General features: G+C 58.9%; 49 protein-coding genes and 1 tRNA gene (1 of these 50 running past the window's edge). 23 read left to right on the top strand and 27 right to left on the bottom strand.

Annotated features, from left to right (window positions below; translation table 11 throughout):
* The 7 genes from addA to regB form a co-directional block, all read right to left on the bottom strand.
* Positions 1–3358, bottom strand: the 5' portion of a protein-coding gene (gene addA, locus ACR0I8_RS03880) for a double-strand break repair helicase AddA (protein WP_480702761.1). 2 nt of this gene lie to the left of the window's left edge; the window shows 3358 of its 3360 coding nt (coding positions 1–3358); its start codon is at positions 3356–3358; only part of the stop codon is in view: it crosses the left edge, with 1 base visible at position 1.
* On the bottom strand, positions 3355–6279 hold the full coding sequence (addB, locus tag ACR0I8_RS03875; RefSeq protein ID WP_170689663.1) for a double-strand break repair protein AddB: 2925 nt from the start codon (positions 6277–6279) through the stop codon (positions 3355–3357). The genes addA and addB overlap by 4 nt, the downstream gene beginning before the upstream one ends.
* Positions 6272–6958 carry a nucleotidyltransferase family protein gene (locus tag ACR0I8_RS03870; protein ID WP_170380181.1) on the bottom strand — a complete coding sequence of 229 codons (687 nt, stop codon included), beginning with the start codon at positions 6956–6958 and terminating at the stop codon, positions 6272–6274. Before ACR0I8_RS03870 ends, addB begins: the two co-directional genes overlap by 8 nt.
* Complete coding sequence (locus tag ACR0I8_RS03865; protein ID WP_170689584.1) at positions 6955–7959, bottom strand: phosphotransferase; 1005 nt, start codon at positions 7957–7959, stop codon at positions 6955–6957. Before ACR0I8_RS03865 ends, ACR0I8_RS03870 begins: the two co-directional genes overlap by 4 nt.
* Complete coding sequence (gene tsaE, locus ACR0I8_RS03860; RefSeq protein WP_170689586.1) at positions 7956–8429, bottom strand: tRNA (adenosine(37)-N6)-threonylcarbamoyltransferase complex ATPase subunit type 1 TsaE; 474 nt, start codon at positions 8427–8429, stop codon at positions 7956–7958. Before tsaE ends, ACR0I8_RS03865 begins: the two co-directional genes overlap by 4 nt.
* A 41-nt stretch (positions 8430–8470) precedes the next feature.
* Positions 8471–9979 carry a PAS-domain containing protein gene (locus ACR0I8_RS03855; protein WP_170689587.1) on the bottom strand — a complete coding sequence of 503 codons (1509 nt, stop codon included), beginning with the start codon at positions 9977–9979 and terminating at the stop codon, positions 8471–8473.
* 66 nt (positions 9980–10045) lie between these two features.
* Positions 10046–11443: a sensor histidine kinase RegB gene (gene regB, locus ACR0I8_RS03850; protein WP_170470634.1), complete on the bottom strand. Its 1398-nt coding sequence runs from the start codon at positions 11441–11443 to the stop codon at positions 10046–10048.
* Between the two features lie 90 nt (positions 11444–11533).
* On the opposite strand from regB, the gene ACR0I8_RS03845 reads away from it, so the two are divergent.
* Both ACR0I8_RS03845 and ACR0I8_RS03840 read left to right on the top strand, forming a co-directional pair.
* Entirely contained in the window at positions 11534–12160 is a 627-nt protein-coding gene (locus ACR0I8_RS03845) for an SCO family protein (RefSeq protein WP_170689589.1), read from the top strand.
* Between the two features lie 81 nt (positions 12161–12241).
* Positions 12242–12796 carry an ActR/PrrA/RegA family redox response regulator transcription factor gene (locus ACR0I8_RS03840; RefSeq protein WP_050604676.1) on the top strand — a complete coding sequence of 185 codons (555 nt, stop codon included), beginning with the start codon at positions 12242–12244 and terminating at the stop codon, positions 12794–12796.
* A gap of 44 nt (positions 12797–12840) precedes the next feature.
* Here the strand turns inward: ACR0I8_RS03840 and ACR0I8_RS03835 are convergent, their stop codons facing one another.
* The 3 genes from ACR0I8_RS03835 to ACR0I8_RS03825 all read right to left on the bottom strand — a co-directional run bounded on the left by ACR0I8_RS03835 (position 12841) and on the right by ACR0I8_RS03825 (position 15006).
* Positions 12841–13401, bottom strand: coding sequence for a CHAP domain-containing protein (locus ACR0I8_RS03835; RefSeq protein WP_480702759.1), 561 nt, complete (start codon positions 13399–13401; stop codon positions 12841–12843).
* A gap of 283 nt (positions 13402–13684) precedes the next feature.
* Positions 13685–14401 (bottom strand): hypothetical protein, encoded by a 717-nt coding sequence (locus ACR0I8_RS03830; protein ID WP_170453321.1) that lies wholly within the window; start codon positions 14399–14401, stop codon positions 13685–13687.
* Positions 14402–14415: 14 nt separating this feature from the next.
* A complete protein-coding gene (locus ACR0I8_RS03825; protein ID WP_170689591.1) occupies positions 14416–15006 on the bottom strand; it encodes an HD domain-containing protein in 591 nt (196 codons plus the stop codon).
* A gap of 201 nt (positions 15007–15207) precedes the next feature.
* Here ACR0I8_RS03825 and ACR0I8_RS03820 point away from each other — a divergent pair, with 201 nt between their 5' ends.
* The 3 genes from ACR0I8_RS03820 to ACR0I8_RS03810 all read left to right on the top strand — a co-directional run bounded on the left by ACR0I8_RS03820 (position 15208) and on the right by ACR0I8_RS03810 (position 17775).
* Positions 15208–15522: a hypothetical protein gene (locus tag ACR0I8_RS03820; protein ID WP_170380174.1), complete on the top strand. Its 315-nt coding sequence runs from the start codon at positions 15208–15210 to the stop codon at positions 15520–15522.
* A 104-nt stretch (positions 15523–15626) separates the two neighbouring features.
* Entirely contained in the window at positions 15627–17015 is a 1389-nt protein-coding gene (gene ahcY / locus ACR0I8_RS03815; RefSeq protein ID WP_170689666.1) for an adenosylhomocysteinase, read from the top strand.
* A gap of 13 nt (positions 17016–17028) precedes the next feature.
* The gene (locus ACR0I8_RS03810; RefSeq protein WP_170689592.1) at positions 17029–17775 is read left to right on the top strand and encodes an extensin family protein; all 747 of its coding nucleotides are present in this window, start codon (positions 17029–17031) and stop codon (positions 17773–17775) included.
* Positions 17776–17810: 35 nt separating this feature from the next.
* On the opposite strand, the gene ACR0I8_RS03805 is transcribed toward ACR0I8_RS03810, so the two are convergent.
* Positions 17811–18887 (bottom strand): L-dopachrome tautomerase-related protein, encoded by a 1077-nt coding sequence (locus ACR0I8_RS03805; protein WP_170689594.1) that lies wholly within the window; start codon positions 18885–18887, stop codon positions 17811–17813.
* 91 nt (positions 18888–18978) lie between these two features.
* On the opposite strand from ACR0I8_RS03805, the gene ACR0I8_RS03800 reads away from it, so the two are divergent.
* Together ACR0I8_RS03800 and ACR0I8_RS03795 are read left to right on the top strand one after the other, a co-directional pair.
* Positions 18979–19869 carry a LysR family transcriptional regulator gene (locus tag ACR0I8_RS03800; protein WP_170689596.1) on the top strand — a complete coding sequence of 297 codons (891 nt, stop codon included), beginning with the start codon at positions 18979–18981 and terminating at the stop codon, positions 19867–19869.
* Between the two features lie 114 nt (positions 19870–19983).
* Positions 19984–20325, top strand: coding sequence for a DUF2853 family protein (locus tag ACR0I8_RS03795; protein WP_170380170.1), 342 nt, complete (start codon positions 19984–19986; stop codon positions 20323–20325).
* 319 nt (positions 20326–20644) lie between these two features.
* Here the strand turns inward: ACR0I8_RS03795 and ACR0I8_RS03790 are convergent, their stop codons facing one another.
* From ACR0I8_RS03790 to tsaD, 4 genes are read right to left on the bottom strand one after another with little or no spacing between them, the layout of a single operon-like run.
* Positions 20645–21067, bottom strand: a complete 423-nt coding sequence (locus ACR0I8_RS03790; protein ID WP_170689597.1) for an EVE domain-containing protein — start codon at positions 21065–21067, stop codon at positions 20645–20647.
* Positions 21067–21336 carry a YciI family protein gene (locus tag ACR0I8_RS03785; RefSeq protein WP_170380168.1) on the bottom strand — a complete coding sequence of 90 codons (270 nt, stop codon included), beginning with the start codon at positions 21334–21336 and terminating at the stop codon, positions 21067–21069. The genes ACR0I8_RS03790 and ACR0I8_RS03785 overlap by 1 nt, the downstream gene beginning before the upstream one ends.
* 1 nt (position 21337) lies before the next feature.
* Complete coding sequence (locus ACR0I8_RS03780; protein ID WP_170380167.1) at positions 21338–22300, bottom strand: NAD(P)H-dependent glycerol-3-phosphate dehydrogenase; 963 nt, start codon at positions 22298–22300, stop codon at positions 21338–21340.
* Complete coding sequence (gene tsaD / locus ACR0I8_RS03775) at positions 22297–23394, bottom strand: tRNA (adenosine(37)-N6)-threonylcarbamoyltransferase complex transferase subunit TsaD (protein WP_170689599.1); 1098 nt, start codon at positions 23392–23394, stop codon at positions 22297–22299. Before tsaD ends, ACR0I8_RS03780 begins: the two co-directional genes overlap by 4 nt.
* Positions 23395–23491: 97 nt before the next feature.
* On the opposite strand from tsaD, the gene ACR0I8_RS03770 reads away from it, so the two are divergent.
* From ACR0I8_RS03770 to ACR0I8_RS03755, 4 genes are all read left to right on the top strand, one after another.
* Complete coding sequence (locus ACR0I8_RS03770) at positions 23492–24205, top strand: uroporphyrinogen-III synthase (RefSeq protein ID WP_170689601.1); 714 nt, start codon at positions 23492–23494, stop codon at positions 24203–24205.
* Positions 24206–24259: 54 nt separating this feature from the next.
* Positions 24260–25534, top strand: a complete 1275-nt coding sequence (locus tag ACR0I8_RS03765; protein ID WP_480702756.1) for a COG4223 family protein — start codon at positions 24260–24262, stop codon at positions 25532–25534.
* A gap of 10 nt (positions 25535–25544) precedes the next feature.
* Complete coding sequence (locus ACR0I8_RS03760) at positions 25545–27032, top strand: heme biosynthesis HemY N-terminal domain-containing protein (protein WP_170689604.1); 1488 nt, start codon at positions 25545–25547, stop codon at positions 27030–27032.
* Between the two features lie 192 nt (positions 27033–27224).
* Positions 27225–27641 carry a hypothetical protein gene (locus ACR0I8_RS03755; protein ID WP_170689606.1) on the top strand — a complete coding sequence of 139 codons (417 nt, stop codon included), beginning with the start codon at positions 27225–27227 and terminating at the stop codon, positions 27639–27641.
* Positions 27642–27890: 249 nt separating this feature from the next.
* On the opposite strand, the gene ACR0I8_RS03750 is transcribed toward ACR0I8_RS03755, so the two are convergent.
* Complete coding sequence (locus tag ACR0I8_RS03750) at positions 27891–28868, bottom strand: hypothetical protein (protein ID WP_170689608.1); 978 nt, start codon at positions 28866–28868, stop codon at positions 27891–27893.
* Positions 28869–29120: 252 nt separating this feature from the next.
* A tRNA-Leu gene (locus ACR0I8_RS03745) sits at positions 29121–29207 on the bottom strand.
* A 201-nt stretch (positions 29208–29408) separates the two neighbouring features.
* On the opposite strand from ACR0I8_RS03745, the gene ACR0I8_RS03740 reads away from it, so the two are divergent.
* Positions 29409–30392 (top strand): complex I NDUFA9 subunit family protein, encoded by a 984-nt coding sequence (locus ACR0I8_RS03740; protein WP_170689609.1) that lies wholly within the window; start codon positions 29409–29411, stop codon positions 30390–30392.
* Here the strand turns inward: ACR0I8_RS03740 and ACR0I8_RS03735 are convergent, their stop codons facing one another.
* The gene (locus ACR0I8_RS03735) at positions 30393–31196 is read right to left on the bottom strand and encodes an undecaprenyl-diphosphate phosphatase (RefSeq protein WP_170689611.1); all 804 of its coding nucleotides are present in this window, start codon (positions 31194–31196) and stop codon (positions 30393–30395) included. It abuts the gene before it with no gap.
* Positions 31197–31424: 228 nt separating this feature from the next.
* Here ACR0I8_RS03735 and ACR0I8_RS03730 point away from each other — a divergent pair, with 228 nt between their 5' ends.
* From ACR0I8_RS03730 to ACR0I8_RS03705, 6 genes are all read left to right on the top strand, one after another.
* Positions 31425–32858 (top strand): NAD(P)-dependent oxidoreductase, encoded by a 1434-nt coding sequence (locus ACR0I8_RS03730; RefSeq protein ID WP_170689612.1) that lies wholly within the window; start codon positions 31425–31427, stop codon positions 32856–32858.
* A gap of 121 nt (positions 32859–32979) precedes the next feature.
* On the top strand, positions 32980–37512 hold the full coding sequence (gltB, locus tag ACR0I8_RS03725; RefSeq protein ID WP_170689614.1) for a glutamate synthase large subunit: 4533 nt from the start codon (positions 32980–32982) through the stop codon (positions 37510–37512).
* A 152-nt stretch (positions 37513–37664) separates the two neighbouring features.
* Positions 37665–38405, top strand: a complete 741-nt coding sequence (mtgA, locus tag ACR0I8_RS03720; RefSeq protein WP_170689616.1) for a monofunctional biosynthetic peptidoglycan transglycosylase — start codon at positions 37665–37667, stop codon at positions 38403–38405.
* A gap of 58 nt (positions 38406–38463) precedes the next feature.
* Positions 38464–39129, top strand: coding sequence for an FtsZ-binding protein FzlA (gene fzlA, locus ACR0I8_RS03715; protein ID WP_170689618.1), 666 nt, complete (start codon positions 38464–38466; stop codon positions 39127–39129).
* Between the two features lie 75 nt (positions 39130–39204).
* Complete coding sequence (gene queG, locus ACR0I8_RS03710) at positions 39205–40242, top strand: tRNA epoxyqueuosine(34) reductase QueG (RefSeq protein ID WP_170380155.1); 1038 nt, start codon at positions 39205–39207, stop codon at positions 40240–40242.
* Positions 40243–40313: 71 nt separating this feature from the next.
* A complete protein-coding gene (locus ACR0I8_RS03705) occupies positions 40314–42317 on the top strand; it encodes a hydantoinase/oxoprolinase family protein (protein ID WP_170689668.1) in 2004 nt (667 codons plus the stop codon).
* Between the two features lie 30 nt (positions 42318–42347).
* On the opposite strand, the gene msrA is transcribed toward ACR0I8_RS03705, so the two are convergent.
* On the bottom strand, positions 42348–42857 hold the full coding sequence (gene msrA, locus ACR0I8_RS03700; RefSeq protein ID WP_170380154.1) for a peptide-methionine (S)-S-oxide reductase MsrA: 510 nt from the start codon (positions 42855–42857) through the stop codon (positions 42348–42350).
* On the bottom strand, positions 42854–43303 hold the full coding sequence (gene msrB / locus ACR0I8_RS03695) for a peptide-methionine (R)-S-oxide reductase MsrB (protein ID WP_170380153.1): 450 nt from the start codon (positions 43301–43303) through the stop codon (positions 42854–42856). Before msrB ends, msrA begins: the two co-directional genes overlap by 4 nt.
* 146 nt (positions 43304–43449) lie before the next feature.
* On the opposite strand from msrB, the gene ACR0I8_RS03690 reads away from it, so the two are divergent.
* Positions 43450–43971 (top strand): glutathione peroxidase, encoded by a 522-nt coding sequence (locus ACR0I8_RS03690; protein WP_170380152.1) that lies wholly within the window; start codon positions 43450–43452, stop codon positions 43969–43971.
* Here ACR0I8_RS03690 and ACR0I8_RS03685 read toward each other — a convergent pair.
* The 5 genes from ACR0I8_RS03685 to ACR0I8_RS03665 form a co-directional block, all read right to left on the bottom strand.
* A complete protein-coding gene (locus ACR0I8_RS03685; RefSeq protein WP_170689620.1) occupies positions 43947–44834 on the bottom strand; it encodes a DMT family transporter in 888 nt (295 codons plus the stop codon). The genes ACR0I8_RS03690 and ACR0I8_RS03685 overlap by 25 nt on opposite strands.
* Positions 44835–44940: 106 nt before the next feature.
* Complete coding sequence (locus ACR0I8_RS03680) at positions 44941–45228, bottom strand: HU family DNA-binding protein (protein WP_050605937.1); 288 nt, start codon at positions 45226–45228, stop codon at positions 44941–44943.
* 130 nt (positions 45229–45358) lie between these two features.
* Entirely contained in the window at positions 45359–46819 is a 1461-nt protein-coding gene (locus tag ACR0I8_RS03675) for an AMP nucleosidase (RefSeq protein WP_170689622.1), read from the bottom strand.
* Entirely contained in the window at positions 46816–48618 is a 1803-nt protein-coding gene (gene ade / locus ACR0I8_RS03670) for an adenine deaminase (protein ID WP_170689623.1), read from the bottom strand. Before ade ends, ACR0I8_RS03675 begins: the two co-directional genes overlap by 4 nt.
* Before the next feature lie 155 nt (positions 48619–48773).
* Positions 48774–49634, bottom strand: a complete 861-nt coding sequence (locus tag ACR0I8_RS03665) for a LysR family transcriptional regulator (RefSeq protein WP_170689625.1) — start codon at positions 49632–49634, stop codon at positions 48774–48776.
* A 114-nt stretch (positions 49635–49748) separates the two neighbouring features.
* Here ACR0I8_RS03665 and ACR0I8_RS03660 point away from each other — a divergent pair, with 114 nt between their 5' ends.
* Both ACR0I8_RS03660 and ACR0I8_RS03655 read left to right on the top strand, forming a co-directional pair.
* Positions 49749–50504 carry a class II aldolase and adducin N-terminal domain-containing protein gene (locus ACR0I8_RS03660; RefSeq protein ID WP_170661057.1) on the top strand — a complete coding sequence of 252 codons (756 nt, stop codon included), beginning with the start codon at positions 49749–49751 and terminating at the stop codon, positions 50502–50504.
* 23 nt (positions 50505–50527) lie between these two features.
* Positions 50528–51517, top strand: a complete 990-nt coding sequence (locus tag ACR0I8_RS03655) for a sterol desaturase family protein (RefSeq protein ID WP_170689626.1) — start codon at positions 50528–50530, stop codon at positions 51515–51517.
* 21 nt (positions 51518–51538) lie between these two features.
* Here the strand turns inward: ACR0I8_RS03655 and ACR0I8_RS03650 are convergent, their stop codons facing one another.
* The gene (locus tag ACR0I8_RS03650) at positions 51539–52171 is read right to left on the bottom strand and encodes a class I SAM-dependent methyltransferase (RefSeq protein ID WP_170689628.1); all 633 of its coding nucleotides are present in this window, start codon (positions 52169–52171) and stop codon (positions 51539–51541) included.
* 88 nt (positions 52172–52259) lie between these two features.
* On the opposite strand from ACR0I8_RS03650, the gene ACR0I8_RS03645 reads away from it, so the two are divergent.
* Positions 52260–53114, top strand: a complete 855-nt coding sequence (locus ACR0I8_RS03645; protein WP_170689629.1) for an SDR family oxidoreductase — start codon at positions 52260–52262, stop codon at positions 53112–53114.
* On the opposite strand, the gene ACR0I8_RS03640 is transcribed toward ACR0I8_RS03645, so the two are convergent.
* Positions 53098–54714 (bottom strand): choline dehydrogenase, encoded by a 1617-nt coding sequence (locus ACR0I8_RS03640; protein WP_170689631.1) that lies wholly within the window; start codon positions 54712–54714, stop codon positions 53098–53100. The two genes, ACR0I8_RS03645 and ACR0I8_RS03640, sit on opposite strands and share 17 nt — an antisense overlap.
* Positions 54715–55072: 358 nt before the next feature.
* Here ACR0I8_RS03640 and katG point away from each other — a divergent pair, with 358 nt between their 5' ends.
* Positions 55073–57274 (top strand): catalase/peroxidase HPI, encoded by a 2202-nt coding sequence (gene katG, locus ACR0I8_RS03635; RefSeq protein WP_170689633.1) that lies wholly within the window; start codon positions 55073–55075, stop codon positions 57272–57274.
* Positions 57275–57671 lie beyond the last annotated feature (397 nt).

The following is a 57671-nucleotide window of genomic DNA, read 5'->3' as shown; positions in this document are numbered from 1 at the left end:
AAGATATCTGGGCGCGGGTCAGCGATTGCGTCACAAGATCGTGTGGCAGCCACATCAACGCGGCCGTCCGCGTCCACAGGATGGCGGTACGGATGGTCTTGTCCGGGTAAATCTGACTTAAAGCCTGCGCATAGGCCCCCATCTGCCGCAACATGCCTTCGGGGCAGGCTTCTGGCTGGTCGGGCACCGTGGCATTTGTTTTGAAATCAATCACATGCACTTCGGTATCCGTTATGATCAGCCGATCGATGACACCATGCATGCGCCGCCCGTTCAGTTCCGCTGAAACGGGGACCTCGGCCAGCGCATCCGTCGCGAAGACTGGTTTCAGGTGATCCGCTGTCAGGACCTTGGTGACCTCAGACAACAACTCGGCCCTAGCCTGATCCTGCATATCGGGTAGAACTCGAGCGCACAGCATGGGCCAGTCATCCCGAGGCGCGCTTGGGAGATGTTCCAGCAGCAGGTGCAACCGGGTGCCGCGCAGCTTTGCGTCCTCTTCATCCTGCCCCGCATCACCGGGCAGCGCCTTTGCCCCGCCAAGGTCCGAGGGGCTGAGGGTTTCCGGTTCTGCGGGCGGATCCTCAGCGGGATGCTGGAAGTACGCGGGCAGGTCCTGACTTGGCTCGACGTGTTCGCTGCGTTCAACCAGCGGCAACCCCTCCCAATTGCCATGGGCCAGTCGCCGTGTCAGCGACCCCTCTATCTGTGTCGCGCCCGCGCGCTCCATTGCGGCCTCGACCATCTGATACCAGCTGGTTCCATCCTTTCCGACATCCCCAGCAGCGGCCACGATCAACCACTTTTCTGCCCGTGTTAGAGCCACATATAGCAATCGAAGGCGCTCATTTTCCTCGCGGTTCCGAGCCTCCTCACGGGCGCTGGAGATCAGCTTGGGCGAGACATCGGCGGGAACTTTCCACAGGGGCGTTCCATCCGCCACCATGATCTCGGCATCGCGCGGGGCCTGCCGTTTGCCGGTATCCGGCAGGATCACGATGGGCGCTTCCAACCCTTTTGAGCCATGCACGGTCATCACGCGGATCATGTTACCGACGCCGCTCATTTGGCGTTTTATCTCCAGATCGTCGGTCTGCATCCAGACCAGAAAGCCGGTCAGGCTGGGAATATCGGTCCGCTCATAGGCCAATGCCTGCGAGAGCAGCGCGTTGATCCCATCCTCGGCCTCAGCCCCCAGTCGACCCAGCAGTTTTCGCCGCCCGCCATGGCGGGTCAGGATACGCTCGATCAGGTCATAAGGCCTCAGAAAGTCGATCTGTCCGCGCAGATCGTTGAGGGTCGCAAGCGTTTCGGGAAACTCGTCCGAGCGATTGCGCAGCGCGGCCCACAGAAATTTCTCTTGCCGGCGATGGGCCAGATCGAAAAGAGCCTGCTCCGACCAGCCGAACAGAGGGGATTTCAGGACCGTCGCCAGCGACAGGCTGTCTTCGGGCGTGGCCAGAAAGCTTAGCAGTGCCGCCAAATCCTTGACCGCCAACTCGGCGCCGACTTTCAAACGGTCGGCCCCGGCGATGGGCAGATGCAGGGCTTTGCAGGCGCGGATGATCTCGGCAAACAGGTCCGAGCGGCGCTGGACCAGGATCAGGAAATCCCCCGGCTGAACTTTGCGGCGCACGAATGTGCCGGGCGTTTCGCCGTCTTCGGGGATTGTGGCCCCAGTGTCGATCATGTGCTTGATAGTCTGCGCCACCTGCTCGGCCAGAATGACGGTATGATGGCGCGACCCGGGCCGATCCACCGGATCAGTCCAATCGCCATCCTCGTCATCCTCGACCTTTTCCACCACGGGCCAGAGGTCTACGCGTCCCGGCAGGTCTGCCTTGAAAGCACGGTGCTGGCTTTCCTTGTGAAACCCGGCCTCGGCCTGATTTTCGAACAGAAGATCAACCAATGACAGGATCGCACTGGAGGATCGGAATGAGTATTCAAGCGTCGAATCCCTCAGTTTAGAGCCTGATTCATCAAGCTTTCGCCCAAACTCGGCCTGCATCCGGTCAAAGGCCTGCGGGTCGGCGCCCTGGAAGGAATAGATCGACTGTTTCTTGTCGCCGACCACAAAGATCGTGCGTTCAACCTCGGATCGGGCCCCTTCCCCGCTGGTAAATTCTTGCGCCAGCTTCTCGACCACATCCCATTGGTCCGGGCTGGTGTCTTGCGCCTCGTCCACCAGAATGTGGTCGATGCCGCCGTCCAACCGGTACAGAACCCATTCCGCGACCGCCGGGTCGTTCAAAACCTGTCGCGCGCGCAGGATCAGATCGTCAAAGTCCAGCCATCCGCGCAGCTGCTTACGGCGTTCATATTCCGGCAGGAAAGCTGCAGCGAAGCGATGCAAAACAGTGGTTTTTTGCGCAGCGACCAGAGCCAGCCGTTGTTCGCGCGCAACCTCAACCCGCAACATCAGCGATTCCAGCTGTGGCATGCGATCCGCCAGAACCCCTTCGCGCAAGGCTTTGGTCGGGAAGCCGTTGATCTTGGCGGTGAACGGCTCTTTCGCTCCTTTGCCCGTAAGCAAGACGCCTTCCAGCGTTGGCAGATGGGTCAGTTTTGCCTCGGTGAACGCTGCGAGTTTTGCGGCGGCCTTGGCGTTGTTGCCGCCGCTTTCGATCAGCGCAGGCAACATGGATTGGATCAGATCAACCTCACCGCCCAGAAACACCTGCCCCGCAAGGGTGTCGTCGTCAAAGCCCTCTGGCAGGCCAAATCGCTGCAGCAGGTCCGAGCGCTGCAAGGGCTGCGCGAACAGGTTCCGCTTTTGAGTCACTGCTGCGGTCAGCCTGTCGAACCCGGTATCAGTGATGAACCGCGCAATATCCTCGATCAAACCGGCCTGAGGGCCCTCGGCGAAATCCTCGATGATCTCTTCGCGCAGCAATGCGGCGGCGCGGTCCTCCATTTCGGCAAATTGAGGGCTGACACCGGCCTCAAGCGGGAAGCGACGCAGCAGTGAGGCACAGAAAGAGTGGATGGTCTGGATTTTCAACCCGCCCGGGGTCTCAATCGCACGGGCAAACAGGGTGCGGGCCTGCGCGAGACGGTCCGAGTCGATTGCTCCTTCGACGCCCAGATCCGTCAGCTGCGCCAGCAACGGCGCGTCCCCCAACATCGCCCATTCCCCCAGCCGTTTGAACAGCCGGTTCTGCATCTCGCTGGCGGCGGCCTTGGTGTAGGTCAGGCAGAGGATGTGCTGCGGTTGCACCCCGCTCAGCAGCAGACGCGCCACGCGGTCGGTCAGCACGCGGGTTTTGCCCGACCCGGCATTCGCTGCCAACCAGGTCGAGGCATCGGGGCGCGCGGCCTGCACTTGCCGCTCGGTGGCGTCGTTCCGCGCGCTCATGTCAGGTCCTCAGGGAGGGTTTCGGCGGTGCGGTCCCATTCGCCGAACCGGGCCAGATGATCGTAGTCGCCGACATCGGTGTCCTTGAGTAGCATGCGGCGGGATGAGAAGCCCTGATCAGGCTCTAAATAAGCAGAAATCAGCTCTTTCAGCTCAGCCAGCACCTTGTCGGTGGGTTCTTTTGCCAGCGGAGCCGCGACCTCTTTGTAACTGCCGCCCATACCGATGAAGATCGCCTCGGCCACGTCGGTGGGGTCGATTCCTTCGATGGCGCCCTGCTCGGCCATGGCGGCTTCGATCAACAGTTGTTTGTCGAACTTCGCCTGCTGGCTTTCGGTCGGAGGCGCGCCGGTTTTGTAGTCCACAATCCGCAACGCGCCTCGGCTGTTGCAATCGATCCGGTCGGCACGCCCTGCGATGGTGAAATCCAGAGGCTCCAACACCAGCTTCATCGCGGCCTCAAACGCCACCGGGCCGCCGTCGCCCCGGCGATTGACCTCGGCACTCAGAAAGTCGTCGGCAATCCGTTCCAGCCGCGCCAGCCATAGCTTGCGGGCGGTCGGCCAGGCGACGTGCGTTTCAAGCAGGTCATGGGCACGTTTCAGGAAGTTTTCGCGGGTCAGCAAAGCGGTATCCAGCACGCTGTCCTTGACGAAATGTTCCAGAATCTCATGGATCACGATCCCGCGCAGCAACGCATCGGGGGCCTGCACCAACGGATCGAGTGGTTTCAGACGCAGCACATGTTTGGCGTAAATCGCATAAGGATCGCGGATCAGGCGCTTGATCTCGGTGACCGAAAGGCGGCGCGGTCGAGCGGTGACCGGAGGTCTGGGCGAGGGCCGATGCGCTGCCTTTATCCGAGGGGCTTGCTCCAGTGTTTTGGCCCAGTTCAGATAGGTTCGACCCCGCGCGCGCATATCTGATAGCGCTGTCTGGCCGCCTTGGTCGGGCAGGCCCTGCAACAGGTTCGTCAGACGGTTAAGCCAGCGCGAAGGCACGGTTTCCGCATCGTCCGAGCGGGTGGCGCGGGTCAGCCAGACCTCGGGCGCGCCGATGGCCTGTTGGAAGTCATGCGCCGAAAGCCCAATCCGCCGTTCGGGCAGCAACAATCCCGCCTTGTCGCGCATCTGGCGATTCAGCCATGGGTCTGGCGCTGGGGCTTCGGGCCAGCTGCCCTCGTTCAAACCGCCGAGGACCAACAGATCCGCACCTTGCACGCGCGCCTCGAGGGTGCCCCAGATCATGATATGCGGGTGCGGGGCGTCGCGGTCGCGGACCTCTTCTCCGGCCAGAAGCGCGCCCAGCAGATCCGCGAAGTCATGCGCGGTCATAGGGCCGCCGTGATGCGCCTCATCCCGCAGATTGGTCAAGACAGACAGGGCCTTCAGACCTGCGTTCTTGTCCCACAAGGTGCCTTGATCGCCCGAATGTCCGGCCGAGATCGCCTTGGCCAGAGACAGCAATCGGTCAACCCATTCGGACAGGGGGAGTTCCCCGGTGATGTGCTGATCGCAGAAATGCGCGATGACCCAGTTCACCCAACCCTCGGGCGCTTCGGTGCGGATCGCGGATGCGTCTAGGCTGGCTTGGTCCGGGAATGGAGGGCCGTGGCGGCGCAGGTCCAGTTCGAGATCGCGGGTATGTAACAGATGAGCCCCGCGTTCACCCCCGTCATGGCACAGAGGGTGCTTTAGCAGCGTCAGCAGCGCCTCACCCTCCAGGCGACGCGCAAAAAGGCCCGCGACATGGCGCAGAAACCGGCCGGGCGGAGACAGTTGTAGCGGCAGACCTGCACTATCATCCGGTAGGATGTTCCAGCGATCCAATGCCGCGCTGACCTGCCGGGTCAGCATCCGATCGGGTGTAATCAATGCGGCGGTCTGGCCCGTCTCAGCCGCCTGTCTCAGGCGAAGGGCGATGGCAAGGGCCTCGGACCGGGGTGAGTCTGCCTCGACCAGTGTCAGGTCGCGCGTGGCCTGATCCAACTCGGTCAGCTGTGGGCCTTCGGACATCCACGCGTCGGTGATGGGGGCAGGGCGCAAAGCCAGAGAAACCAACCGGTTACGTGCGGATGAGGGCGGTTGTTCATCCGTCCAGGGCAGGACCTGGTCATGCTCCAACCCAAGCTCTCGCATTAGTTTGCGGAACCGGTACTGCGGGTGATCCTCAGAGGTCAACGCTTCATCCAGACGGTCCCAAACGGCGCGCGGCTGGTCGAAATCATAGCCCGGCAGGATCAAGGCCCCTTGTGGCAGGCGCGCGACGGCTTGCATCAGCATCAGCGTGGTGCCGCGTGATCCCGTCGAGCCGGCCAAAATGACGGGATGTTGCGGCGGAGCCTCCTGCCAGCGGTCGATCAGGTTTTCGACCACACGACGTTGCCGCGCCTGGGCATCCATCGCCTGATCGCTGGCATCGACAAAGTGATCCGCGATGCCGATAAACGCCTGCGCGCGGGCCCAATGGCCGGACATATCGCTGACATCCAGTTGGCGGATCGCGTCGGGGGACACACCCTCGCCCTGCATCTCATCAATCAAGGCGGCGAGACTGTCGGACAGGTCGAACAGCGAGGCCCGTGCGGCCAGATCAGGCTGCTGGTCGAGCAGTTTTGAGATCAGCTGGGTCAGCTCCAACCGTCGTCTCAGCGGGGGTATGGCGGGTGGAATCTGCGCCAGATTGACGCTTTCGCCCAGATCGGTGACCAGAGAAAGCCGAGGCAACAGGCATGGCGGCCCCTGATCGAATAGGTCGCGCACCCGCCGGGCCATGCGGCGTGTGTTGACCACCAATTGCACACGGGCGAGCGCGTGCGGAGGGCCAGAGGCACGCAGTCGTAGCCCGTCAACAAGCGCTTTGGGAAAATCCGTGCCGGGAGGAACGGCGAACACCCTTGGATGAGTTCTGGGGTCAAACATCCGCCAGCATCCCCTCAGCCAGAGCGATCCCTTCGGGGCGTCCGACATCACACCAACGGCCGGGATATCCCAGTGCAAATAGGCGTTTGCGGTCATGCATCTGGTTCCACAACAGGTTCAAGGAGAAGGCCTGCTCCGCGATGTGCTGCAGCCCGTCGGTTTTCAGAATCTGCACGCCGCCATACACCAGACCAGGCCCGCGCGTGATCCGGCCGTCGGCATCAGCGGTAAAGTCCCCTTCGCCCGCATGCCCGATGGTTTGACCAATCGGGACGCACATCAAAAGCGCATCCATCCGGTCCGGGTCCCATGCCTCTTGCAGCAGGCTCAGTGGGTTGGGACCAGTCCAGATCGCATCGGTGTTCAAAGTGAAAACCGGACCTGTGCCAAGCATAGGCAAAGCCGCCCGCAAACCGCCGCCGGTTTCCAGAATCTCGGGTGTCTCATGCGAAAGCAAGATACCTTTGGGCGCTAGATGCGCCTGCAACTGATCGGCGTGATAGTGGAGGTTTGCAACCACACGGGACGGATGAACGGCATCCACCAGCGCAAGAGCATGGTCGATCAGCGGGCGCCCGGCGACCTCGATCAGAGGTTTAGGCCGGTCCTTGGTCAGCGCACCCATTCGGGTGCCGAACCCGGCGGCAAACAGCATCACGGCATCGGGGGATTGGCTCATGACGCTTTCAGCCTTGCGAGGTTTTCTGCGGTTGGTTCAGGCAGGGCGTCGCGCAGGATGTTGGCAACCGGGATCAGCGCGGGATGCTCCAGATCGCGCATCAGATGCGCCCATGTGGCGGGGATCAGATCGACGTAATGTGGCTTGCAATAATCCGTGGCCAGCCGGGCAAAAACACCCAGAATACGCAGGTTTCGTTGCGCGCCGAGAACGCTGTAGGCGGTGCGGAAGTCATGGTCATCCATACCAGAGGCCGCGATATAGCGATTGACCATCTGCATTTCGATCCCGGTCGGAACGGTCCGGCGCACATCCTGCAAGAGCGAGACCAGATCATAAGCCGGGTGCCCCAGCATCGCCAGTTGGAAGTCCAGGAGCCCGACGCGCTGCACGCCTTCACGTTCCGGCAGCCAGATCAGGTTTTCGGTGTGGTAGTCCCGCTGCACGACGACTTTGGTGCCCGAGGTCTCCTGCAGCAGGATATCAGCAAAGCGTAGCTCGAACCTCTCCTGCGCGTCTTCATCGAGGTCGCCCAGAATGGCGTGTGCGTATTTGGTGAAGGCCAGAGCGGCCAGCTCGGTCATCAAAGTGGGGTCGTATGAGGGCAGGGACAGGATCGGGGCCTCATGCAAGTGCAGAAGAACATCCGTCGCTGCCTCATATAGGAGGCGTTCCTGGCTCGGGTCCTTGGTCAGAACGCGTGAAAACAGATCATCGCCCAAATCCTCCAGCACCAGAAACCCGTTGTGATTATCCTCGGCGTAAATCTCGGGCGCGCTCAGGCCCACCTCGCGCAGATGGTTCGCGATCCGGACGAAGGGTTCGACATCCTCTCCGCGATCCGGCGGGGCGTCCATCAGAACCGCTGTGCGACCCGTCGCCGGATCTGTCAGACGTTCATACCTGCGGTTCGAGGCATCCCCGGCCAGAGGCGCGCGCGTAGCATTGGCCCATGGCGTCTGTGCAATCAGGGCCTCGGCCAGCACAGTACGATCAGTCATAGAGCATTCTCCAGTTTTCCAAACCATTTCGGATCAGACCAAGACAGGGTCAGGCGGCGCGTCTCGGTCTCAACCGGGTCGGTTTGGAAGGCAAGCGTCAATGCAGTGTCGGGGGCCAGCGGCCCAAGTTTGTCGGGCCATTCCACAAGACATAGCGCAGTGTCGAAGGCTTCGGTCAGGCCCAGCTCGTCAACCTCATCTACCGAGGTCAGCCGGTAGAGGTCACAATGCCAAATCTCGCCGATCTGCGTGTCATAGGCCTGCACCAGTGTGAAGGTGGGCGAGGGCACATCCTCGGGCGGGTTCATCAGTGATTGGATGAGACTACGGGCAAAGTGGGTCTTGCCGCTGCCGATCTCACCTTGCAACAGCAACACATCCGCAGGTCTCAGGGTCGCGCCAAGACGCGCCGCAAAATCTGCGGTGTCCTGAGGGCTTTGCAGGGTGAGGGTAGCAGGTGCCGAAGTCATGGCGCCACAATGGACCTGCGCCCCAGCGGCTGCAACCCGGTTCAGGCGCTGATCTGGGCCATGGGTTCGGCGGTCAGAGAATTGCTTGCCGTCGCAAAGCGCACGATCGTGGCACCGTTCTGCATGGGCATGACGGTACAGTCCAGCGCGGTGCCGTCGCGCATCCGGATCTCGGCGCTCCATTCGGTGCGGTCATCGCGCATATCCACGAAATCGCGGATCTCACCCAGGACCGGAGTGGCGACGCAATGATCCTGCCAGATGCGCGTGACGTCGGTCACCGTCTCATTTTGAAATCCGGCCTCTTCCTGCGTTCCCCAAAGCCGCTGGTAGGCGTAGTTGGTCAGGGCCAATGTGCCGTCCTCGGAGAAGACCGCGATTGCGTCGGCCAGCTTGTCGAGGATCGATTGCATTAGGTCCATCTCGGACCGAAAGCGCCGGGTCAGGGTGATCTCGGCGGTGATGTCTTCGAACAGAAATGCAACAGCCCCGTCAGGATGCGGGCGGCCGCTGACGGAATAGACCGAGCCCGAGGGCAGGGACCATGTCTCCTGATAGTTCCCGTCCTCGGCCGCCTCGAGCAAATCGTTCATCTGGTTGCGCCATGACCGATAGTTTTTAGGCTCGGGCATCATGTGCTGATCCCGCAGCCGGTCAAAAAAGCTGGAGATATTGGGACGGCAGCTGAGGAAATCCGGCGGCAGGGTGGTCAGGTCGATCAGCGCCGGGTTGAATAGGGCCAGTTGACGGTTGCGGTCGAAAATAGCCAAGCCGATCGACAGCTGCGCAAAGGTCTTGGTCATCGTCTGCACGAATTTTCGCTGGGCGGTTTCAGCCTGCACAATCGCATTGATATCGACCGCATAGAACAGGCGGCCTTCCGCATGGTCCACTTGGGTCAAATCAAACCACAATTTGCTTTCACTTCCTGTCACGTCGATCGAGACGCGGGATTTCCCGCCGCGCCGCGGCTCGGCCCCGGTGTCCGGGAACAGGGGCAGGGTCAGGTCGGCATCCAGCCCGCGCGCCTTGCGGACAAGGGCGACATAGGCCGCGTTGCACCAGCGCACGCTTGCGTTCTGATCCAGCAGCCAGACCGGATAGGGTGCCTGATCCATCGCCAGTCGGATCGGATCATTCGGATCCCGAAGCTTGGTTTTCTTTTCTCTCGTCGGTTCGTGCAGTTGAATCCGAACGATCCCGTCGATCCATTCGCACAAAACCTCACGCTCAACCGTGCAGTCGATGGCTGAGACAACCAGATTGCCCTGATCGCGCACGAGATCGGGTGTTTCCGGGAAGGTGGGGAAATCACGCTGCAACAAGCGTCGAAGATCGTTCCAATCCGCGACATGTTCAAAACCGGCGAGCGCTATGTCAGAGTGGCTGATCAGGCGGTCGCCATCGAACAGAAAAACGGCGTCGAACAAGGAACTTGCCGTGAACATGCCATAGCTGTTGTCTCGCCGGGCACGACGCGGCAGCAGCCACATGACCGCAAAACAGCACGAGACTAGGCTGATCGCGGCCAGAATGATCCAGTCTGCCATCTTCTCCTCTTACGGCTGCGGAACCCCGACGCAACCTAAGGCGAGAATGGTTAACGGTGTCTTAACTCAGACCTGGATAGGCTGGTTGCGCCCGGATGGTACCGGAGTATCGCCCTGTTGCGCGTCGATGCGTTTGCGCGGCCATTCGACCTTGACGATAGCACCCCGGCGGTCAGGCTTGTCCGAGAGGTGCTGATACGGGTCCGAGCCGTTGGCAAATTCCAAATCCGCCCCGCTGCGCTCCAATAGGGTTTTTGCGATGAACAGGCCAAGCCCCATACCTTCGTACTCAGGGCGCGCGCGCTGGTCGGTTTCGGCCCGTCTTCGCCGCATCAAGGGATCACCAATCCGCCCGATCAGATGCGAGGGGTAGCCGCGCCCGTCATCCATGATACAGACGGTGATCTTGTCCGAGGTCCACTCCGCCTCCACCCAGACATTCGCGCGGGAGAAATCCACTGCATTCTGGATCAGGTTGCGCAAACCGTGAATGATCTCGGGTTTGCGCAGGATCGAAGGTTGTTGCACATCGCCATCCAGCACCGGACCTTCGGCGAAATGTACGGTCTTCCCCCGGTCGATATGCGGCTCGGCCGCTTCATGCACCACCGTGGACAAGGGCGCTTGACGAAGGTGCAGATCGTCTTTGCCGGCACGTCCCATATCGCGCAGGATGTCCCGGCATCTGTCCGCCTGCTCACGGATCAGGGCAGCGTCTTCTTTCAGCTCGGGGCGGTCGTCGAGCTCCTCGATCAATTCGGAACTGGCCAGTTTGATCGTCGCCAGAGGGGTCCCCAGCTCATGCGCGGCGGCGGCGACAACTCCTCCCAGATCGGTCAGCTTCTGTTCGCGCGCCAGCGCCATATGCGTGGCCGCCAGCGCCTCGGACATCGAGCGCGCCTCGGAGCTGACCCGGTGCGAGTAGGCCCCGATAAAGACAATGGCGATGATGATCGCGGCCCAGTTGCCGAACAGAAGAATGTCGGGGATTTGCAGGACCAGGCCAATCTCGGTCCGCAGGGGCAGGTGAAACTCAGCCAGAAGGGTGGCCAGCGCAATTGCCACGGCCCCCACGATCAGCGTTGAGCGGGTACTCATGACATTTGCCGAGATCGTGACCGGACCCAGCAACAGCAGGGCAAAGGGATTGTTCAATCCGCCGGTCAGATACAGCAGGATCGCCAGTTGAAACAGGTCGAATAGCACCATCAAGAAGTTCTGGAACTCAGTCAGGCGTTTGTTTTGTGGGAACAGGAAGCTGGCAGTCAGGTTGCCGATCACCGAAACGCCGATCGCCAAGTAACACAGGGTGACCTCAAGCTGCACATGATAGCTGTGCTGAGCCACCGTAATAGCCGTGATCTGGCCAAAGATGGCCACCCAGCGCAGTAGGATAAGGGTGCGCAGCCTGATCCAGCTGCTTCGTTCCTGACCGCCCCATAAACTCTGGTTGGATTCTGCCATTGGTCACTTATGTCCTGTTGCATCGGCTGATCATCTTGATAGGTGTCCCGGCTGATACGATCAACAACCCCTTGCACACGGAAAACGATCATGACCCGCCTGTTTGCTATTCTCGCAGCTGTCGTTCTTGCTATCGGCCTTGGCGCCATGTGGCTTTTGACAATGGGGTCAGGGTCAGATGACAAATACGCCCAATGCCGGTCCAGCCAGATCGCGGGCGGAACGGCGGCGATTGGCGGTCCGTTCGAACTGGTCAATGGTAAAGGCGAGACGGTCACTGACAAGGATGTGATCACCGAGCCGACGCTCGTCTATTTCGGATATACGTTCTGCCCCGATGTCTGCCCCTTTGACATGTCCCGCAACGCCGAGGCCGTGGACATTCTGGCCGAGCGCGGGCAATCCGTGACGCCTCTGTTCATCTCGATCGACCCCGATCGCGACACGCCTGAAGTGGTCGGAGACTACGCCTTCAACCTGCATGAACGTCTAATCGCCCTGACCGGTTCACCCGAGCAGGTCAAGGCCGCCAGCCAAGCCTACAAGACCTACTACAAGGCCCATGACAAAAGCGACGAATACTATCTGGTCGACCATTCCACCTTCACCTATCTGGTGACACCCGAAGATGGGTTTCTTGAGTTCTTCAAACGTGAAGACACAGCGCAGCAAATGGCTGACAAGGTCGGTTGCTTTTTGGACCAAGCCGGCTCCTGACAAGCCGGTTTGACCTTTGGCCCCGCGCTGCTATTACTTCTAGGTAAAGCCAAAGGCATGAAATAGCGGAAAGACTCAACGATGGCAGACAGTTCCCAGCTTGATATCGGCCCCGATAAATCTCTGCTTTTGGTGGATGATGACGAGCCGTTCCTGAGACGCCTTGCCAAAGCCATGGAAAAACGCGGTTTCGAGGTTGAAACCGCCGGCTCCGTCGCCGCAGGCCGCGCCATTTCCACCGCGCGTCCGCCGGCCTATGCGGTTGTGGATTTGCGGCTTGAGGACGGCAACGGTCTGGATGTCGTCGAAGTGTTGCGCGAAAAGCGCCCGGACAGCCGGGTCGTGGTGCTGACCGGATACGGCGCCATTGCCACAGCTGTCGCCGCCGTCAAGATTGGCGCAACTGACTATCTGTCCAAACCCGCCGACGCCACAGACATCACAAACGCGCTGCTGGCCAAGGGCGACGAACTGCCCCCGCCGCCGGAAAACCCCATGAGTGCCGACCGTGTGCGCTGGGAACATATCCAGCGGGTCTATGAACTGTGCGACCGCAACGTCTCGGAAACCGCGCGGCGCCTGAACATGCACCGTAGGACGTTGCAGCGTATTTTGGCGAAGCGCAGCCCGCGCTAAAAAGCAGAGCTTTCACTCGTCTGATCAGAGAGTAGTCTTTCAGGCTACTCGCCAGACTTAGGATAGATGAACCCGTTCACCGGGTACAAACTGCCGTATTGCCCCGGCACGCTCTCGACCCGAACCAGTGTCCAGTCATTGTTCTTGGAGACGTCTTTGACGCCCATTTTCAATGACACTTTGTTGCGGTGCCAATTGGCGTGGTTCACGATAACGACCCGGTCGCTAACAACATCGGACACGACAGCCACATGGCCCAGAGGCATCCCGCGCGTTGCCCGAAATGACATGACCGAACCGACAGCCGGTTCGTTGCCCCGCGCAAAACCACTGCGCGCCTTGCCCCACCAATCCTTGGCGTTGCCGCGAATTTCGATACCGCTGAGGTTGCGCGCATAGGGCACGCACCACACCCTCTGCCCCCGAGCCTGCTTTTGCGAGACCTCGCGCAGCGCCATTGACTGACGTTCCGGATCGAGTCCCAGATCGGTTGGACCTTGGGCGCAGGCAGAGACCAGACTCAAAAGCCCCACCGCAATTGCGGTACGGATTGTGCCGGACAAGCGCGGCCAAGTCGTGTCTGTTTTGCGTGTGCCGGTGCTCAAGAATCTTCACTGTCCATTCGAAGACACGTGAGTTTTAGGGGGATCAGATGTGTTGTGAAAAGAGGTCTGTCAGCTCGTGGCAAGATTTCGCCGGTTCTTTGTTACACAAATAGGACAATAGCCGGGCCAGAAGGGGAAAATAACGAAGTGTTTGACTACCTGATATGGGCACAGCTTGTTCGAGACGGCGCGACGTCTGAGAATGCATGCAGGACATAGTAGTGGAATTTGGCGGCGTGTAGTCGTAGGTGATTATTGTCTCTTGAGCGCGCTTTTTGATCAACTAGTGTTTTATCTCGCTCTCGAGTTTTGCAATAAAATCCTTGCGAGCTATTGGGTTGGAGAACCAGAAAAGCCCCTTTGTTTTGAGCGCGCTGAGTACAAACTCTGTTCTTATTGCCGCCTCACCGCTTCGTAGAGAAAACACGCCCGTCGTCATAAGTCCATCACTACAAGAAACTTGGTGCTCAGAACTCGCGCCGAAGGCCTTTCCGGTTTCGCTTTCGAAGAAGTATCGAAAATCCCTGAACTCTTGAGGTGAAAGAAAATGGCGGATTTTAGTTTCTTCATATCCCCAAGCCAGAGGAGAAATAACAATTCTGTCTGCCGCCTCTGCCTTACACTCCTTGTAACTAAGTCTTCTTAGTTTTTGCCAGACACCGGTTTGGTAAAAGGATTTGATCTCGGTTAATTGCTGTGCATCGAATGTCTTAAGATATGATTTCGCAAAATCGTCAAGCTGCTCGTCGATGGCAACATCTGTGATTTCATTAGGAACAAGGATTTCGAGGCGCTCGGCATCTCTTACTCTTATGTTGTGGTTTCTCAACAGACTATCGAGGTACCTAACATAATACTTTGAAGCATTGGTTCTCATCGTGCGAAGTTCTTCTTCTAGAAACCGTTGGCTAGCGATATATTTCGCATCGTCTTCTGGAGATGCAGATGCCGTAAGTGCAAGGCAGCACAATAAAATCACTGTGAAACACAGCCTATTCATCTCGAAACTTCCTACTATCTCTCAAGCAACGCGCTATGCCGTGCCACATACGCTTCTCTTACCTCAACCGGCGGTCTTAGCGTGATCGTCAGCCCCTCCATCACCGCCCGATCCGGACGACCGAAGAACTTCGTCGCCTCAGCCTCGGAAAAACCTGCGATCTGGGTGGCTTCCATCCAGGCGCTGATCTTGTCGGCTTTCTTGATCTGCCGTTTTACCGATTTCGGTACCTCGGCAGGAAGTCCAAAGCGAATATGGATCGCTGCCGCCAGACGGTCATCTAGCGCGCCATAGCCCGGGCCTACGGCGGATTTGACGGGTGAGATCATGTCTCCGATCACGTATTCCGGCGCGTCGTGCAGCAAAGCTGCCAGCCGCCACTTCACGGGCGCTTTGGGTGCAATACGGCCAAAAAGTTCTTCGACCAGCAGGGAATGCTCGGCCACGGAATAGGCGAAATCGCCCGCCGTTTGCCCGTTCCAACGCGCCACAAAGGCCAGGCCATGGGCGATATCCTCGATCTCGATATCGACCGGGGTCGGGTCCAGCAGGTCTAACCTGCGGCCCGACAGCATCCTCTGCCATGCGCGGGGTTGTGTTGCCATTCTGCCATGCCTTGTGAAGTGGGACACAATAAAACCAAATTGTTTCTGCTATGATGTACCTGTCAGGATCACCAGCTGCCAACGTTTTCTTGAGCATTCGTGCTTTGAAACCACACCAACTGATCCCGACATTCAAACCGAGGGGGGCACTGGCTTCTCCCGGTGCGCTCCTCTCACAAAGTGAAACGAAAGGAGTTTGCTATGTTCAAACGTATATTCGCAGTCGCCCTGACCTTTGGCATGGCCGCCACGGCCCCGCCCGCCTTTGCCCAGAATTGTGCAGAGCGCGAGCATGTGGTTGACAAGCTGCAGAAAAGCTACTCGGAAGAGCTGGTTTTTGGGGGTTTGCAGAAAACACGCGGCGCACAATCGGTCATGGAGGTCTGGACCTCACGAGAAACGGGTAGCTACACCGTTTTGGTGACCCATGCGAACGGCTTAAGTTGTATTGTCGCCGTTGGCACCGATTTTTTCGAAGCGATTCCGAAGGTCAAGGTTGACGGCACGCCCAGTTGATTTTGTGGCGTAACATCCCGTTTTCGGTCATCCACATTGCCACCTGCCCCAAGGGATGCTAGGGGCAGCCGGAACTGTGATTGACCGCAAAAATGGAGCGCCTTATGGCCGGGGACTATATCGTCAAAGACATTTCGCTGGCCGGGTTCGGCCGCAAGGAACTGGATATCGCCGAAACTGAAATGCCGGGCCTGATGGCGCTGCGTTCGGAATATGGTGAAAGCAAGCCTCTGAGCGGTGCGCGGATCGTTGGGTCGCTGCACATGACCATCCAGACCGCCGTTCTGATCGAAACGCTGGTTGCCCTGGGCGCGGATGTGCGCTGGGCGTCGTGCAACATCTTCTCGACCCAGGACCACGCGGCAGCGGCGATTGCCGAGGCGGGTATCCCTGTCTTTGCCATCAAGGGCCAGACGCTGGAAGAGCATTGGCATTACCTGGACAAATCCTTCCTGTTCGACGAAGGCCCGAACATGATCCTGGACGATGGCGGCGACGCGACGCTGTATATCCTGCTGGGCGCTCGTGCTGAAGCGGGTGAAGACATTATCCCCGTTCCGGGTTCGGAAGAGGAAGAGGTGATCAAGAAGCAGATCGCCAAGCGCATGGCAGCCTCGCCCGGTTGGTTCACCAAAATGCGTGACCAGATCCAAGGCGTGTCCGAGGAAACCACCACCGGCGTGAACCGCCTGTATCAGCTGGTGAAAGACGGCCACCTGCCGTTCCCAGCGATCAACGTGAACGACTCGGTCACCAAGTCGAAATTCGACAACAAATACGGCTGCAAGGAATCGCTGGTTGACGGTATCCGCCGCGCCACTGACACCATGCTTGCCGGTAAGGTTGCCGTGGTCTGTGGTTATGGCGACGTGGGCAAAGGCTCGGCCGCTTCGCTGTCCGGCGCTGGCGCGCGTGTTAAAGTGACTGAGGTTGACCCGATCTGCGCGTTGCAGGCCGCGATGGACGGCTATGAAGTCACATTGCTGGAAGACGAAGTTGCAACGGCGGATGTGTTCATCACCACCACCGGCAACAAGGACGTGATCCGCATCGAGCATATGCGCGAGATGAAGGATATGGCGATTGTCGGCAACATCGGTCACTTCGACAACGAAATTCAGGTGGCCAGCCTGAAGAACCACAAATGGACCAACATCAAGGAACAGGTGGACATGATCGAGATGCCCTCGGGCAACCGCATCATCCTGCTGTCCGAAGGCCGTCTGCTGAACCTCGGCAACGCCACCGGTCACCCGTCCTTCGTGATGTCGGCCTCTTTCACCAACCAGGTTCTGGCGCAGATCGAGCTGTTCACCAAAGGCGACCAGTACGAGAACAAGGTCTACATCCTGCCCAAGCATCTGGATGAGAAAGTGGCCCGCCTACATCTGGATCGTATCGGCGTGAAGCTGACCAAGATGGACAACGAACAAGCGGCTTATATCGGCGTTGCGCCGGAAGGCCCCTACAAGCCCGAGCACTACCGCTACTGATCGCGGATCGGGTATGACCAAACGTTCAGGACGCCGCCGGATCTTGTATCTGGCGGCGTCTTTCTTTTCGATCATTGTATTTCTATTTCTTGTTGGGTCGGCCGGGTATGTGTTGCTGTCGCATCCCAAATCACCGCTGCCCGACCACTGGAATCCTTTGCGGGATCTGACACTGACCGCGCCTGTTACGCCCGTTACCAAATATCAGATGAACCGGGCGCTGGCGGATGAGGCGCAGTGCCGGGCCACACTGTCTGAGGCCGGTGTTGCGTTCTCAGAGATGGAGGATATGGTCGTCGACCAGAACTGTGGCATCTCCGGACGGGGTGAGCTGTCCCGCTTGGTCAGTGCCCGGATGAACGCGGTCGAGACCCGCTGTACAACGGCCCTGCGTCTGGCGATGTGGGATCATCACGTGGTTCAGCCCGCCGCGCAGGACTTGTTGGGTACTCAAGTACGCACATTGCGCCATCTGGGCAGCTACAATTGCCGCCGGATGCGGACCGCGCAGGGCGAAAACAGTGGTTGGAGCAGCCATGCGACAGCAGATTCGATTGATATCATCAGCGTGGAACTGGCGGATGGGCGCACGCTCAGCCTATTGCAGGATTGGTCCGCGCCGGGACCCGAAGCCGCGTTTCTACATCGGATCGGGAAGGGGGCGTGTGACTGGTTCCGCGTGGTTTTAGGCCCCAATTTCAACCGCCTGCACGCGGATCATTTTCACCTACAAGGCCCCGGTTGGGGCTATTGTCGATAGGTATCCCGGCCCCGCTGAACAGGGCCGGGCCAGGATCAGCGTCCGCTGACCGCGTCGGAAAGCGATTTGAACCGGACGATCTTGTAGATCCCCTTGGAGGCATCCTCGCCATTGTTCAAAACGGGTGAGCGGTGCAACTCGTTAATCGTGGCATAGACATACCCATCCGCACCGATCGAGAACCCGTCCGGCCACGGCAATTCGTCATCTGACTGGAACAGAACCTCATAGCTGCCATCCGGCTTGGTGACGCCCAGTGCATTATCCGTCATCGCGGTGATATAGACATTGCCACCGGTATCCACGGTCGAACCATCCGAGATCGGCTTGTCGCCATAGCGCTCGACCTGCGCCTCAAGATCGGCATCCGATAGGCTTTCATCCAGCAATGCCGCCGTGGGGATACGGTACATCGCGCTTGCCGTCATCGGGGCGAAATAGACCCAGGTATTGGTCGGATCGACAGTGATTGGGTTGATGCCGATTTTGGCCGGATTGCCGCCCAGCGTGATCTCACGCCCGTCAATCACCATCGGGGTATCCTCGGGGATCGTGTATCGGGACCCTTCCAGAACGCGCCGCGCGCGGCCCGTCTCAAGATCAACCACGATGATGGCCGAGTTCTGACCGTCACCCGTATCCGAGATGTAAATCGCCCCATGATCGCGGTCGACTGCAAGGTCGTTCAGGAACGAGGTCGGCCGCGCGACCGGGGCACCGATATAGTGGATCGCGTGCAGCGTCTCGGTTTTGGTGTCCCAACCGACAATGCGCCCGGTCTGGTTTTCACCCTGACCGTCCAGCATCCACAGAATACCATCGCGATCTGCACGCAGGCCCAAAACGCCGTTCAACCCATCGGCATCATCTTGTGGGGCGCGGGCCCAGTCCTCGGTCGGGTAGGGCTTGGTTGATCCGTCGGGCATCACTTCGACCACGCGTAACTCGGGCCCGTAGAATTCATGCACCGACATGAACATGCGCCCATCCGGTCCAATCGCCAGATTGCCCGGAGGCATGGCCTTCTCGAACTCAAGATACGTTTCCAATTCGGCTGCCGCCGCGGGCAAAGCCAGCGCCAAGGCGCATGTAGCTGCATAGAGCGATTTCATCGGGTCCTCCTCTGATGTGCCCGATCAGATACCATTTGAAATTTTCTCGGATAACTGGCTCAATTTCGAAACCAGTGTTAGGAATCCTCGAATGTACCATGTGAACGATCTTCTGACCTTCGTCTCTGTCGCCAAAACTGGAGGGGTCGGATCGGCTGCAAAGGCGCTGGGCATTTCGGCAGCGACGGTCAGCCATCGGATCGGGAAGTTAGAAGAGGTGCTGAACCTCAAACTCTTTCACCGCAACAGCCGCCGGGTGCAACTGACCAATGAAGGCCTGATCTTTCTGGATCGGATCGAGCCTGTGTTGTCTGATCTGCGAGAGGCCGAATTGGAGGCCGGAAGCGGCAAGGGGGCGCTGCGCGGCCATCTGCGTGTAACCCTGTCGCCGTGGATCTTGTCCCGGTTCATCATGCCGTTGACGGACAGTTTCCAAGAGGATCATCCGGACCTGACGATCGAGTTTCTAGCTGTCGACCGCTATGTCTCTCTGGTGGATGAGGGCGTTGATTGCGCCATTCGTGTCGGGCAATTGCCGGACAGCACGCTGAAGGCGCGCAAGCTTTGCGACAATGACCGGATCATCTGCGCCGCGCCGGGTTTCATTGCACGATACGAGATGCCCAAATCCGTCGAAGACCTGCGCAAGATGCGTTGGGCGTGTTTGCCCTGGCAGACGCGGTTCGACACCCATGAGGGGCAACTGTCCGTCACGCGACGTATTGCCGTTTCCAACTCGGACATGTTGACCGAAGCCGCAGTGCAGGGGCTGGGGCTGGCGGTCAAATCCCGTCTGGCCGTTCAGCGAGAGTTGCAGCAGGGCACGCTGGTCGAGGTTTTGCCCGGTGCGTTGAAATCCCCCTCTGCACCAATTGCCTTTGTTCACGCGGGCAGCAGTACTCCGGGGCGCAAAGTTCGCGCGTTTTCGGACCTTGCAGATCGAGCCTTTCAAGGCGCGCGGCAAAGGCGCTCCTCCGCTTAGGGGGAAAGCGCGGAATTTTTCCCTTTGTGGGAATAAGAGGAATGGCTAGGCTTCCGGCACCTGTTTTTAGGATTTGAGTAACCGCAGCCAGGACTGCTGATAGGGAGACTTTTTATGGGAAAACGCGACGATCTGATCGCCAAATACGCCGATGATCTGAAAAACAAATGCGGCATGGATGCCGATATGGACCTGCTAACCAAGGTCACAATCGGTTGTGGCCCGGCGATCTATGACGCCGACGCGTCGACCGTGGCAGCCAGCCAGGATGGAGAGCTGGAGACTGTCAAAAACAACTTCCTCATCAAAAAGCTGGGTCTAGCTGACGGTCCCGAGCTGATGGAGGCTATCAACTCGGTTCTGGAAACCTATGGCATGTCCGAGCGCAACAAGTACCGCGCCGTGGTCTACTACATGCTGACCAAGCATTTCGGCAAAGAATCGGTTTACGGCTAAACGTTACGTTTTCCACCCAAACGCCCGCCTTCCCATCGGCGGGCGTTTTTGTTTTGAGTTATATTTTAAGGACTTGGTGTTTGAAGCGGCCTGAGAAAACAGGCTATGGTCCTTATGTGGCCAGGACGGTCAGAACCAACAGATTCCAATACGCGTGTGGTGAGTAGGGAGCACGTGGGGTAGGGAAGGTTCTGCACCGTGTAGGGCCTTCCCTCTATTTTAAAGCGTTTTGCGTTTTGGCCTAGGCAAGGTCATCGAAATGCGCGTTCGACCGCAGGGAGCGGCAGCGTAATTCGATTCAAATCAAACGCAAAGCGATCTAGTCGGCCGCAGTCGAGCCTAGGGCGCAGATCACCCGCCATTCCGCCTCGGTGACCGGCTGCACCGACAGGCGAGAGTTTTTGACCAGCACCATTTCACCCAGACGTTCATCCGCTTTGATCTGATCCAGCGTGACGTGAACTTCAAACGGGCTTACCGCCTTGATATCCACGCATTCCCAACGTTCGTCATCGGTGGTGCTGTCGGGATGGGCCTCAGCACAGACCTCAACGATGCCGACGATCGCCTTGTCCTTTTGCGAGTGATAAAAGAACCCGCGATCACCGATTGCCATTTGCCGCATGAAATTGCGCGCCTGATAGTTCCGCACGCCGTCCCATTCTTCGCCTGCCTCGCCCTTGGCAACCTGCTGGTCCCAGCTCCAGGTCGATGGCTCGGATTTGAACAGCCAATATGCCATCAGCCAATCACCTTTTTCCAAGGGATCAGTTCGACAGACTGGAACAGGCCTGCCTTGGCATAGGGATCATTGTCGGCCCAGCTTTGTGCAGCGGCCAGATCTTCGACATCGAGAACAACCAGCGAGCCGATCATCGCATCTCCGTCCAGCAACGGGCCAGCCTGCGATACAACGCCGGTTTCTTCGATATAGGCCAAATGGGCCGAGCGGTTGTCCAGCCGGGTTTGCAGCGCGCCGGGTTTGTCACGGGCGATGAGGGCGATCAGCATGTTATTCCTCCTTGAGGGGTCGGTTGAGCAGGGTTTCGATAGCTTGCGCCACACTGTAGGCGCCTTGGCTCAGGTCGGCCACAGTGGCGCTGATGGGCATGTCCAGACCTTCGGCCTTGGCGATATCGGCCATGGCGCGGGCGGTGGCGACACCTTCGACGGTTGTTGTGGTGTCGAAGGGCTCATTTCGACCCAAACACAGGCCAAAACGATAGTTTCGGGACAGCTCCGACGAGCAGGTCAACACCAGATCACCTAGGCCAGAGAGCCCCATCAACGTCTCTGGCTGTGCGCCGCGCATGAGGGCAAAGCGCTGCATTTCGGCAAATCCGCGCGTCATCAGGGCAGCACGGGCGCTATCGCCCAGACCGGCCCCGATGGCAGCGCCACATCCGATGGCCATAACGTTTTTCAATGCGCCGCCGAGTTCCGCCCCGATCACATCGGTGGTGCGGTATAGGCGCAGATTGGCGGTGGTCAGCTCGGATTGCAGTGTTTCGAGCAGATCAGCATCTGCACAGGCCAAGGTCAGCGCGGTCGGCAGGCCACGCGCGATGTCATCCGCAAAGCTGGGGCCAGTCAGAAGCGCTGGTCGTGCATCCGGGATGGTTGCGCGGATCACGGAAATCGGACCGAGGCCCGAGGACAGTTCAATCCCCTTGCAGCACGCAACCAGCGTTTTCCCGGCCAGCACCGCTGCGTGTTCCTGCAGTGCATGGCGCAACTGTTGCATCGGCACAGACACCAGAAGGACATCGTTTGCCGCCGCTACTCCGATATCAGAGGTGACGGTGATGGCATCGGGCAAGGCGACATCGGGCAATCGCCTCTTGTTGATCTGATTGTCTTGCATGGCTTTCGCTTGCTCGGCGCTGCGCGACCACAGGGTGACTGGCCCGTTACCGGCCAGTGAGATCGCCAGTGCCGTACCGAACGCCCCTGATCCGAGAACCGAAACGCTCATGCCTTTGCGCCCTTCTTACCGCTACCCAGCATGGCGGGGCTGGTTTGGTCCAAAGGCCAACGGGGTCTCGCTGTCAGATCCAAACCGTCGCGCGCGCCGGTGCGAAAACGCTCCATCCCAGCATAGGCGATCATGGCGGCATTGTCGGTGCAAAGGGCAAGGGGCGGGGCGGTGAAACGCGCGCCTTTTTCCGCACAAACAGACTCTAACGCAATGCGAATAGCGGAGTTTGCAGCCACACCGCCCGCGACTGCGATCACCGGATCCGAGGGGGTCTCGGCCAGATACATATCCATAGCGCGTCGTGTTTTCTCGGCCAAAGTATCCACGACTGCCTGCTGAAACCCGGCACATAGATCGGCGCGATCCTGTCGGGTTAGGCCGGTTTTTTCCGCGACGATCTGATCCCGCATCCGCATCAGCGCGGTTTTCAGCCCCGAGAAAGACAGGTCACATCCGGGCCGGTCCAGTAGGGGGCGGGGAAAACGGAACCGCTTGGGATCGCCCTTGCGCGCCTCTGCCTCGACAGAGGGTCCACCGGGTTGCGGCAGGCCCAGAAGACGGGCGGTTTTGTCAAAGGCCTCACCAGGGGCATCGTCGATGGTGCCGCCCAGACGGGTGAATTGCTCGGGTCCGTGGGTGATCAGATATTGGCAGTGCCCGCCCGAGACCAGCAGCATCAGGTACGGAAAGGCTATTCCATCTGTCAGGCGCGGGGTCAGAGCGTGACCGGCCAGATGGTTTACCCCGATCAGAGGCAGGCCGGTCGCCGCACTGATCCCCTTGGCGCACATGACGCCGGACATGACCCCTCCGATCAGGCCGGGCCCGGCGGTGACGGCGATGGCGTCCATGTCGGCTAGTGTTAGACCCGCATCCTTTAGCGCCTGCACGACGCAGATATCCAATTTCTCCGCATGGGCACGTGCAGCGATTTCGGGGACGACGCCCCCATAAGCGCTGTGCAGCTCGGTTTGGCCATGGACAATCGACGACAGCACTTCGGCCCCTTCGCCGTCGGTTTGGCGCACGACGGCGGCGGCTGTGTCGTCACAGCTGCTTTCCAATCCAAGGACGGTAAGTGTTTGCACCATTGGCGTGATCCGTTGCATCATGATTGCCAAGCGGGGTATCACCCTGCGCGGACGCAAACAATCCCAAGGCCGAAGGCGCCGATAGTTGTATTTGTTGATGACCCGCCCTCGCGCCGCCTCGGAGAGGTTTGTTGCGCAGCTTCCGACCCGCGTCAGATCGCGTGTTGAGGTCATCCATTCCCCCATTCTGGAAATCAAACCGCTGGCGGTTCCGATCTGCACGGCCGAGACGCAGGGGCTGATCTTCACGTCTTCCAATGCGGTGAATGCGGCAGCCTCGGCGGGTGTGCGTCAGGATTTGCCTGCCTATTGCGTAGGTCCGACCACGACTGCCACCGCCGAAGGCGCGGGCTGGGATGCACGTATGGTTGGTGGCACGGCGGAAGAGCTTGTGGCCGGTCTTTTGCAGGTCAGACCAACAAGCCCGCTGTTGCATCTGCGCGGCGAACACAGCCGGGGCAACATCGCCGAGCGTCTGACCGAGATGGGCGTAACCACGCGCGAACAGGCGGTGTACCAGCAACTTCTGCTGCCGCTCAGCCCCGAGGCAAAGGCCGCATCCGAGGGCAACAGGCCAGTGATCGCGCCTATTTTCTCACCCCGCACCGCGCGACAATTTGCCGACATCTGGGCGGGCACTGCCCCGCTATGGCTGGCCGCAATCAGCGAGGCAACGGCGGAACCCCTTAAATCCTTGGGGTATGAACGTCTGAGGATCGCCAAGGAACCGACGCCCAAGAAGATGCGTAAGGCCGTTAAAAAGCTTGTGAAACACGCGTTGCGGGTTGAGAGAGAGCCGGGTGCAGATTAACTTGGAACAGTCTGTAGTTCTGGTGATTTTAGAATCGATAAGGGGAATTTGACGGTGGCGGGCAAAAAGAAATCCGATCAGGAACCGGTGGAAACCCCGAAATCAGACGATGTGGTCGAAGATGTAAGCGTTGAACCTGGCGGTGAAACTGAAGGGTCGCCTGTTGACGAAGATGCGCCGAATGAGGACCTGATTTCCGAAGCCGAAGCCGAAGCCGAAGCCGAAGCCGAAGCCGAAGCCGAAGCCGAAGCCGAAGCCGAAGCCGAAGCCGAAGCCGAAGCCGAAGCCGAAGCGTCCGTCGAGCCGTCGGAACCTGTGCAGGCCGAAGAGAAACCCGCTGAACCGATCCAGGAACAACGGGGCGGATTTGTTCCGGCCCTGATAGGTGGAGTGATTGCCGCGGGTCTTGGGTTTGCGGCGGCCCAGACGGGGCTGATCTCGTCTGGTGGGTCGGATAACTCGGAGGTAATTGCGGCGCTTGAATCGAAGCTCTCGGAACAATCCGATCAGATTGAAGCGCTGACGAAGAAACTCTCGGATGCGCCAGACGTGTCGGGCCTGACGGATCAGGTTCAGGCGCTGTCGCAAAAGCTGGACCCGGTTGACGCAGATCTGACCGCCGTGAAATCCAGCGTCGAATCTCTGACGGGTCAGATCGCGCCCCTGGTCGACCGGCTGGCCGAGCTTGAGAAGGCACCGATCTCCGCTAATACCTCGACCGAAGCGACCGCTGCTTTTGAAGCCGAGTTGAAAAAGCTGCAGGACTCACTGGCGGCGCAGCGCGGTGAGGTAGAAAAAATGGTCGCTGATGCGCAGGCGCTTGAGGCGAAAGCAACGGCCGAAGCGCAAGCTGCGACCAACCTCGCCATCCTGTCCCGCCTGCACGGGCAATTGGATGCCGGTCAGCCCTATTCAGACCTTTTGGGCGAACTGCAAGCGGGGGGTGTGACGGTGCCGGATGCGCTCTCAACCCCTGCAGATAAAGGGGTTGAGACGCTTTCGTCCTTGCGGGCCTCATTCCCTGCGGCGGCGCGTACCGCTTTGGCGGATGCGCGGGATGCGGACAAAGGCACGGGCGTGATCGCCTTTTTGCAACGCCAGACCGGCGCGCGATCGGTGACCCCTCAGGATGGGGATGGTCCGGATGCTGTGCTGTCGCGCGCTGAGGCTGCCGTGGCCAATGGTGACGTCGCCACCGCCCTGACTGAATTGAAATCCCTGCCAGAGGCGGCGCAGACCGCTATGGCCGATTGGGAACAAGCCGCCCAGACCCGCGTCGCGGCGGTTGAAGCCGCCGATACGCTTGCTTCCGACCTGAACTCGAATTGAAGGACCTGCCATGCTGTGGTCATTGTTTAAGATCCTTGTTTTTGTTGCGATTATCGGCCTTCTGGCTTTGGGTGGTCATTTCCTCATGCAAACCAGCGGCGGGGTTCGGATCACCGTCGCCGGGGATGAATATACGCTGAGTCCGATTCAATCGGTGATCGCGCTGGGCGTGCTGGTTTTTGGCGTCTGGTTGTTCTTCAAACTGCTGGGCCTGCTGATCGCGACGCTGAAATTCCTCAACGGTGATGAAACCGCCCTGTCGCGCCATTTCGACCGCAGTCGCGAACGGCGCGGGTATGAGGCGCTGTCCGACGGTCTCATGGCGTTGGCATCGGGCGAGGGTCGCATGGCGATGGCCAAGGCCTCTAAGGCCGAGAAACTGCTGAACAAACCGGAACTGACCAACTTGCTGGTGGCGCAAGCGGCCGAGATGACAGGCGACACCAAAAAGGCCTCGGAAACCTACAAGAAGCTGGTGACCAACAGTGCCACGCGCTTTGTCGGTGTGCGCGGTATCATGAAACAGAAGCTGGCCGAGGGCGATGACGAAACCGCGCGCAAACTGGCCGAGAAAGCCCTGGCACTGAAGCCGCGTCATGAGGAAACGCAAGATGTTTTGCTGAACCTGCAGACCAAAGCGCAGGATTGGGCCGGAGCACGTTCGACTCTGACGTCGAAGCTGAAAGCCGGATACCTGCCGCGCGATGTGTTCAAACGGCGCGACGCGGTTCTGGCCCTGTCCGAGGCCAAGGGCATTCTGGACGACGGAGCAAGCGTCGAGCAACAAGAACAAGCCATCGAGGCCAACCGCCTGTCGCCCGATCTGGTGCCCGCCGCCGCCATGGCTGCGCGGGCCTATATCGAAAAAGGCAAACCGCGCGCGGCCACCAAGATCCTCAAGAAAGCGTGGGAGGTTCAACCTCACCCCGATCTCGCCCACGCCTTTGCCGAGATTGCACCGGACGAGTCGGCTCAGGACCGGATCAAGCGGTTCACCGCGCTGACCCGTATCCACCCTGAGAACATGGAAACCCGCCTGATTCTGGCCGAATTGAACATCGTCGCCGAGGACTTCCCCGAAGCGCGTCGCGCGCTGGGCGATGTGGTCGAAAAACAGGCCGATGCCCGTGGATACACGTTGATGGCGGCCATCGAGCGCGGTGAAGGTGCATCGGACGCCGTTGTGCAGGGCTGGCTGGCCAAGGCCTTGACGGCGCCGCGTGGGCCGCAATGGGTGTGCGAGAACTGTCACGACATTCAGCCCGAATGGGGCCCGGTCTGCCAGAATTGCGGCAGCTTCGATACGCTCAGCTGGCAGACGCCTCAGACGCCCGAGATCGCCACGGCCACAGGTGTGCATATGTTGCCTTTGATTGTGGGCGCGCTGGAAGACAAAGCCTCTGCCGAAGAAGAACCCGAGACCGAAGAGGATGTCCCTGCTGAGGTGATCGAGCTGAACGCCGATACGGTCGATGAGACCGCAGAGAAGCAGGCCTGACCCAAACGGCCTGATCTTTTCCGGCCCGCGGCAGCTTTGCAAAAGATGAAAGTGTAAGTCTGTGGCGCCTCTCAAAAGGGCGCAGTTCTGGGGTATTTAACGCCAGTGTGACGGGTTTCACTGACTCTCCGGCAGCATTTGTCGCATTCTCTCGATGAATCGACCAAGCGTCTTAAATTGAGGAGAAACACAATGAAAATTGATGAAAAAGGCCTGGACAAATTTGAGAAAGAGGCGGACAAACTCGCGGCGGCAATTGTCCAACAGTCCAAGATCATCGACCAGGCGGAAAAGGCCTCTCCTGTCGCGAAGAAAACACTGGCTCCGGTGAAGAAGGCAATTGCAGTTGCATTGAAGCAGAGCAGAAATGCGCAGAAGGCTATCTCAACCGCTAAGAAGAAAAAATGCATGGACGAAAAGGCCAACAAAGACCTTCAGGTTCAGGCATCGAAGGCAGTTAAGACTGCGTCCGCTGCCAAAAAATTGATTGGCCACGAAGTATCGCATGTTGTGCAGCAGGCCGTTCCAAAAGCGAAGCCGAAGGTTATGGAGAAGACCTTCGAAGAAAAGCTGAAGTTTTGGCAGAAACTGGAAAAGCAGACAAAATAGGTCGAAGGCACTGGCACGGGCCTGCGCAAAGGGAATTCTGCCAGGCTCATAGGGCATGTCTTTTCGATAGGCCGTACATCCGACATCCCGATAGTGATAGCCGTCTGCTTGATCTGAGCGACCACCCAATTCGAACCAAAGGTGTTTCGACTCTACGCATGGCTCACAAACAGAATGAGCGTCAGTCCGTTTTCTCCGTACACATATAGCCAAAGGAATTGAAAGACGGTGACCAATAGTCACCTTCTCTCAGCTCAACACCTTTGACATGGTAGTGTTAATTGTCTTTCGCGCGTCTTCAGAGGCATCCCAATATGCTTGGTAGTTGTTGACTGCGTCTTGAAGGCCAAAGCTTTGCTTGGCGAGAGCGACTGTTCCTTTCACATACTCCTCGGAAGCGAACGACCCGAGACAAGTTTCTTGAATCGATCCAAATCTAGACCGTTCGACCGCTACTTGAGCACCTGCGCACAAGAGCACATGCAATCGCATACAAGAGGAATACTGCCACTCCGCGCTCTGCCTCATATCGAGATTGACCTTGGTACGTGAAATAAAATGCTCGCGTCTCAAACTTGACCAAGCTGCGGGACCAACCTTGACTTCGCCTTTCTGCCCGAGCTGAGATAGAAGGTCTTCGCGATGAGGTGTTAGAGAACCAGTGAAAAGGAAATCAACGTCCTTATTTTCAGGAACTTGGAACGTATCGACCACACTTTCGTCAATTGCTGCTGTCGGAAGGTGGGACACAAATTCTTCAGTGCCAAAGAAGTCTCGGTAAACCGTAAATTGAGACTGATCGATGCAAAAAACGCCATCAACAACATCACAGACACTTTGGAAATTGTCGTACCGACGTTCCCACTTCTCGCGATGGCTGTAGTGGGCATTCTTTTTCTTTTTGCCCCTTTTTCGCTCCAAATACCGGCCAAGGCGAGAAAGACGCGGTTTTTCTGAGAAGTTGTTGAACGACCCATTGGTCAGAAACTCTGTAGCGACACAAAAGATGCGAGTCCCAGGGGTGCGTGAGGCAACAATTATCTTTTCCCGAAACGAGTCGTTGAAGTTCTCGACTATGATATTGGTGCCACGTTCAACTGGGTCATGACAAAGGCGCGAGCGCGCGCCTTGAATGGAAATCGCCTGCATCAAATAGAGAAGAATATCATCTATCTGATAAGATAACTCACCATGGTTTCCGTAAACGATATTCACAACTTTCGTCACTAGCACCAACTTCCTTCTGTCAAAACCACGTCGGACTATTATCTTGGCAATACAATTATCCTAGCGCCCTCTTTGGCTAGGCTGATAGCAAGAACCCATCTTCAAATGGAGGGTGGCGCCAGAGGCCATCTTTCAGTCGCGAGGGTGCTAGTGACAAGTTGTGGCAGGTGTAAAACAGGAACAAGAGCAAAACGGCGAAATGGACAGTATTCTTGGCAACTTCATTGAAATAATTAAGCGCTGCCAGTGAAATGGTGCCCAGGAGAGGACTCGAACCTCCACGTCCATACGGACACTAGCACCTGAAGCTAGCGCGTCTACCAATTCCGCCACCTGGGCAGGTGTCGTGAGGGGGCGTTTAAGCCCAGCGGCGGGGAGGGTCAACCAGATTCGGACAGATTTTTGAAAGTTTTTTGAACCACGCCGCTCGGCCCCTTTTCACAGCGGGTCTCGATGCAAGACGCGCGGCGATTTGATGCCTTGTTTCAAAGGGGTTCGGGCGCTACTTCTACGTCAGAGCCACGCAGCAGGAGCCATCGAATGTCGAAACTGGTCACGATCTACGGAGGGTCAGGGTTTGTCGGGCGCTATATTGCGCGCCGTATGGCGGCCAAAGGATGGCGTGTCCGAGTCGCCGTGCGACGCCCAAATGAGGCCATGTTCGTGAAACCCTATGGCGTTGTGGGCCAGGTTGAACCGGTTTTTTGCAACATCCGGGATGATGCCTCGGTGCAGTTGGCCATGCAGGGTGCAGACGCGGTTGTGAATTGCGTTGGTGTCCTGAACGAACTGGGCAAGAACGGGTTTGATGCGGTGCAGGCCGAAGGGGCCGAACGCATTGCGCGTCTGGCATCCGAGAATGGCGTGGAGCGGATGGTTCATATCTCGGCCATTGGTGCAGATGCCGAGTCGGCCAGCGCTTATTCCCGCACCAAAGCTGCGGGTGAGGCCGGAGTTCTGGCCCATATGCGCGGCGCGATGATCCTGCGCCCCTCGATCATTTTTGGGACCGAGGATCAGTTCTTCAACCGGTTCGCCGCGATGACGCGGTTCGGGCCATTTCTGCCTCTGGTCGGGGCCGAGACACGGTTTCAGCCGGTCTATGTGGATGATGTGGCGCAAGCGGCCGAGCAGGGTGTCTTGGGGAAAGCGGCCTCGGGCATTTATGAGCTGGGCGGTCCTGAGGTGAAAACCTTCCGGGCTTTGATGCAGCAAATGCTGGAGGTCATTCATCGGCGCCGGGTGATTCTGGGCGTGCCGTTCTTTGTCGCCAAGATCATGGCCGGCGTGTTGGACATTCTGAAATTCGTCAGCTTCCAGATTTTCTCGAATCCAATCCTGACGCGGGATCAGCTCAAGAACCTTCGACAGGACAATGTGGTCGATGACAGCGCCAAGGGGTTTGCCGATCTGGGGATTGTGCCTACGACGCTGGACGCTGTTCTGCCGGAATACCTGTGGAAATTCCGACCTTCAGGTCAGTATGACGACATTCAGAACTCGGCCAAAAACCTGCGGACCTGATCAGCTATAGGCGATCACCAGCAGGATCGCGCCCAGAACGACGCGATAAATGACATAGGGCGTGAAGCTGACACTGCGCAGCAGGCGCATCATCAGGCTGAGTGCTAACAGGGCCGACACAAAAGCAAAGAGGGCGGCGATCGCTCCGTCTTTGGCGAGCGCAGCGTCGGCCTGGTGGGCTACGTCAATGGACAGCAACACACCTGAGGCGATGATGGTCGGGATCGACATCAGCATGGCGAGGCGCGCGGCTTCTTCCCGTGTATAGCCCAGATGCCGTGCCCCGGTGATGGTGATGCCCGACCGGGATGTCCCCGGAATCAGGGCGATTGCCTGCCAAAGCCCCATGATGGCCGCGTCACGCAGACTCCAATCGGCGGCGATCTTGGTCTGGGGGCCTTTCTGGTCCATCCAATAGAGCAGCAGCCCAAACAGCAGCATGGTCCAGCCGATGACGGCAATGGATCGCAGTGCCTCGGTCAGGCCGGTCAGGTAAAGGACCAGCCCAGCGAGGACTGTCGGAATCGTTGCCACGATCAACCCCAGCGCCAGCCGCGCCTGCGCTGTGTCGGTGCGCCCGGTTAGCGCCGCTGGCAGCCCCCGGATCGCCTGTTTGACGTCGGACCAGAAGTACAAAACAACCGCGCCCAGCGTGCCCACATGAACGGCGACGTCGATGGTTTGGCCTTGATCCTGCATCCCGGTCAGGTTGGGCAGCAAGATCAGATGGCCGGACGAGGAGACAGGCAGAAATTCAGTAAGCCCCTGAATGATCGCCACGAGAATCAAGTGAAAGAGACTCATTTACCCTGCCGCACTGCCATCAATTTGCTTTGGGTTTATGGGTATTCTGGTGGTGTCGAAAAGGAAAGATGATAGATAGGTCCGTATCGGACATAAAAATAGAAGAAAAAAGCAAATATTTTGCGCGCCAGCCGAGATTTTTCTTAATTAGGTCAGCATATATGACTTTTCATATCCGGGGCGATCTCATAAAGAGATGCTTCCTAGCCAATTCATGGAGTCGGACCCGTGGCAAAGCAACCGATGTTGAAATTTGTGCAGATTGACCGTGTCATGCCTGAAAAGCGTGCCGCCGATGACCGCAAAGAAGACTTTGACGAAATCTACGCGGAATTCGCATCGGCCAAGGCTGCAGAGCAAGCCAGCCGCTGCAGCCAATGTGGTGTGCCCTATTGCCAGTCGCATTGCCCGCTGCACAACAACATCCCCGACTGGCTGCGTCTGACGGCGACAGGTCGTTTGGAAGAGGCCTACGCGACAAGCCAAGCCACCAACACATTCCCCGAGATCTGTGGCCGTATTTGCCCTCAGGACCGCTTGTGCGAGGGCAATTGTGTGATTGAACAGTCTGGCCACGGTACAGTCACCATCGGGACGATTGAAAAATACATCACTGACACCGCATGGGACAAAGGCTGGGTGAAGCCCGTCGTTCCGACCGCTGAACGCAGCGAAAGTGTGGGCATCATCGGCGGAGGCCCGGGTGGCCTGGCGGCAGCCGACATGCTGCGCCGTGCCGGCATCCAAGTCACAGTCTATGACCGCTATGACCGTGCGGGCGGCCTGTTGATGTACGGTATCCCTGGCTTCAAGCTCGAGAAAGACATCGTCCAGCGCCGCAATGACCTGTTGGCCGAAGGCGGGGTGGAGTTCGTTCTGAACTGCGACGTCGACGCCGCCAAATTTGACGAAATTCGCGCCAAGCATGACGCCGTGATCATCGCAACCGGCGTTTACAAGTCGCGTGATCTGTCCATGCCGGGCAGCGGATTGACGGGCATCGAGAAGGCGATCGACTTCCTGACCGCCTCGAACCGCAAAAGCTTTGGTGACGCGGTCGAAGATTTCGACAATGGTCGCCTGAACGCCGACGGCAAGAAAGTTGTCGTTATCGGTGGTGGCGACACGGCGATGGACTGTGTGCGCACCTCGATCCGACAGGGCGCGACCTCGGTCAAATGTCTGTACCGCCGTGACCGTGCCAACATGCCCGGCTCGCAGCGAGAAACGCAGAATGCCGAGGAAGAAGGCGTGGTGTTTGAATGGCTCAGCGCGCCAAAAGGTTTTGTCGGTGATGACAAGGTGTCCGGCGTGATGGTGCAGAAGATGCGCCTGGGACAACCGGATGCGTCGGGCCGTCAGGCCCCTGAGGTGATCGAAGGTGCCGACTATGTCGAGGACGCCGATCTGGTGATCAAGGCGCTGGGTTTTGAGCCCGAAGACTTGCCAACCCTGTTCGGTCAGCCCGATCTGCCGGTCACGCGCTGGGGCACCATCAAAGCGGCCTTCCAGACCGGTGAGACCGAGATGGATGGCGTCTACGCCATTGGTGACATCGTGCGCGGTGCCTCTCTGGTCGTCTGGGCGATCCGGGATGGGCGTGACTGCGCCGATGCCATCATCGAGCGGTTCAATGCCAAGGCGGTGGTCGCAGCTGAATAAGCCTCGCCATCGTTGAAGTTCAACATCTTCCCGAAGGGATACGCGTTCGATCCAGAACGCCAGCCAAAGACCAAACCAGGGATCCGGCAATCCGTGCCCCCTTGGAAGCAGGAGACAGCGAATGACCAAATTTGATGCCGATTGGGTGCGCACCGAGGAAACCAAGCGCAAGTGGATGGCGGAAAACGGTCTTTATTCCGAAGAGGAAGAGCATTCCTCATGCGGTGTGGGCCTTGTCGTATCCGTCGACGGTAAACCATCGCGCAAGGTTGTGGATGCGGGGATCGATGCCCTGAAGGCGATCTGGCACCGGGGCGCTGTCGATGCGGATGGCAAGACAGGTGACGGCGCGGGTATCCATGTTCAGATCCCGGTCCCGTTCTTCTACGACCAGATCCGTCGCACCGGCCATGAACCCAATCTGGATGAGCTGATCGCCGTTGGTCAGGTCTTTCTGCCCCGCACCGATTTCGGCGCGCAGGAGCAATGCCGGACCATCGTGGAAACCGAAGTTCTGCGGATGGGCTATTACATCTATGGCTGGCGTCACGTGCCGGTTGATGTCACCTGTCTGGGCGACAAGGCTAACGCGACCCGTCCTGAGATTGAGCAGATCCTGATCTCAAACTCGAAAGGCGTGGACGAAGAGACGTTCGAGCGTGAGCTGTATGTCATCCGCCGTCGCATCGAAAAAGCGGCTGCGGCTGCGGGGATTTCCGGCCTCTATCTGGCGTCGTTGTCCTGCCGGTCGATCATCTACAAAGGCATGATGCTGGCCGAGCAGGTCGCCGTGTTCTACCCCGATCTGATGGACGAACGCTTTGAATCCGCCTTCGCGATCTATCACCAGCGCTATTCTACCAACACTTTCCCGCAATGGTGGCTGGCGCAGCCATTCCGCATGCTGGCGCATAACGGCGAGATCAACACGCTCAAGGGCAACATCAACTGGATGAAAAGCCATGAGATCCGCATGGCCAGCGGCACCTTCGGCGACCATGCCGAAGACATCAAGCCGATAATCGCGGGCGGGTCGTCGGATTCCGCCGCATTAGACTCGGTTTTTGAGGTTCTGGTGCGCGCTGGGCGTTCGGCGCCCATGGCGAAAACCATGCTGGTGCCGGAAAGCTGGTCCAAGCAGGCGGTCGAACTGCCGCAGGCGTGGCGCGATATGTATTCCTACTGCAACTCGGTGATGGAACCATGGGACGGCCCCGCCGCTCTGGCCATGACCGATGGCCGCTGGGTCTGTGCCGGTCTCGACCGAAATGGTCTGCGCCCGATGCGCTATGTGGTGACGGGCGATGGTCTGGTCATCGCGGGCTCTGAGGCCGGAATGGTGCCGATTGATGAAGCCTCGGTGACTGAAAAAGGCGCTCTGGGTCCGGGTCAGATGCTGGCCGTGGATATGAAGCGCGGCAAGCTTTACCGGGACAAACAGATCAAGGACAAACTGGCCCGCGCCCTGCCGTTTGGTGAGTGGGTCAATAAGATCAATGATCTGGATGACGCCCTGGCCGGCGTGACCGAGACAGCCATGTTCCGCGGAGAAGAGCTGCGCAAGCGTCAGATCGCGGCGGGATACTCGATCGAAGAGCTGGAGCAGATCCTCGCGCCGATGGCCGAGGATGGTAAGGAGTCACTGGCTTCGATGGGGGATGACACGCCCTCGGCTGTACTCTCCAAGCAGTACCGCCCGCTGAGCCATTTCTTCCGTCAGAACTTTAGCCAGGTGACAAACCCGCCCATCGACAGCCTGCGGGAATACCGCGTGATGTCGCTGAAAACCCGGTTCGGTAACCTGAAAAACGTGCTGGACGAAGATAGCAGCCAAACCGAAATCGTTGTGCTGGGCAGCCCCTTTGTTGGCAACGCGCAGTGGGACAAACTGGTTGAGACCTTCGGCTCTCCTCTGGCAGAAATCGACTGCAGCTTTGAGCCCGGTCGTGGCGCGCTGAGCGCCGCCTTGGCCCGTGTTAGAGCCGAAGCAGAGGAGGCTGTGCGCTCGGGCGCGGGGCATCTGGTGCTGTCGGACATGAACTCGGGCGAGGGCCGTGTGGCCATGCCGATGATCCTGGCGACCAGCGCGGTGCACTCGCATCTGACACGGCAAGGACTTCGGACCTTCTGCTCGCTGAACGTGCGTTCGGCCGAATGTGTTGATCCGCATTATTTTGCGGTTCTGATCGGCTGTGGTGCAACCGTTGTGAACGCCTATCTGGCCGAGGATTCGCTGGCCGATCGGATTGACCGTGGTCTGCTGGAAGGCACGCTGACCGAGAACGTCGCGCGCTATCGCGAGGCCATCGATCAGGGTCTGCTGAAGATCATGGCCAAGATGGGCATCTCGGTGATCTCATCCTATCGAGGCGGTCTGAACTTTGAGGCCGTGGGTCTTAGCCGTGCCATGGTTGCCGAGTACTTCCCCGGTATGACCAGCCGGATTTCCGGCATCGGTGTCACGGGTATTCAGGCCAAGGTCGAGGAAATCCATGCCAAAGCGTGGGACAATGGCTTGGATGTGCTGCCTATTGGTGGGTTCTACAAAGCCCGGCAATCGGGCGAGACCCATGCTTGGGAAGCGACCTCGATGCACATGATGCAGATGGCGTGCAACAAGGCGTCCTACGAGCTGTGGAAGCAGTATTCGGCCAAGATGCAATCGAACCCTCCGATCCATCTGCGTGATCTGATGGACTTCAAACCGCTGGGCAAACCGGTGCCGATTGAAGAGGTCGAATCGATCACCTCGATCCGCAAGCGCTTTGTCACGCCGGGTATGTCGCTGGGCGCGCTGTCGCCCGAGGCGCACAAGACTTTGAACGTGGCGATGAACCGGATTGGTGCAAAATCCGACTCGGGTGAAGGTGGGGAAGATCCCGCACACTTCGTGCCCGAGCCGAATGGCGACAACCCCTCGGCCAAGATCAAACAGGTGGCCTCGGGCCGGTTCGGCGTGACCGCCGAATACCTGAACCAGTGTGAAGAGCTTGAGATCAAGGTCGCCCAGGGTGCGAAACCGGGTGAAGGCGGTCAGCTGCCCGGTATGAAGGTCACCGACTTGATCGCGCGTCTGCGGCATTCGACCAAAGGCGTGACCCTGATCTCGCCACCGCCGCACCACGACATCTACTCGATCGAGGATCTGGCGCAGCTGATCTATGACCTCAAACAGATCAACCCGCGCTGCAAGGTGACGGTGAAACTGGTGGCGTCCTCGGGCGTTGGTACGATTGCTGCAGGTGTGGCCAAGGCGAAGGCGGATATCATCCTGATTTCGGGCCACAATGGAGGCACGGGCGCATCGCCTGCGACATCGATCAAATATGCCGGTCTGCCGTGGGAAATGGGCCTGACCGAGGCGCATCAGGTTCTGGCGATGAACAACCTGCGCGACCGTGTAACCCTGCGGACCGATGGTGGCCTGCGGACCGGTCGTGACATCGTCATGGCCGCGATGATGGGGGCCGAGGAGTATGGCATCGGCACCGCCGCCTTGATCGCGATGGGCTGTATCATGGTGCGTCAGTGCCAGTCGAACACCTGCCCGGTTGGCGTCTGTACGCAGGACGAAAGCCTGCGCGCCAAGTTTACGGGCAACGCGGACAAAGTCGTCAACCTGATCACCTTCTACGCGCAGGAAGTGCGCGAGTTGCTGGCCAGCCTCGGCGCGCGTTCGATCGATGAGATCATCGGCCGGGCCGATCTGCTGGATCAGGTCAGCCGAGGCTCGGCGCATCTGGACGATCTGGATCTGAACCCGCTGCTGATCACTGTCGATGGCGCGCATGACATCGTCTACAACCGTGACAAGGACCGCAACGCGGTGCCTGATACGCTGGACGCCGAGATCGTGCGCGACGCGGCGCGGTTCCTGAAAGACGGTGAAAAGATGCAGCTGTCTTACGCGATCCAGAACACGCACCGGACCGTTGGTACACGCGTCTCCAGCCATATCGTTCAAAACTTCGGCATGCGGAACACGTTCCAGGACGACCATCTGCATGTAAAGCTGCAAGGCTCGGCCGGTCAGTCATTGGGAGCCTTTGCGGCACCGGGTCTGAAGCTGGAGGTGTCTGGCGACGCCAACGACTATGTCGGCAAAGGTCTGTCAGGTGGCATGATCGTTGTCCGCCCACCGCAGGTCAGCCCGCTGAAGGCAGATGACAACACGATCATCGGCAACACCGTTCTGTACGGCGCAACCGACGGGCAGCTGTTTGCCGCTGGTCGCGCAGGTGAGCGGTTTGCGGTGCGGAACTCGGGCGCCAAAGTGGTGATCGAGGGCTGTGGCTCGAACGGGTGCGAATACATGACCGGCGGCGTCGCTGTGATCCTGGGTGATATCGGAGCCAATTTTGGCGCGGGTATGACCGGCGGCATGGCCTATCTGTATGACCCGGAGGGTAAGGCACAGGCGTTGATGAACATGGAAACGCTGGTGACCTGCCCGGTGACCGTCGATCATTGGGAAGATCAGTTGAAATCCCTGATTGAGCGTCACGCGGCGGAAACCTTCAGCCGGAAAGCCTCGGACATCCTGCAACATTGGGATGTGGAAAAGGCGAACTTCCTGCAGGTCTGCCCGAAAGAGATGCTGAACAAGCTCAGCCATCCTCTGACAAACGAAGTGGCTGCTGTTCCGGCCGAATAAGTCGGGTGCAGAGATAAATAAGAAGGACCCGCGTTTCTGAGGTGGAACGCGGGTCTTTTTTGTATTTCGCGGCGGACACAGTCACGCGGCTCAATCCGCCGATCAGGAATTCCGTCGTTCCCAAGACTGGCGCGGCGGCGTATAGCAAAACCATGGCAAAGAAAGCAGCCCGCAAGAAAAGCGGCAGAAAAAGTAAGGCAGGCAAGGGGCAAAAGACACGGTCGTTCTGGTCCCGTATCCGGCGATGGATGGTCTATTCCGCGCTGGGCGTTGCAGCGTTTCTGGTGGCTTTGGTGCTGCTGTATTCGGTCGTGAACCCTCCGATCACGCACACGATCTGGTCTGAATGGCGCCGTCTTGGAAAGGTCGAGCGCGAGTGGGTTTCGATTGAGGATATCGCTCCGATCATGGCGCGTTCGGTCGTGGCGGCTGAGGATGCGAATTTCTGCCTGCATTGGGGTTTTGATGTCGAAGCCATTCGTGACGCTTTGGAGGGGGGCGGGACCCGAGGGGCCTCAACCATTACGCAGCAGGTGGTGAAGAATGTCTTTCTGTGGCAGGGGCGCAGCTGGGTGCGCAAGGCGATGGAAACCACGATCACGCCTGTGGTCGAGATTTTCTGGAGCAAACAGCGCATTCTTGAAGTCTATCTGAATGTCGCGGAAACCGGGACGGGCCTATTTGGGGTTGAGGCCGCGGCGCAGCGGAACTTTGGTGTCAGCGCGGCGCAATTGACTCCGACGCAGGCGGCACGGCTTGCAGCGATTCTGCCCTCACCCCGCAAACGCTCGGTGACGGACCCGTCGGTTTTCACCCGCAGGCGGGCGGCGGCTATCCTGCAAGGGGCGGCTACCATCCGCGCAGATGGTCGCGCGGATTGTTTCGAGGATTGAATCCCACGCCCTGCCAAGGCTAAAGCTGAGGGGTACTCATTGGTTTGATTGGAAGTCCATGGCGCGTTTGTTTCACGTTCCCCTCTCTCCCTACTGTCGCAAGGTTCGGCTGTCTCTGGCCGAAAAGAAGATCGAAGTTGAGCTGGTCGAAGAGCGGTATTGGGAGCAAGATCCGGATTTCCTGCGTCGAAACCCGGCTGGAAAAGTGCCGGTTTTGCGGTTGGACGGGCAGATCATGTCCGAGAGCGCGGCGATTTGTGAGTATATCGAGGACACGCGCCCAGAACCGCCCTTGATGCCCAAGGCCGCCGAAGCGCGGTATGAGGTGCGGCGCTTGGTGGGCTGGTTCGATGACAAGTTTCATCACGAGGTGACCTCGAAACTTCTGTATGAGCGGGTCAACAAGAAGATGACTGGACAGGGCTACCCGGACAGCAAGAACGTCAAAGAAGGCGCGCGGGCGATCAAGTATCACTTGGAATACATGGCATGGTTGCTGGATCATCGTCGCTGGTTGGCCGGAGATCAGATGACGCTGGCGGATTTCGCGGCGGCGGCGCATTTGTCGGCGCTGGACTATATCTCGGACGTGGATTGGAATCGCAGCGCGGCGGTGAAGGATTGGTACGCCAAGATCAAATCGCGGCCGGCGTTCCGGTCGATTCTGGCGGACCAGGTGCCGGGGTTTCGGCCTCCACCCCATTACGCCGATCTGGATTTCTGATAGGGTAGCAAAGGGGGGCTGTCTGCCCCCCATCGCGCCAGAGGCGCGATTCCCCCCGAGGATATTTTTGGCCAGATGAAGAGCGGATCGGGTTTAAAGGAAAAACTGGTGGCGCAGGCTTTGGCCGAGGGGTTTGTCTCGTGCCGGGTGTGTCGGCCATGGGATGTGCCGCAGGTGCCTGCGCGCTTGGAAGCCTTTTTGCAGGCCGGGTATCACGGGCAGATGGGGTGGATGGCCGAACGGACCCATTGGCGCGGAGATCCGGCGGCACTGTGGCCCGAGGCGCGGTCGGTGATCATGTTGGCCGAGAGTTACACGCCCGAGCATGATCCGACCGAAGTTTTGCAGCATCCGGACCGCGCGGCGATTTCGGTCTATGCGCAGAACAAGGATTATCATGACCTGGTCAAAAAGCGGCTCAAGCGGCTGGCGCGGTGGCTGATTGCCGAGGCCGGGGGCGAGGTGAAGGTATTCGTCGATACCGCGCCGGTGCCGGAAAAGGCGTTGGGCCATGCGGCGGGGTTGGGCTGGCAGGGCAAGCACACCAATCTTGTCAGCCGGGATTGGGGCAATTGGGCCTTTATAGGGTCTGTTTTTACGACTTTGGAGCTGCCGTCGGATGAGGCCGAGGTGGATCATTGTGGGTCGTGCCGGGCCTGTCTGGAGGTCTGTCCGACGGATGCCTTCCCCGCGCCCTATCAGCTGGATGCGCGGCGGTGTATTTCCTACCTGACCATCGAACATAGAGGCCCGGTTGACGAAGGCTTGCGTGGCAAGCTGGGAAACCGGATTTACGGCTGCGATGATTGTCTGGCAGCGTGCCCTTGGAACAAGTTTGCTGTGGCGGCCAGCGACATTCGATATGCAGCGCGGGAGGATCTGAAGGCTCCGGCCCTGGCTGATCTGGCGGTTTTGGATGATGCTGCGTTTCGGGCGAAATTCTCGGGTTCTCCGATCAAGCGGATTGGGCGCGACCGGTTTGTTCGCAATGTTCTCTATGCCATTGGCAACTCGGGCAGGGCCGAACTGCGGGCTGTGGCGCAGGGCTTGGCGGATGATCCCGATCCGACCGTGGCTGATGCAGCGCGCTGGGCGGTGGAACAGCTCGGTTAAATGCCGCAAACAGGCTGGACGTGTCGGTCCAAACCGCTACACCCATCTGCAGCGAACAGATGGAGGACCCGATGGCGCTGGCTTTGGGGGTAGATACAGGCGGAACCTATACCGATGCGGTGTTGATCCGGGATGAGCGTGAGGTGATCGCCTCGGCCAAGTCCCTGACAACGCGGGCGGACCTGGCGATTGGGGTCGGCAAGGCGATCTCGGCCGTTTTGGACGAGGCGCAGGTGACGCCGGATCAGATCTCGATGGCGTCTCTGTCGACGACACTGGCCACAAATGCTCTGGTCGAGGGGCAGGGTGGTCGCGTGGCCTTGATCTACATCGGGTTCAAGGAAAGCGATCTTGAGAAGCATGGTCTGAGGGATGCTTTGAAAGGCGATCCGGCGCTTGTCGTGCCAGGTGGACACAGCCATGCGGGCGGTGAGGTCGCAAAGCTGGATGTTGAAGCTTTAGGGGCCTTTTTAGACTCTCACAAAGGGGTTTCTGGCTTTGCCGTCGCGGCGCAGTTCGCAACTCGCAACCCGGCACATGAGCTGGAAGCGGCGCGGATCATAACCGAAAAGACCGGGGCGCCGGTGACCTGCTCGCACCAATTGTCCGCCAAGTTGAACGGGCCAAAGCGCGCCGTCACTGCCGTTTTGAATGCACGGTTGATCGGGATGATTGATCGCCTGATCGGGCGGGCTCAGGATCAATTGCTGGCTTTGGACATTACCGCTCCGATGATGGTCGTGCGCGGGGATGGCGCATTGATGAGCGCGGAGCAGGCGCGGGAGCGGCCGATTGAAACGATTCTGAGCGGTCCTGCGGCCTCGATCGTCGGAGCGCGGTGGCTGACAGGGGCCGAAAACGCTCTGGTCTCGGATATTGGCGGTACCACGACGGACGTGGCACTGATCCGCGATGGGAAACCCGCGATTGATCCGGCAGGCGCGCAGGTCGGTGGGTTCCGCACAATGGTTGAGGCCGTCGCGATGCGGACCAACGGGTTGGGCGGCGACAGCCAGGTTCATGTCATGACCGAAGGCTTGAAGGGCGGCGTTTTCCTTGGGCCGCGACGGGTGCTGCCGGTTTCACTGATCGCGTCCGAGGCGCCCGAAGTGGTACACGCGATGCTGGACGAGCAGCTGCGCTCAACCACGGTGGGCGAGCATGACACACGGTTCGCACGCCGCGTTCCGGGGGTGCGTGCCGACGGGATCGGCGCGCGGGAAGAGGCGTTGCTGGACAGGCTGGGCGATCAGGTCCTGCCCCTCAGCGGCTTGTTACGGACGCGGATGGAGAACGGCGCGCTGACCCGGCTGGTGGATCGCGGAATCGTTCAGGTTTCTGGGATCACGCCGTCTGACGCCAGCCATGTTCTGGGCCGGGTCGAGGCGTGGGACGCAGATGCCGCACGCAAGGCGCTGGAACTGGTGGCGCGCAAACGGGTTGGGTCGGGTGACATGCTGGCGGCGACACCGAAACACCTGGCGCAGATGATCATCGACCAACTAACCGAACAGACCAGTTTGACCATGTTAGAGACTGCTTTTGCCGAAGAGGCAGAGGATTTCGGTCTGCTGCCGAAGGAGCTTGCCCGGCATGTCCTGACCCAGCGCGGGTTGGCACAGCACCGAGGGTTGCTGGCGCTGGATGCGGCGTTGAATGTGGATGTGGTGGGTCTGGGTGCCTCGGCCCCCAGCTACTATCCGGCGGTTGGGGAGCGGTTGCGTTGCAAAATGGTTCTGCCTGAACATGCTGGTGTGGCCAATGCCATCGGGGCGGTAGTCGGGCGGCTGACTTTGCGGCGCTCGGGGACCATCACCTCGCCCGCCGAAGGGCAGTATCGCGTTCATCTGGAAGGCGGCCCGAAGGACTTCAACGCCTCGGATGAGGCTTTGGCGCTGCTGGAAAAGATCCTGCGAGATGAGGCGGAAGGGGCCGTGCGCGAGGCGGGTGCTGAAGATATCCGAGTGGTTGTCGACCGCGATATCCGAACCGCCCGCGTGGAAGAGCGTGAAGTGTTTGTCGAGGCGATGTTGACCGTCGAGGCCAGCGGGAGACCCCGGGTCGCCACGGGTTAACCCCCTTCGAAACCCGAAGGGGACCAAGCGTTATTCAGCCGCGTCGCGTTTGGGCAGGACCCAATCGGGGCGCGGGAAGTGGCAGGTATAGCCGTTGGGGATGCGTTCCAGATAATCCTGATGCTCGGGTTCGGCGTCCCAGAAGTCGCCCACGGGTTCAAGTTCGGTGACGACCTTGCCGGGCCACAATCCACTGGCGTTCACATCCGCGATTGTGTCCAGAGCCACCTGCTTTTGCGCGTCATCCACATAATAGATCGCTGAACGGTAGCTCATTCCAAGATCATTGCCCTGACGATTCGGTGTCGTCGGGTCGTGGATCTGAAAGAAGAACTCCAGCAGATCGCGATAGGTGATATGAGAGGGATCAAAGAAAATTTCGATCCCTTCGGCATGGGTTCCGTGGTTGCGATAAGTGGCGTTTGGCACGTCGCCGCCGGTGTATCCGACACGCGTGCGGGACACGCCGGGCAGTTTGCGGATCAAATCCTGCATGCCCCAAAAGCAGCCACCGGCCAGAACAGCGCGTTCGATACTCATTGGATGTCCTCCACATGGATCAGGTATTCGCCGTAACCTTCGTCCTCCATCTCGTCGCGATGGATGAACCGCAGTGCGGCAGAGTTGATGCAATAGCGCAGCCCACCATGTTCGCGCGGGCCGTCCGGGAAGACGTGACCCAGGTGACTGTCGCCGTGTTTCGAGCGGACCTCGGTGCGGATCATACCATGGGTTGTGTCACGAAACTCTTCCACATGTTCGTGGATGATTGGCTTTGTGAAACTGGGCCAGCCACAGCCGGATTCGTATTTGTGGGTCGAGGCGAAAAGCGGCTCGCCCGATACGATATCCACGTAGATGCCGGGCTCTTTATTGCCCAGATATGCGCCGGTTCCGGGGCGTTCGGTGCCGCTGCGCTGGGTGACGTGAAACGCCTCGGGGGACAGAGCGGCAACAACCGCGGGGTCCTTGGTGTAGCGGGACATGGCTCCTCCGATCAATTGGAATGGTTGAGTAGTATTTGGGCATAAAATTTCGGAAATCAAAATCATATTTCAAACGCCTCGCGCGCATGTGCGGTTGATCCGGAAGCGGGTTTTTACCGTATCCTCAATACCAAGGAGGTTTTGCCATGTTTCGTGTGTTGCTTCTAAGCGTTCTTTTGTTGATCGGCCGTGCTGTTCAAGCGGCGCCTTTGACAGCCGAGTTTGCTTCGATCGACGGGGGTGTCTTGTCCCTAGAGGCATGGCGCGGCCAGCCGGTTCTGGTGGTCAATACCGCATCGCAATGCGGCTTCACCGGTCAATACGCGGATTTGCAGAAGATGCATGAAACCTATGGCAAACGCGGTTTGGTGGTGCTTGCGGTCCCATCGGATTCCTTCAATCAGGAATTGGAAACGGCAAGCGAAGTCAAAGCCTTCTGTGAGATGAACTACGGCCTGACACTGCCGATGGCTGATATCACGCCAGTCAAGGGGCCAAAGGCGCATGCGTTCTACAAGGCCGTTGCGGACCAAACCGGTTTTGTGCCGCAGTGGAACTTCAACAAAATTCTGCTGAATCCAGAAGGTGAGGTTGCGGCTACTTTTGGTTCAGGCGTCAAGCCGACATCGCCGAAGCTGACCCGTCAGGTCGAGGCGCTGCTACCCTGACCAGGCTGACGCGACAGTTGCACCGCCAGAATGCCCAGCGTCGTGATCACAACACCCAGCGCATCCAGCGGCCCCAGCTTCTCACCCAGCAGAACAGCGGCAATGGCGACGCCGAACACGGGGTTGAGGAAGTGGAACGTGGCCGCGCGAGTCGCCCCGATCCGGTTGAGCAGCATGAACCAGATTAACGTCGCCAGAAGGCCGGGGAACAGCGTTGTGTAGCTGAACGCCAGAACCAGCGGCATTGTCAGATGTATGCGGATCGTTTCAAAGATCGGGGCTGCGACAAACAGAATCGCAGCACCTACGAACATCTGTAAACCGACCACCATCATGAAATTGCCGCCCGACGTGGCCCCACGCACGGATAGGGTTGCGAAGGTCAGGGCGAGGGCTGCGATTCCACAAAGGGCCACTCCGAACAGATCGACACCTGCGCCGATGCGGTTTCCCATGATGAGGGCAACGCCAACAAATCCAGCCAGTAGCCCGACAATTCCCAAGGGGCGCAAACGCTCACCCAGAAAGGCCCAGCCCGCCAGTGCGACAAGCAGCGGCATGGTGGACGCGATGATCGCCGCGACCGACGCCTCGACCGTTTGCATCGCATAGAAATTTAGACCCAAATAAAGGGCATTTTGGCAAACTCCGAACAGTATGGTCGCGCGCCACTGCTCACGTGTGAGATGCCAGGATTGGCCCATGGCCCGCGCGATCGCGACGCCGATGATGCCGGAAATCAGAAAGCGCAATGCCAGCGAAAACAGAGGCGATGCATCCGCAACGATGATCCGCGCCGACGTAAAAGCCGACGACCAGATCAGGGCAAAGGTCAGCCCCATTGCGATGGCGCGCAGATCCATTTCCATCTCCTTGGGTGGGCGGTGTGCTTTTCTTAAACGGGTCGTCCGGCAAGAAAAAGGGGCCACCTTCCGGCAGCCCCACATTCTGTCAACATGACGTCGCGGCTTAGCCGTTCACGCTGTCTTTCAGAGCTTTTGCGATGGTCATCTTCACAACCTTGTCGGCTTCTTTGGTGAAGGTTTCACCAGTGGCCGGGTTGCGAACCTGACGCTCGGGGCGTTCGCGGCAGTAGATTTTGCCGACGCCGGGCAGGGTTACTGCACCACCGGCCGAAACTTCGCGGGTGATCAGGCCGGTCACAGCCTCCAGCGCCGCATTCGCGGATTTCTTGTCGGTTCCCATTTCCTCAGCGAGAGCAGCCACCAGCTGAGTCTTTGTCATAGGCTTTGCCATTTCTTGGTCTCCTTAACGTGCCCGATCTATAGGGCCTCACCGCGTAACTGTAACGGGATATTGTGGACGAACACAACGAATAGTAGCGCGGAAAACCCTAAAAATATGGGGAAAACGTTGCTTTTTTACGTCAGAGGAAGGCCGTTTCGTCAAATGAACGCAATTTCCGGCTGTGCAAGCGCTCTAACGGCATGCCGCGCAGATGTTCCATCGCCTTTATTCCGATCGCCAGATGACGGCTGACCTGAGTTGTATAGAAGGACGACGCCATACCGGGAAGCTTTAATTCACCATGCAGCGGTTTGTCGGAGACGCAGAGCAAAGTCCCGTAAGGGACCCTGAATCTGTAGCCATTTGCAGCGATCGTTGCGCTTTCCATATCCAGCGCAATCGCACGGGATTGGCTAAGCCGCTGCACCGGGCCTGATTGATCGCGCAGCTCCCAATTGCGGTTATCGACCGATGCGACAGTGCCCGTCCGCATGATCCGCTTCAGCTCATACCCTTCAAGTTCGGTGACCTCGGCCACGGCGCGTTCCAGCGCCACCTGAATCTCTGCAAGCGGTGGGATCGGGACCCAGACCGGCAGGTCATCGTCCAAAACCTTATCTTCGCGTAGATAGGCATGGGCCAGGACGAAATCGCCCAAGGCTTGCGTATTGCGCAGACCGGCGCAGTGCCCGACCATCAACCAGGCATGGGGGCGTAGTACCGCGATATGGTCGGTGGCGGTCTTGGCGTTCGACGGCCCGACGCCGATATTGACGAGAGTGATACCGGACCCATCCGCTCGTTTCAGGTGATAGGTCGGCATCTGAGGCAGCTTTATCGGCTGCTCAAGCGACGCATCTGCCTCGGTGATCTCGACATTCCCGGTCGAGACAAAGCTGATGTAGCCGCTTTCGGGGTCGGCGAGTTGTTCACGCGCGTAGTTTTCGAACTCGGACACGTAGAACTGGTAGTTGGTGAACAGAACGTGGTTCTGGAAGTGCCCCGCATCCGTCGCGGTATAGTGCGCCAGCCGCGCCAAAGAGTAATCGACGCGCTGAGCGGTGAACAAAGCAAGTGGCCCGACCTCAGTATGATCATGTACGCCATTGACGATGTCGTCATTGGTTGTTGTCAGATCGGGCACGTCGAACACATCGCGCAGGGTGAATCCCGCAGCACCTTGATGCGGCACTACCAGATCTGGGTTGTTGGCGACTGCAAAATGAACCGGAATCGGCGTGTCTGATGCACCTATGGTCACCGGCTGGTCATGGTTCTTGATCAGCAACGCGATCTGTTGCGTCAGGTACGAGCGGAAGAGGTCAGGTCGCGTTACGGTGGTTGCATGGATGCCAGGTTCCGAGACATGCCCGAAACTCAGGCGGCTATCGACCTGCGCGTAGCTTGAGGTCTTGATGCGAATTTCCGGGTAATAGGCTCTAATACGGGCCGAAGGGGCTCCGTCCTGCATGGCCGCCGAAAAGCCCTCGCACAGGAAATCGGTGGCCTGATTGTAGAGAAGTTCAAGCCGCGCGACGGCAGCCTCGGGGTCGGTGAAGTCTTCGGCAACAGGTGTGTCAGGTGTTTTTATTATTGTCATGCCAGAGGTTCCAGAAGGTCTATCTTTTCAAACGTGCGGACATCCACCAGCCCAAGATCCGAGATCCGCAATTCGGGGATCACAACGAGGGCCAGCAGAGAGTGTTGCATATAGGCGTTGTTCAACTGACAGCCGCAGGCCTCCATCGCCTCGACCATCTTTTCGGCTTTTGCCGCGACCTCGGCGGCAGGGCTGTCAGACATCAGGCCAGCGATGGGCAGTTCCACCAGCGCCAGTTCCTGACCGTCCCGGAACAGGGTGATACCACCACCGACCTCGGCCAGACGGTTGGCGGCCAGCGCCATTTGCGTACGGTCGGTGCCCACGACGATCATATGGTGGCTGTCATGGGCCACGGTTGAGGCCATCGCCATGTTGCCCTGATAGCCAAAGCCTGAGACGAATGCGTTCGTGACCACTCCGGTGGCACGATGGCGTTCCACTAGCGCAATCTGGCAGACCTCGCCCTCCCCCTCAACCAGGCCGCCGATGATGGGCAATTCGGCCTTGAGCGCCTTTGTCGGGGCTTGGTTTTCGACAACACCGATGACATTGGCCTGAACCCGATTCGCGCCTGCGGGGGCCTGGATTTCAAAGTCGCTTTCCGTCAGCTCATGCCCCAGATGTACGGTATTGCGCGCGTTTTCCGGCCAATTCAGATGCGGGCATTCGACGGTGATGGCGCCGTTCTCAGCAACCACCTGCCCACGCGCAATGACCGTCTCGATCGGCAAATCGGTCAAGTCCGAGCTGAGGATGATATCCGCGCGCCGCCCCGGCGTGACCGAGCCGATCTCACGCTCCAGCCCGAAATGCGTGGCGGTGTTGATTGTGGCCATCTGCAACGCGACCAGAGGCTCGCACCCACAGGCGATGGCATGGCGCACCACCCGGTTCATATGGCCCTCATTGACCAAGGTGCCAGAGTGGCAATCATCGGTACACAGAATGAAGTTACGCGGGTCCAGACCTTTTTCGGTAACGGCCGTGATCTGGGTCTCCACATCGTACCATGCAGACCCCAGCCGCATCATCGACCGCATCCCCTGCCGTACCCGTGCAATGGCGTCAGCCTCACAGGTGCCTTCATGGTCGTCCGCCGGGCCACCAGCTACATAAGCCGAGAAATCAGACCCTAAATCAGGCGAAGCATAGTGTCCGCCGACCGTTTTCCCGGCCCGTTGAGTGGCTGCGATCTCAGCCAACATCTTCGGATCGCCGTTGATCACACCGGGGAAATTCATCATCTCACCCAGCCCGATGATACCCGGCCAGCTCATCGCCTGTGCCACATCCTCGGGCGAGATTTCATAGCCGGTGGTCTCCAATCCCGGGGCCGATGGCGCGCAAGAGGGCATCTGAGTGAAGATATTCACCGGCTGCATCATTGCCTCATCATGCATCATGCGCACGCCGTCGAGGCCCAGCACATTTGCGATCTCGTGTGGGTCGGTAAACATCGAGGTCGTGCCATGCGGGATCACGGCCCGCGCGAATTCAGCCGGTGTCAGCATCCCCGATTCGATGTGCATATGCGCGTCGCACAGGCCGGGCAGAATGTACCGCCCGTTGGCGTCAATTATCTGCGTGTCGGGACCGATACAGTGGCTGGCATCAGGCCCGACAAAGGCAATCCGCCCTTCAGCGATGGCGACGGAGTGATCGGGTAGCAGCTCTCGGCTGTGAACATTGACCCAGATACCACCGCGGATCACCATATCCGCGGGTTCGCGACCTGCGGCAACGGCGATTAAACGGGGGGCGACATCGGGCCAACTTGGGAAGGGTGTGTATTCCATGGCTCAACTTTCCCGAATGTGTTGTCAGGTGCAACCCCGGTAATCCCGTATCATGAAATCATCACAAATCTCGTCCGCAGCGCGCCAGCGCTGCCCGGCCCAACCAGAGAAGCTGCCCCGAAAAGGGGCCGCGACGATGGGCGGGAGAAACCCCCTCACCCGATCTCGCGCCGTATCCAATTGGCAAAGGCCACCGCGCCAGGCGTTTCCTCGGCCTGGGGGGAAAGCAACAGGTAATACGCCTCGGGCATCTCTGCGCGATGCTCAAAAGGGGCCACCAGCAAGCCCTGCTCAATCAACCGGTCTGCGATCGTGTCATGCGCAAGGCACAAGCCGCCCCCGGCCATCGCTGCTGACAAGCAAACCAGATAGGTCGTGGCGTATGTTATGTACGGTTTGCCCCATGTTAGAGCCTGATCATCTGCCCAGCTGGCCCAATTCGAAAGCAGGTTTGAACAATCATACAGGGGCTTTTCCTGCAGTGTCTCCAGATCCACACTGAACCCAGGCGCGCAGACTGGATAGTAGTGTTCACGCCGCAGCAACTCTGTCCGAACCGTATCGGCGGGCCTGAGGGAAAAGCGAATCTCGACCGCAGCGCCTTCGGCCATTTCCTGCGGCTCCCAGAGTTCAGTGAAGATGTTCAGTTGCACATCCGGATGCTCAGCCCGAAAGGCGGGCAGGCGCGGGGCCAGCCAGTTTACGGCAAAGGTGATGTTGCACTGAACCTGAACCGCGTTTTGCTGAGCGCCGGTTACGGCCTGTGTGCCACGCACCAGCGTGCGAAATGCCTCTCGCACGACGGGCAGATAGGTGATTCCGCCCTCGGTCAGTTCCAGCGCCTTGGGGCGTCGCAAGAACAAGGGTTGGCCCAGATGACCCTCGAGCGACTTGATCTGCTGGCTTACAGCGCTTTGCGTCATGTTCAGATCGCGGGCGGCGCCAGTGAAAGACAGATGACGTGCCGCCGCCTCGAAGGTGCGCAGCCAGCCCAGAGGAGGCAGGGAATTCTGCATCTTCATAACCTCACCATAAGTTCTGCTAATGAGATAGATGCGTTTTTTTCGTTGGTCAAACTCAAGGACCCAAGGCAGGCTTTGTTCAAACCAATTGCCCTAAGGAGCGTTCCCATGAGTGTCGCCAATCTTCGCCCCAATATCGACCATTGGTCCGAGCGTGTGGACATGGCCGCGACGTTCCGCTGGACCGAGCGTCTGAACTTGCACGAGGCCGTTGCCAACCATTTCAGTCTTGCGGTGAACGAGGACGGCACGCAGTTCCTGATGAACCCCAATCAGATGTATTTCGGGCGAATCCGGGCCTCGGACCTGTTGTTGCTGGATGCCAATGATCCGGATGTCATGAGCCAACCCGGCGCACCGGACCCGACCGCTTGGGGGCTTCACGGGTCGATCCATCGCCACTGCCCACATGCACGGTGTGTCATGCATGTACATTCGATCTTTGCCACTGTGCTGGCATCGCTGGCGGACAGCAACATGCCCCCCATCGACCAGAACACGGCCACTTTCTACAACCGCTATGTGATTGATGAGGAATTCGGTGGTCTGGCTTTTGAGAGCGAGGGGGAACGCTGCGCTTCAATGCTGTCTGATCCGAAGAAGAAGGTCATGATCATGGGCAACCACGGAGTTCTGATCATCGGCAGCGACCCGGCAGATGCCTTTAATAGACTCTATTATTTCGAGCGCGCCGCCGAAACCTACATCCGTGCGCTGCAAACAGGCCAACCGTTGCGTGTGCTGTCGGACGAGATTGCCGAGAAGACCGCGCAAGAGCTGGATGACTACCCCGATCAAGCCCAGGCGCATCTGCGCGAGATCAAAGCCCTGCTCGACGCCGAAGGCTCGGACTACGCAACCTGACCCATCAGACAGAAGTGACCGCTATGACCGATACTGCCCAGGATCTGGAAGCCGCCCGTTGGAACTATCATCCCGAAGGACCGGTGGGATTGAACCCGCTGTTCACTTGGCCACCCCGCCCGGCGGCGGTTGTGAAATGGTATGGCGGGGCGTGGCTGCAGATCACCTCGCTGACCCTGTGCATGACACTGGCCGTGATCGCCTATGTCCTGTTCTTCCCCGGATTGGACGCGATGAAGAATTTCTCGGTCGGGTGGATGTTCCGGATTTGGCTGCTGAACATGGTGCCTCAGATTCTGGTCGCGGGCGGTTTGCATTGGTGGCTTTACATGCGCAAAGGGCAGGGCATGTACAAAAAATTCGATCGCCGTGATCTGACCCGGGACAACGGCAACTTCACTTTCCGCAATCAGGTCCTCGACAATATTTGGTGGACCTTGGGCAGCGCGATGACAGTGGCGACTGTTTATCAGTGGGTGATCTTTTGGGCGATGGCCAATGGTTATGTGCCGACTGTGACATGGTCCAGCGCGCCGGTTTGGTTTGTCCTGTGGATGTTGCTGATCCCCATGTGGTCCGGCCTGCATTTCTATTGGGTGCATCGGTTGGAGCATCACCCGAAGCTCTATAAACATGTCCACGCGGTGCACCACCGCAATGTCAATATCGGGCCCTGGTCGGGAATCTCAAACCATTGGTATGAGAACATCCTCTACTTCACGACCTATTTCATTCACCTGATCATCCCATCGCACCCGCTGCACCTTCTGTTCCATACCTACTTTCAGCAGATCAGCCCGGTTCTGTCCCATTCCGGTTTCGAAAAGCTGAGGGCGAAAGAAACGGATGCCGCCCGCGCTGGTGATTTCTTCCATCAGCTGCACCACCGCTATTTCGAGTGCAACTACGGCACCTCGGAAATCCCGTTCGACAAGTGGTTCGGCACCTATCACGACGGTTCGGCCGAGGCGACGACGCGCACGCGGGCGTTCAAGAAACAGATGTACACCTAACGTTTTTGGTCAAAGACCTGATCAGGTCCTCTCGAACAAGGCGACATAGGCCGTGTCGTCCTTGTTCGGACCGGCGGCGAGATCTCCGTAGATGCGGACCTCGGGCAGGGACAGGTTGATGATCTGGCCCTGCTCTAGCTGCCTGAAGGCGTCGGCAAAGCCCAGTTTTTCATAGTGTTTGGCGTTGATTGAAACGGCAAATTGCGCACCGGGGCGCGCGACGCGCAGCAAGGCGGGCAGGACCTCTGGGCCCAGATGGCCATGGGTGAACGTGCCAGATGACACGATACCCGAATAGCTGTGGCTCGGTACCGGGATACCTTGGGTCAGGTCGGCCTCGATCGCGTCGCGATAGGTGTCCTTGCGCATGGCCTGATCCAGCATTTCGGCGCTGATATCCGTGGCGTCGATCGGCCCAACCCCAAGACTGGCCAAAACCGCACCGCACAGGCCGGTGCCAGCGCCGACATCCAGCACCGGGCCTTGCCCTCCGGCCCGTACAAAGGCGCGGGCGGTATGGATATGCAGCTGATAATCCTCGCGCGCGGCAAAACCGTCATCATAGTCGCCTGCCCATTCGGCATAGAGGCGTTTGTTGTCGTCCGGAGAGGTCAGCGCATAGGCTGCGTGTAGGTCTGGGGTTTTCTGGCTCATGCCTAAAAGAAAGGCGTATCGCGAGATTCGAATCAAGTGAGTCGACGTGGCGCTTGCATCCCCGGTCTGCTCGGATCATCTAGAGGGCATGACGAACACACTGTTTTCCTTTGGTCACGGTTACTCTGCCCAAGCCCTGTCGCGCCGCCTGACGCCCGAGGGTTGGCGCGTTGTTGGCACCACGCGAGATGCTGAGGGTACTGACGCTATTCGCGCCTCGGGCGCTGAGCCGTTGATTTGGCCCGGGGACGTGCCGGATCTGGATGGGGTCTCGCATCTGCTGATCTCAACCGCACCGAAGGAGGATGGCGATCCGGTTCTGGCAGCGCTGGGCACAGAGATCGCCGCGCGCGCGGAGCAGTTCAAATGGGTTGGATATCTGTCGACCACGGCGATCTATGGCGATCATCAGGGCAATTGGGTGGATGAAACCACGCCACCCGCGCCAACAGCCAAACGCGGGCGCTGGCGTTTGCTGGCCGAGGAACAATGGTCGGCCATTCCCGGCCTGCCGATCCATATCTTCCGACTGGCGGGCATCTACGGCCCCGGTCGCGGGCCGTTTTCCAAGCTCAAGGGCGGTGGGACCCGGCGGATTATCAAACCGGGTCAGGTGTTCTCGCGCATCCATGTGGAGGATATCGCACAGGTTCTGGCGGCTTCGATGGCGGCCCCGAATCCCGGCGCTGTTTATAACGTTTGCGATGATGAGCCGGTACCGCCGCAAGATGTGATCGGCTACGCAGCCGAACTGCAGGGCCTGCCGCTACCGCCCGCCGTTCCGTTTGAAGAGGCCGAAATGACGCCGATGGCGCGCAGTTTCTATAGCGAGAATAAGCGGGTTCGAAACAACCGGATCAAGGATGAGCTTGGGGTTAAACTGCTCTACCCCAATTACCGCGTCGGGCTTGAGGCCCTGATGAAGGTCACTGAGCAGCCTTGATCATGTCAGCTGCTTTTTCGGCGATCATGATCGTCGGCGCATTGGTGTTGCCCGAGATCAGCGTTGGCATGATCGAAGCATCCACGACGCGCAACCCTTCGATCCCGTGAACCTTTAGCTCTGGGTCGACCACAGCCATTTCATCCAGCCCCATCTTGCAGGTGCCGACGGGGTGATAGATCGTATCGGCGCGAGCGCGGATATGGCGTTCCCAATCCGCGTCGGTTTCGGCGGTTTCGGTCCCAAACATCTCTTTATGACGGTAAGGGGCGAGGGCGGGGGCCTGCATGATGTCTCGCATCATCCGCGCACCTTTGATCATGGTTTGCAGATCGCGGTCATCGGACAGGAAGTTTGGGTCAATGGCGGGTGCGGCGAAGGGATCGGCGCTGTGAAGGCCAACGGTGCCGCGGCTTTCGGGCCTTAGCTTGCAGATGTGGCAACTGTAACCATGGCCATAGTGCAGCTTGCGGGCGTGATCATCGACCAGCGCAATGGCGAAATGGAGCTGAATGTCGGGACGATCCAGTTCAGGAGAGGTCTTTAGAAACGCAGCCCCTTCGGCAAACGGGGTCGAGGCCATCGACGACCCGGTTTTGCGCCAGCGCAACAAGTGCCCCATCAGGCGCATGCCTGCCATCAGGCCGATGCCGAAATTGTCTGTGTCCTTGGTTTTGTAGGCCAGAATGAAATCCAGATGATCTTGCAGGTTTTTACCAACGCTGGGCAGGTCATGACGGACTGCGATTCCGTGCTGGCGCAACTCTTCCCCGTCGCCGATACCGGACAGCTGCAAAATTTGCGGTGATTGAAGCGCGCCCGCACAGATCAATACCTCTCGTCTGGCCGTGACCGAGATATCTGCGCCTTTTGCTCTCTTTTTATAGATCACTCCGGTCGCGCGTTTGCCGTCGAAGGTCAGCTCCTTGGCATGGGCATGGGTGATGACGGCCAGGTTCGTACGATCCATGACCGGATGCACATAGGCCGCTGCGGCTGAACATCTTTCCCCGTTGCGGGTCGGGTCGCGGAATTGCGTCACCTGATAGAGTCCAACGCCCTCGTTATCGCCGCGATTGAAATCCTCGACGCGGCGGTGCTGCATCTGGCTGGCGGCATCGATGAAGGCATTGGTGATCGGGCGCGGCTCCTTCTGATCCGACACTTGCAGGGGGCCACTATCGCCATGTAGGTCATCTGCACCCTGCTCGTTGTTTTCCGAGCGTTTGAAGTAAGGCAGAACGCTGTCCCAATCCCAACCGTCGCAGCCCAGATCGGCCCAACCGTCATAGTCCTGTCGCTGCCCGCGTATATAGAGCATGGCATTGATCGCGCTGGAGCCTCCCAAGGCTTTGCCGCGCGGCTGATATCCTTTCCGCCCGTTCAGGCCCGGTTGCGGGACTGTCTCGAACGCCCAATTGCTGATCTTGGGGCGTCCGGGAAGGGTCGACACTACGGCGGCGGGCATACGGATGGCGATATGTTTTCCGGGACCACCGGCCTCAAGCAGGCAGACGCTGATGTTCGGGTCCTCGCTCAGGCGACCGGCCAGAACCGATCCGGCCGAGCCTCCGCCGACGATCACATAGTCAAACTCCATCCTGCTGTCCTTATGTCCTGCTCGGGGTCCTTGGCCGCATATTCGGGCCAGACTGAAAGCGAACAGGGAAGAAGACAATCTGCCTGTGGGGGTTGTGACCCAAGGTTACGAGTCGGAGGATCTGTATACCATAGGATTTGGTTATGGTTATTATGAGAAAACAAAACTTATCTCTATGCCTTTGGTTTGCTAGATTTCCCCCGACACAAGGGTGCAGAGTCGCCCTGATGAGTGGGGGCTGCGCCAATTTCGGCGAGCGACCCTTGAAATCCATCAGGGCTACATCTTTCTGTAATCTTGTTCGTTACAGTTAATACCGCGCTGAGCCGCAAGACCTGAGCCAGGATTGGAGATCGATATGGACGGAAGTGATAACCCCAAAGCAGGCGGTTGCCCTGTGATGCATGGCGCTGGCACGCGTTCGAATCGCGACTGGTGGCCCAACCAGCTGAAGCTTTCGATCCTGCACCAGCATGCACCGGCATCGAATCCGATGGGCGCAGATTTCGACTATGAAGAAGAGTTCAAGAAGCTGGACTACAAAGCGCTGAAAGAAGACCTCTATGCGCTGATGACGGATTCTCAGGACTGGTGGCCAGCGGACTACGGTCACTATGGTGGTTTCTTCATTCGGATGGCGTGGCACAGTGCTGGTACGTACCGGACGGCAGATGGCCGTGGCGGCGCCTCGACCGGCAACCAACGTTTTGCTCCGCTGAATAGCTGGCCGGATAACGGCAACCTCGACAAAGCGCGTCGCCTGCTGTGGCCGATCAAGCAGAAATACGGCAACCAGATTTCCTGGGCCGACCTGATGATCCTGGCGGGGAACTGCGCCATCGAGTCGATGGGCGGCAAGACCTTTGGTTTCGCAGGTGGCCGCGAAGACATCTGGGCCCCAGAGGAAGACATCTATTGGGGTTCGGAAACCGAATGGCTGGCCCCGACGGACAACCCACATAGCCGTTACTCGGGCGAGCGTGATCTGGAAAACCCATTGGCCGCCGTGCAGATGGGTCTGATCTATGTGAACCCAGAAGGTCCGGACGGACAGCCCGACGCGCTTGCCTCAGGCCGTGATATCCGCGACACCTTTGGTCGTATGGCGATGAATGACGAGGAAACCGTCGCTCTGGTCGCAGGTGGCCACACCTTTGGTAAGGCGCACGGTGCGGGTGATCCCGATCTGGTTGGTCCCGATCCAGAGGCTGCTCCGATTGAAGAGATGGGCTTTGGCTGGATCAACAAGTTCGGCTCGGGCAAGGGTGACGACACCACCACCTCGGGGATCGAAGGCGCGTGGACGGCCAACCCAACAAAGTGGGATAATGGCTACTTCGACCTTCTGTTCGGTTATGACTGGAACCTGACCAAAAGCCCCTCGGGCGCGTGGATTTGGGAGCCGGTGAATGTCAAAGAAGAAGACATGGCCCCGCAGGCGCATGATCCGTCGAAGAAGGTCAAAACCATGATGACCACCGCCGACATGGCGATGCGCATGGACCCGATCTATGGCCCGATCTCGAAACGCTTCCACGAGAACCCGGAAGAATTCGCGGATGCTTTCGCACGCGCATGGTTCAAGCTGACGCACCGCGACATGGGCCCGCGTTCGGCCTATATCGGCGAAGAGGCCCCCGCTGAGGAGCTGATCTGGCAGGACAACGTCCCCGCAGTGGATCACGATCTGATCGACGACGCGGATGTGGCCGACCTGAAAGCCAAGATCGCTGCGACTGGGCTGTCGGTGTCCGAGCTGGTCTCGACCGCTTGGGCCTCGGCTTCGACTTACCGTGGGTCGGACAAGCGGGGCGGCGCCAATGGTGCCCGTATCCGCCTTGCGCCACAGAAAGACTGGGACGTCAACGAACCTATGAAGCTGTCCAAGGCACTGGGCGCTTTGGAAGGTGTTCAGGCCGCGTTTAACGATACACAATCGGGCGGCAAGAAAGTGTCCTTGGCCGATGTGATCGTTCTGGCCGGTGCCGTTGGTATCGAACAGGCGGCCAAAGCGGGCGGTCAGGATGTTGAGGTTCCGTTCACTCCGGGTCGGACCGACGCGTCGCAAGAGCAGACCGATGTCGACAGTTTTGCCGTGATGGAGCCAATCGCAGATGGGTTCCGCAATTACCAGAAGGCCGACTATACCGTCTCACCCGAAGAGCTGTTAGTCGACCGGGCGCAGCTGCTGACACTGTCTGCCCCTGAGATGACGGCCCTTGTGGGCGGTCTGCGCGTCTTGGGTGCGAATTTCGGTGACAGCAAGCACGGTGTGTTCACAGATCGCGTCGGGGTTCTGAGCAACGATTTCTTCACCAACATTCTAGACATGAGCACGGAATGGAAACCCTCGGGCAAAGGCGTCTATGAAGGCCGCGACCGCGCCAGCGGTGAGGTCAAGTGGACGGGCACCCGTGTCGATCTGGTCTTCGGCTCCAACTCGCAACTGCGGGCATTGGCCGAGGTCTATGGTCAGGAAGATGCCGAGGGCAAATTTGTCTGTGACTTTGTGTCGGCCTGGAACAAGGTGATGAACGCGGATCGCTTTGATCTGAAGTAATTGCCTACACTACTCACGAAACAGCGCCGTCCGAGGAGACTCGGGCGGCGTTTTTGTTGGTTGGAGCTGGTTACGTACCAAGCATTGGGTACGATTCCGGCGCTTGGCTGTTCTTTGTCAGCTACCCGCGCGGATATAGGCGGAAAAACCGCCAGTAAAATGAAGCTAACCTGTTGCTTTTATTAAGGTAGGAAACTTTCTGCCGAGAAATTTGAAGTTTTTGCAAAATGGGGGTTGCAGGTCCCAGACCTAATCCGTAAATACCCCTTCACCGGCGCTGCTGAGGCGCTGGGGCGCTGCTGAGGCGGCGGGGACGCTCAGGATAGACTGGGGGCATCTGAGGTTGAGTTTTAGGCGGGCGCGCTGAGGGATTGGCGCAACGGTCTGGTTTTTGGCT

The sequence above is a fragment of the Ruegeria sp. BG9 genome (assembly GCF_056538305.1).
Note: the sequence above shows the minus strand (reverse complement) of the source record. Positions and strands in the feature narration are given on the sequence as shown.

Coding starts and splice junctions, on each gene's coding strand:
- addB (WP_170689663.1), bottom strand. CDS start 6,279: ATGTTTGACCCCAGAACTCATCCAAGGGTGTTCGCCGTTCCTCCCGGC.
- ACR0I8_RS03870 (WP_170380181.1), bottom strand. CDS start 6,958: ATGAGCCAATCCCCCGATGCCGTGATGCTGTTTGCCGCCGGGTTCGGC.
- ACR0I8_RS03865 (WP_170689584.1), bottom strand. CDS start 7,959: ATGACTGATCGTACTGTGCTGGCCGAGGCCCTGATTGCACAGACGCCA.
- tsaE (WP_170689586.1), bottom strand. CDS start 8,429: ATGACTTCGGCACCTGCTACCCTCACCCTGCAAAGCCCTCAGGACACC.
- ACR0I8_RS03855 (WP_170689587.1), bottom strand. CDS start 9,979: ATGGCAGACTGGATCATTCTGGCCGCGATCAGCCTAGTCTCGTGCTGT.
- regB (WP_170470634.1), bottom strand. CDS start 11,443: ATGGCAGAATCCAACCAGAGTTTATGGGGCGGTCAGGAACGAAGCAGC.
- ACR0I8_RS03845 (WP_170689589.1), top strand. CDS start 11,534: ATGACCCGCCTGTTTGCTATTCTCGCAGCTGTCGTTCTTGCTATCGGC.
- ACR0I8_RS03840 (WP_050604676.1), top strand. CDS start 12,242: ATGGCAGACAGTTCCCAGCTTGATATCGGCCCCGATAAATCTCTGCTT.
- ACR0I8_RS03830 (WP_170453321.1), bottom strand. CDS start 14,401: ATGAATAGGCTGTGTTTCACAGTGATTTTATTGTGCTGCCTTGCACTT.
- ACR0I8_RS03825 (WP_170689591.1), bottom strand. CDS start 15,006: ATGGCAACACAACCCCGCGCATGGCAGAGGATGCTGTCGGGCCGCAGG.
- ACR0I8_RS03820 (WP_170380174.1), top strand. CDS start 15,208: ATGTTCAAACGTATATTCGCAGTCGCCCTGACCTTTGGCATGGCCGCC.
- ahcY (WP_170689666.1), top strand. CDS start 15,627: ATGGCCGGGGACTATATCGTCAAAGACATTTCGCTGGCCGGGTTCGGC.
- ACR0I8_RS03810 (WP_170689592.1), top strand. CDS start 17,029: ATGACCAAACGTTCAGGACGCCGCCGGATCTTGTATCTGGCGGCGTCT.
- ACR0I8_RS03805 (WP_170689594.1), bottom strand. CDS start 18,887: ATGAAATCGCTCTATGCAGCTACATGCGCCTTGGCGCTGGCTTTGCCC.
- ACR0I8_RS03800 (WP_170689596.1), top strand. CDS start 18,979: ATGTACCATGTGAACGATCTTCTGACCTTCGTCTCTGTCGCCAAAACT.
- ACR0I8_RS03795 (WP_170380170.1), top strand. CDS start 19,984: ATGGGAAAACGCGACGATCTGATCGCCAAATACGCCGATGATCTGAAA.
- ACR0I8_RS03790 (WP_170689597.1), bottom strand. CDS start 21,067: ATGGCATATTGGCTGTTCAAATCCGAGCCATCGACCTGGAGCTGGGAC.
- ACR0I8_RS03785 (WP_170380168.1), bottom strand. CDS start 21,336: ATGCTGATCGCCCTCATCGCCCGTGACAAACCCGGCGCGCTGCAAACC.
- ACR0I8_RS03780 (WP_170380167.1), bottom strand. CDS start 22,300: ATGAGCGTTTCGGTTCTCGGATCAGGGGCGTTCGGTACGGCACTGGCG.
- tsaD (WP_170689599.1), bottom strand. CDS start 23,394: ATGGTGCAAACACTTACCGTCCTTGGATTGGAAAGCAGCTGTGACGAC.
- ACR0I8_RS03770 (WP_170689601.1), top strand. CDS start 23,492: ATGACCCGCCCTCGCGCCGCCTCGGAGAGGTTTGTTGCGCAGCTTCCG.
- ACR0I8_RS03760 (WP_170689604.1), top strand. CDS start 25,545: ATGCTGTGGTCATTGTTTAAGATCCTTGTTTTTGTTGCGATTATCGGC.
- ACR0I8_RS03755 (WP_170689606.1), top strand. CDS start 27,225: ATGAAAATTGATGAAAAAGGCCTGGACAAATTTGAGAAAGAGGCGGAC.
- ACR0I8_RS03740 (WP_170689609.1), top strand. CDS start 29,409: ATGTCGAAACTGGTCACGATCTACGGAGGGTCAGGGTTTGTCGGGCGC.
- ACR0I8_RS03735 (WP_170689611.1), bottom strand. CDS start 31,196: ATGAGTCTCTTTCACTTGATTCTCGTGGCGATCATTCAGGGGCTTACT.
- gltB (WP_170689614.1), top strand. CDS start 32,980: ATGACCAAATTTGATGCCGATTGGGTGCGCACCGAGGAAACCAAGCGC.
- mtgA (WP_170689616.1), top strand. CDS start 37,665: ATGGCAAAGAAAGCAGCCCGCAAGAAAAGCGGCAGAAAAAGTAAGGCA.
- fzlA (WP_170689618.1), top strand. CDS start 38,464: ATGGCGCGTTTGTTTCACGTTCCCCTCTCTCCCTACTGTCGCAAGGTT.
- queG (WP_170380155.1), top strand. CDS start 39,205: ATGAAGAGCGGATCGGGTTTAAAGGAAAAACTGGTGGCGCAGGCTTTG.
- ACR0I8_RS03705 (WP_170689668.1), top strand. CDS start 40,314: ATGGCGCTGGCTTTGGGGGTAGATACAGGCGGAACCTATACCGATGCG.
- msrA (WP_170380154.1), bottom strand. CDS start 42,857: ATGAGTATCGAACGCGCTGTTCTGGCCGGTGGCTGCTTTTGGGGCATG.
- msrB (WP_170380153.1), bottom strand. CDS start 43,303: ATGTCCCGCTACACCAAGGACCCCGCGGTTGTTGCCGCTCTGTCCCCC.
- ACR0I8_RS03690 (WP_170380152.1), top strand. CDS start 43,450: ATGTTTCGTGTGTTGCTTCTAAGCGTTCTTTTGTTGATCGGCCGTGCT.
- ACR0I8_RS03685 (WP_170689620.1), bottom strand. CDS start 44,834: ATGGATCTGCGCGCCATCGCAATGGGGCTGACCTTTGCCCTGATCTGG.
- ACR0I8_RS03680 (WP_050605937.1), bottom strand. CDS start 45,228: ATGGCAAAGCCTATGACAAAGACTCAGCTGGTGGCTGCTCTCGCTGAG.
- ACR0I8_RS03675 (WP_170689622.1), bottom strand. CDS start 46,819: ATGACAATAATAAAAACACCTGACACACCTGTTGCCGAAGACTTCACC.
- ade (WP_170689623.1), bottom strand. CDS start 48,618: ATGGAATACACACCCTTCCCAAGTTGGCCCGATGTCGCCCCCCGTTTA.
- ACR0I8_RS03665 (WP_170689625.1), bottom strand. CDS start 49,634: ATGCAGAATTCCCTGCCTCCTCTGGGCTGGCTGCGCACCTTCGAGGCG.
- ACR0I8_RS03660 (WP_170661057.1), top strand. CDS start 49,749: ATGAGTGTCGCCAATCTTCGCCCCAATATCGACCATTGGTCCGAGCGT.
- ACR0I8_RS03655 (WP_170689626.1), top strand. CDS start 50,528: ATGACCGATACTGCCCAGGATCTGGAAGCCGCCCGTTGGAACTATCAT.
- ACR0I8_RS03650 (WP_170689628.1), bottom strand. CDS start 52,171: ATGAGCCAGAAAACCCCAGACCTACACGCAGCCTATGCGCTGACCTCT.
- ACR0I8_RS03645 (WP_170689629.1), top strand. CDS start 52,260: ATGACGAACACACTGTTTTCCTTTGGTCACGGTTACTCTGCCCAAGCC.
- ACR0I8_RS03640 (WP_170689631.1), bottom strand. CDS start 54,714: ATGGAGTTTGACTATGTGATCGTCGGCGGAGGCTCGGCCGGATCGGTT.
- katG (WP_170689633.1), top strand. CDS start 55,073: ATGGACGGAAGTGATAACCCCAAAGCAGGCGGTTGCCCTGTGATGCAT.